Annotated in this window: 39 protein-coding genes (1 of these 39 running past the window's edge); 30 read left to right on the forward strand and 9 right to left on the reverse strand. The window is 69.7% G+C overall.

Going from position 1 to position 57,671, the window contains the following annotated elements; genetic code table 11:
- The 3 genes from ACWGKS_RS23610 to ACWGKS_RS23620 form a co-directional block, all read left to right on the forward strand.
- Positions 1-3,536: amino acid adenylation domain-containing protein (locus ACWGKS_RS23610; RefSeq protein ID WP_452524067.1), on the forward strand; the 3,536-nt coding region annotated here is incomplete at its 5' end.
- A gap of 54 nt (positions 3,537-3,590) precedes the next feature.
- Positions 3,591-11,459 carry an amino acid adenylation domain-containing protein gene (locus tag ACWGKS_RS23615; protein WP_452524069.1) on the forward strand — a complete coding sequence of 2,623 codons (7,869 nt, stop codon included), beginning with the start codon at positions 3,591-3,593 and terminating at the stop codon, positions 11,457-11,459.
- 78 nt (positions 11,460-11,537) lie between these two features.
- Entirely contained in the window at positions 11,538-11,747 is a 210-nt protein-coding gene (locus ACWGKS_RS23620) for an MbtH family protein (protein ID WP_358511723.1), read from the forward strand.
- Positions 11,748-11,841: 94 nt separating this feature from the next.
- Here the strand turns inward: ACWGKS_RS23620 and ACWGKS_RS23625 are convergent, their stop codons facing one another.
- The 5 genes from ACWGKS_RS23625 to ACWGKS_RS23645 all read right to left on the reverse strand — a co-directional run bounded on the left by ACWGKS_RS23625 (position 11,842) and on the right by ACWGKS_RS23645 (position 18,039).
- A complete protein-coding gene (locus tag ACWGKS_RS23625; RefSeq protein WP_358511726.1) occupies positions 11,842-12,747 on the reverse strand; it encodes a helix-turn-helix domain-containing protein in 906 nt (301 codons plus the stop codon).
- Positions 12,748-12,801: 54 nt separating this feature from the next.
- Entirely contained in the window at positions 12,802-13,623 is an 822-nt protein-coding gene (locus ACWGKS_RS23630; protein ID WP_452524072.1) for an ABC transporter permease, read from the reverse strand.
- The gene (locus tag ACWGKS_RS23635) at positions 13,620-14,582 is read right to left on the reverse strand and encodes an ATP-binding cassette domain-containing protein (RefSeq protein ID WP_358511732.1); all 963 of its coding nucleotides are present in this window, start codon (positions 14,580-14,582) and stop codon (positions 13,620-13,622) included. The genes ACWGKS_RS23630 and ACWGKS_RS23635 overlap by 4 nt, the downstream gene beginning before the upstream one ends.
- Positions 14,583-14,701: 119 nt before the next feature.
- Positions 14,702-17,251 carry an ABC transporter permease gene (locus ACWGKS_RS23640; RefSeq protein ID WP_452524074.1) on the reverse strand — a complete coding sequence of 850 codons (2,550 nt, stop codon included), beginning with the start codon at positions 17,249-17,251 and terminating at the stop codon, positions 14,702-14,704.
- The gene (locus ACWGKS_RS23645) at positions 17,251-18,039 is read right to left on the reverse strand and encodes an ABC transporter ATP-binding protein (RefSeq protein ID WP_452456216.1); all 789 of its coding nucleotides are present in this window, start codon (positions 18,037-18,039) and stop codon (positions 17,251-17,253) included. The genes ACWGKS_RS23640 and ACWGKS_RS23645 overlap by 1 nt, the downstream gene beginning before the upstream one ends.
- An 82-nt stretch (positions 18,040-18,121) precedes the next feature.
- Here ACWGKS_RS23645 and ACWGKS_RS23650 point away from each other — a divergent pair, with 82 nt between their 5' ends.
- Together ACWGKS_RS23650 and ACWGKS_RS23655 are read left to right on the forward strand one after the other, a co-directional pair.
- On the forward strand, positions 18,122-19,345 hold the full coding sequence (locus tag ACWGKS_RS23650) for a sensor histidine kinase (protein ID WP_358511741.1): 1,224 nt from the start codon (positions 18,122-18,124) through the stop codon (positions 19,343-19,345).
- Positions 19,333-19,971 carry a response regulator transcription factor gene (locus tag ACWGKS_RS23655; RefSeq protein WP_358511744.1) on the forward strand — a complete coding sequence of 213 codons (639 nt, stop codon included), beginning with the start codon at positions 19,333-19,335 and terminating at the stop codon, positions 19,969-19,971. The genes ACWGKS_RS23650 and ACWGKS_RS23655 overlap by 13 nt, the downstream gene beginning before the upstream one ends.
- Here ACWGKS_RS23655 and ACWGKS_RS23660 read toward each other — a convergent pair.
- Positions 19,956-23,018: a BTAD domain-containing putative transcriptional regulator gene (locus ACWGKS_RS23660; RefSeq protein ID WP_358511747.1), complete on the reverse strand. Its 3,063-nt coding sequence runs from the start codon at positions 23,016-23,018 to the stop codon at positions 19,956-19,958. The two genes, ACWGKS_RS23655 and ACWGKS_RS23660, sit on opposite strands and share 16 nt — an antisense overlap.
- A 264-nt stretch (positions 23,019-23,282) precedes the next feature.
- Positions 23,283-25,337, reverse strand: coding sequence for a non-ribosomal peptide synthetase (locus ACWGKS_RS23665; protein WP_358511750.1), 2,055 nt, complete (start codon positions 25,335-25,337; stop codon positions 23,283-23,285).
- A 187-nt stretch (positions 25,338-25,524) separates the two neighbouring features.
- Here ACWGKS_RS23665 and ACWGKS_RS23670 point away from each other — a divergent pair, with 187 nt between their 5' ends.
- From ACWGKS_RS23670 to ACWGKS_RS23730, 13 genes are all read left to right on the forward strand, one after another.
- Positions 25,525-26,505, forward strand: a complete 981-nt coding sequence (locus ACWGKS_RS23670; RefSeq protein ID WP_358511753.1) for a thioesterase domain-containing protein — start codon at positions 25,525-25,527, stop codon at positions 26,503-26,505.
- Complete coding sequence (locus ACWGKS_RS23675; RefSeq protein WP_358511756.1) at positions 26,502-27,464, forward strand: GNAT family N-acetyltransferase; 963 nt, start codon at positions 26,502-26,504, stop codon at positions 27,462-27,464. The genes ACWGKS_RS23670 and ACWGKS_RS23675 overlap by 4 nt, the downstream gene beginning before the upstream one ends.
- 35 nt (positions 27,465-27,499) lie before the next feature.
- Positions 27,500-29,770 (forward strand): M20/M25/M40 family metallo-hydrolase, encoded by a 2,271-nt coding sequence (locus ACWGKS_RS23680; protein ID WP_452524078.1) that lies wholly within the window; start codon positions 27,500-27,502, stop codon positions 29,768-29,770.
- A gap of 58 nt (positions 29,771-29,828) precedes the next feature.
- Positions 29,829-30,563 (forward strand): sulfotransferase-like domain-containing protein, encoded by a 735-nt coding sequence (locus ACWGKS_RS23685; RefSeq protein ID WP_358511762.1) that lies wholly within the window; start codon positions 29,829-29,831, stop codon positions 30,561-30,563.
- 39 nt (positions 30,564-30,602) lie between these two features.
- Complete coding sequence (locus tag ACWGKS_RS23690) at positions 30,603-31,403, forward strand: phenylalanine 4-monooxygenase (protein ID WP_358511765.1); 801 nt, start codon at positions 30,603-30,605, stop codon at positions 31,401-31,403.
- A gap of 156 nt (positions 31,404-31,559) precedes the next feature.
- Positions 31,560-32,339: a thioesterase II family protein gene (locus ACWGKS_RS23695; RefSeq protein WP_452524080.1), complete on the forward strand. Its 780-nt coding sequence runs from the start codon at positions 31,560-31,562 to the stop codon at positions 32,337-32,339.
- Positions 32,340-32,497: 158 nt separating this feature from the next.
- Positions 32,498-33,247, forward strand: a complete 750-nt coding sequence (locus ACWGKS_RS23700; protein ID WP_358511771.1) for a 2OG-Fe dioxygenase family protein — start codon at positions 32,498-32,500, stop codon at positions 33,245-33,247.
- Positions 33,247-34,347: a M20/M25/M40 family metallo-hydrolase gene (locus tag ACWGKS_RS23705; protein ID WP_452524082.1), complete on the forward strand. Its 1,101-nt coding sequence runs from the start codon at positions 33,247-33,249 to the stop codon at positions 34,345-34,347. Before ACWGKS_RS23700 ends, ACWGKS_RS23705 begins: the two co-directional genes overlap by 1 nt.
- A complete protein-coding gene (gene lysX, locus ACWGKS_RS23710; protein WP_452524084.1) occupies positions 34,344-35,222 on the forward strand; it encodes a lysine biosynthesis protein LysX in 879 nt (292 codons plus the stop codon). The genes ACWGKS_RS23705 and lysX overlap by 4 nt, the downstream gene beginning before the upstream one ends.
- The gene (locus ACWGKS_RS23715; protein ID WP_358511780.1) at positions 35,219-35,551 is read left to right on the forward strand and encodes a hypothetical protein; all 333 of its coding nucleotides are present in this window, start codon (positions 35,219-35,221) and stop codon (positions 35,549-35,551) included. The genes lysX and ACWGKS_RS23715 overlap by 4 nt, the downstream gene beginning before the upstream one ends.
- The gene (locus ACWGKS_RS23720; protein ID WP_452456222.1) at positions 35,544-36,854 is read left to right on the forward strand and encodes a DegT/DnrJ/EryC1/StrS family aminotransferase; all 1,311 of its coding nucleotides are present in this window, start codon (positions 35,544-35,546) and stop codon (positions 36,852-36,854) included. The genes ACWGKS_RS23715 and ACWGKS_RS23720 overlap by 8 nt, the downstream gene beginning before the upstream one ends.
- Complete coding sequence (locus ACWGKS_RS23725; RefSeq protein ID WP_358511785.1) at positions 36,847-37,668, forward strand: transketolase; 822 nt, start codon at positions 36,847-36,849, stop codon at positions 37,666-37,668. Before ACWGKS_RS23720 ends, ACWGKS_RS23725 begins: the two co-directional genes overlap by 8 nt.
- The gene (locus ACWGKS_RS23730; RefSeq protein ID WP_358511788.1) at positions 37,668-38,666 is read left to right on the forward strand and encodes a transketolase family protein; all 999 of its coding nucleotides are present in this window, start codon (positions 37,668-37,670) and stop codon (positions 38,664-38,666) included. Before ACWGKS_RS23725 ends, ACWGKS_RS23730 begins: the two co-directional genes overlap by 1 nt.
- 15 nt (positions 38,667-38,681) lie before the next feature.
- Here the strand turns inward: ACWGKS_RS23730 and ACWGKS_RS23735 are convergent, their stop codons facing one another.
- Positions 38,682-39,560, reverse strand: a complete 879-nt coding sequence (locus ACWGKS_RS23735) for a GNAT family N-acetyltransferase (protein ID WP_452456224.1) — start codon at positions 39,558-39,560, stop codon at positions 38,682-38,684.
- A gap of 39 nt (positions 39,561-39,599) precedes the next feature.
- On the opposite strand from ACWGKS_RS23735, the gene ACWGKS_RS23740 reads away from it, so the two are divergent.
- The 11 genes from ACWGKS_RS23740 (at position 39,600) to ACWGKS_RS23790 (ending at position 55,455) form a co-directional block, all read left to right on the forward strand.
- On the forward strand, positions 39,600-40,172 hold the full coding sequence (locus tag ACWGKS_RS23740) for a hypothetical protein (protein ID WP_452456225.1): 573 nt from the start codon (positions 39,600-39,602) through the stop codon (positions 40,170-40,172).
- On the forward strand, positions 40,157-41,161 hold the full coding sequence (locus ACWGKS_RS23745) for a BtrH N-terminal domain-containing protein (protein WP_358511797.1): 1,005 nt from the start codon (positions 40,157-40,159) through the stop codon (positions 41,159-41,161). Before ACWGKS_RS23740 ends, ACWGKS_RS23745 begins: the two co-directional genes overlap by 16 nt.
- A 201-nt stretch (positions 41,162-41,362) precedes the next feature.
- Entirely contained in the window at positions 41,363-41,533 is a 171-nt protein-coding gene (lysW, locus tag ACWGKS_RS23750; protein ID WP_358511800.1) for a lysine biosynthesis protein LysW, read from the forward strand.
- A 34-nt stretch (positions 41,534-41,567) separates the two neighbouring features.
- The gene (argC, locus tag ACWGKS_RS23755) at positions 41,568-42,590 is read left to right on the forward strand and encodes an N-acetyl-gamma-glutamyl-phosphate reductase (RefSeq protein WP_358511803.1); all 1,023 of its coding nucleotides are present in this window, start codon (positions 41,568-41,570) and stop codon (positions 42,588-42,590) included.
- A 10-nt stretch (positions 42,591-42,600) separates the two neighbouring features.
- Positions 42,601-43,455: a [LysW]-aminoadipate kinase gene (locus ACWGKS_RS23760; RefSeq protein WP_452524088.1), complete on the forward strand. Its 855-nt coding sequence runs from the start codon at positions 42,601-42,603 to the stop codon at positions 43,453-43,455.
- Positions 43,452-46,766 carry a non-ribosomal peptide synthetase gene (locus ACWGKS_RS23765; RefSeq protein WP_452524090.1) on the forward strand — a complete coding sequence of 1,105 codons (3,315 nt, stop codon included), beginning with the start codon at positions 43,452-43,454 and terminating at the stop codon, positions 46,764-46,766. Before ACWGKS_RS23760 ends, ACWGKS_RS23765 begins: the two co-directional genes overlap by 4 nt.
- Positions 46,763-47,941, forward strand: a complete 1,179-nt coding sequence (locus tag ACWGKS_RS23770) for an acyl-CoA dehydrogenase family protein (RefSeq protein ID WP_452524092.1) — start codon at positions 46,763-46,765, stop codon at positions 47,939-47,941. The genes ACWGKS_RS23765 and ACWGKS_RS23770 overlap by 4 nt, the downstream gene beginning before the upstream one ends.
- Position 47,942: 1 nt before the next feature.
- Positions 47,943-49,118, forward strand: coding sequence for an acyl-CoA dehydrogenase family protein (locus tag ACWGKS_RS23775; RefSeq protein WP_452524093.1), 1,176 nt, complete (start codon positions 47,943-47,945; stop codon positions 49,116-49,118).
- Between the two features lie 2 nt (positions 49,119-49,120).
- Entirely contained in the window at positions 49,121-50,464 is a 1,344-nt protein-coding gene (locus tag ACWGKS_RS23780; protein WP_452524095.1) for a M20/M25/M40 family metallo-hydrolase, read from the forward strand.
- Between the two features lie 27 nt (positions 50,465-50,491).
- Complete coding sequence (locus ACWGKS_RS23785; protein WP_452524097.1) at positions 50,492-53,830, forward strand: non-ribosomal peptide synthetase; 3,339 nt, start codon at positions 50,492-50,494, stop codon at positions 53,828-53,830.
- Positions 53,827-55,455 carry a condensation domain-containing protein gene (locus ACWGKS_RS23790; RefSeq protein WP_452524099.1) on the forward strand — a complete coding sequence of 543 codons (1,629 nt, stop codon included), beginning with the start codon at positions 53,827-53,829 and terminating at the stop codon, positions 55,453-55,455. The genes ACWGKS_RS23785 and ACWGKS_RS23790 overlap by 4 nt, the downstream gene beginning before the upstream one ends.
- A gap of 87 nt (positions 55,456-55,542) precedes the next feature.
- Here ACWGKS_RS23790 and ACWGKS_RS23795 read toward each other — a convergent pair whose 3' ends face one another.
- Entirely contained in the window at positions 55,543-56,832 is a 1,290-nt protein-coding gene (locus ACWGKS_RS23795) for an MFS transporter (protein ID WP_358511826.1), read from the reverse strand.
- A 203-nt stretch (positions 56,833-57,035) separates the two neighbouring features.
- Here ACWGKS_RS23795 and ACWGKS_RS23800 point away from each other — a divergent pair, with 203 nt between their 5' ends.
- Positions 57,036-57,671, forward strand: the 5' portion of a protein-coding gene (locus tag ACWGKS_RS23800) for an amino acid adenylation domain-containing protein (protein WP_452524101.1). It continues 4,719 nt past the right edge of the window; the window shows 636 of its 5,355 coding nt (coding positions 1-636); the start codon lies at positions 57,036-57,038; its stop codon lies off the right edge, out of view.

The raw sequence follows: 57,671 nt of genomic DNA on the forward strand, positions 1-57,671 counted from the left end.
ATCTGGGCTCGCCCGCTCAGCGTGAGGTTCTGGCCGGGGTGTCGGAGCCGGAGGTGAGCTTCAACTATCTGGGCCGCTTCGACACCGCCACCGGTTTCCACACCGCCCTCACCCTGGGCGGCGGCGACCTCCCCGAGGAGCGGCGCCCGCATCTGCTGGACGTGGTCGGCCGTGTGGTGGACGAACGGCTGGTCCTGGACCTGGCCTACTCCCACCGCCTCCACCACGAGGCCACCGTCCGGTCACTGGCCTCGGACCTGGTGGACACTCTGACGGATCTGGTGCGGTTCTGCCTGAGTGAGGGCGTGGGCGGGGCGAGTCCTTCGGACTTCCCGCTCGCCGAACTGGATCAGGCCGCGGTGGATCGTCTGGTGGGCGACGGCCGTGAGGTCGAGGACGTGTACCCGCTGACCCCGATGCAGCAGGGCATGCTCTTCCACAGCCTGATGGGGGAGGGCTCCTCCTACCTCGAACAGGTCATCGTGGAGGTCGAAGGCGTGGACGACCCCGAACGCCTTGGCCGCGCCTGGCAGAAGGTCGTGGACGCCACCCCCGTACTGCGTACCCACGCGGCCTGGGAAGGGCTGCCGAACCCGGTCCAGTTGGTCCGCTACTCCGCAGCGCTACCGGTGACGGTGTTGGACTGGCGTGGTCTGGACGAGGAGGGCCGGGATCGGGCCCGGGCCGAGTTCCTGCGTGCGGACGAGGAGCGCGGGTTGGACCCGGCGACCTCGCCGTTGACGAGGGTGGCCCTGGCCAGGGTGAGTGACACCCGTGTGGTGTTGGTGTGGACCTTCCACCACCTGCTTTTGGACGGTTGGAGTCTGCCGCTGGTGTTGGCCGACGTGTTCGCCGCCTATCGTGGTCGGTCGCTCCCGTCCCGTCCGCCCTTCCGTGACCATCTGGAGTGGATCGCCGGGCGTGACGAGCAGGAGGGGTTGGAGTACTGGCGTGGGGTACTGGCCGGGCTGGAGGCCCCCACACCCCTGCCCTACGACCGGGCGCCCCAGAACGTGCGCACCGCCCGCTCCCGAGTGCGGATCGAGACCCACCTCCCGGCGGAGCGTTCCGGGGCCGTCCACGCCTTCGCGCGTGAGCACGGCCTGACGGTGAACGCGCTGGTCCAGGCGGCCTGGGCGCTGCTTCTTTCGGCGCACTCGGGTGAGGAGGACGTGGTGTTCGGCGCGACCACCTCCGGCCGGCCCGCCGACCTGCCCGACGTCGAGTCGGCGGTGGGCATCTTCATCAACACCCTGCCGGTCCGGATCCGGGTGAATCCCGCCGCCACGGTCCTCACCTGGCTGCGGGCACTCCAGAGCGTGCAGGCGGACGCCCGTCTGCACGACCACCTGTCGCTGTCGCGCATCCAGGCGGAGGCCGCCCTTGCGGGTGACACCCCGCTCTTCGACAGCCTGGTGGTGTTCGAGAACTACCCGGTGGACCAGGACTCGGCCGCCGAACACGGCCTGGAGATCGTCGACGTCACCGCCAACGAGGCCACCAACTACCCGCTCGCCCTGAGCGCGTACGGTACCGAGCGGATCCGGCTCCTCATCGGCTACGAGCCCGAGCACTTCGACCCGGACACGGTCGAACGCCTGCTCACCGACCTGGAGCGCATCCTCACCTCGCTCGTTCAGGACCCGGAGCGGCCGCTGGCCGCGCTGGCGGGCCCCGACGCCTCCGACACGGCCTCCTTCACCGACGGCGCCGTCCCGGAACCGGACGACCGTACGGTGGTGGACCTGTTCGAGGAGGGAGCGCACCGCCACCCGGACGCCATCGCCGTGGTGGGTGAGGGCCGGGAGTGGACCTACGCCGAACTGGACGCCGAGGCCGAACACCTGGCGGACCACCTCCGCGCGCACGGTGTCACCCACGAGTCCCGGGTGTTCCTGTCGTTGCCCCGGAGCCCGAGGGTCGTCGTCGCCATGCTGGCCGTGCTCAAGGCGGGCGCCGCCTACGTGCCCCTGCACGACACGGTCCCCGCCGCTCGGGTGGTCGAGCTCGCCGCCGACAGCGGGGTGCGCGCGGCCCTGGTCGATCCCGGGATGCTCGACCTCTACACCGGGATCGTCGACGTCACCGTCCACCGCTACGGTCCCGATGGTTTCGCCGCCGTGACCGTTCCGCCGTCGGTGCCCGGGTCGCCCACCGCCCCCGCGGGGCGGGGAGCGCGGGCCGTCCCCGTGCGGCCGGTCTCCCGCTCGTCCGCCTACGTCATGTTCACCTCCGGCTCCACCGGGGTGCCCAAGGGCGTGGTCGTGGACCACCGCAACATCGTGGCCCTGGCGGCGGACAGTAGATGGCCCGGCGCGCACGAACGGGTGCTCTTCCACTCGCCGCACGCCTTCGACGCCGCCACCTACGAGGTCTGGGTGCCGTTGCTGCACGGGGGCACCGTCGTCGTCGCGCCCGAGGGCGGGGTCACCGCCGAGGCGGTCCGCGCGGCCCGCGCCGACCACGGGGTCCGGTCGGTGTTCCTCACCACGGCCCTGTTCAACCTCTTCGCCCGGCAGGATCCCGGGTGCTTCGCGGGGCTGCGTCAGGTGTGGACCGGGGGCGAGAAGGCCGATCCCGCCTCCTTCTCCAGGGTCCTGGAAGTCTGCCCGGAAACCGAGGTCGTCCACGTGTACGGCCCCACCGAGACCACCACGTTCGCCACCTGCGTGCCGATCGGCGCCGAGTGGGCGGGTTCCGGGCACTGCCCGATCGGCCGTCCGATGGACGGCACCCGGACCCACGTCCTGGACACCGCCCTGCGTCCGGTTCCGGTCGGTGCGGTCGGTGAGCTGTACATCGCGGGAGAGGGCGTGGCACGCGGCTATGACGGACGTCCCGGACTGACCTCCGAACGCTTCGTCGCCGACCCCTTCGGTTCGGGCGGTCGCCTCTACCGCACCGGTGACCTGGTGCGTTGGACCACCGGGGGACAGATCGAGTTCGTGGGGCGCGCCGACGGTCAGATCAAGCTGCGTGGTTTTCGCATCGAGCTCGGCGAGGTCGAGAACGCCCTGACCCGAGTGCCGGGCGTGGCACAGGCGGTGGCCTCCGTGGTCACCGCACCGTCCGGGGCCAAGGTCCTGGTCGGGTACCTGACCGAGACCGGTCCCGGACGGTTGGACACGGAGGTGGTGACCGAAGCGCTCCGCCACGCCCTACCGGCCTACTCGGTCCCCTCCGTCCTCACCGTCCTGTCCGAACTGCCGCTCAACACCAACGGCAAGGTGGACCGCCGAGTCCTGCCCGCTCCCGAACACACCGAACCCTCCGAAGCGCGCTTCACCCCTCCGATGACCCTCACGGAAGAGATCGTCGCCGAGGTCTGGGCCAACGCCCTCAAACTCGATCGGGTCGGACGCGAGGACGACTTCTTCGACATCGGCGGTGACTCGGTGCGCAGCATCCAGGTCGTCGGTGAACTCGGGGACATGCTCGACGTCCAGGTCCCCACGAGAACCCTGTTCGACCACCCCACCCTCCAGAGCTACGCCCAGGCCGTCGAGGACCTTCTCATGAGCCAGATGGTCGACTGACCCTGTGGGCACCACCGAAAGCCACCAGCTCCACGGATCTTCGAGGACCACACGATGAACCACGCCAACGACCGGGGACAGCGCCCCGGCGACACCGCCGGCCGGGGACCGAACCAGGATCCCCTTCGCGAGGAGATGCTGCGCCGCCTTCGCGAGCGCAGGAAACGGACCGGGGACTTCCCGACGGTGGACCGGTCCGTGCCGGCCCCCCTTTCCTTCGCCCAACAGCGGCTGTGGATCCTGGACCGCATCGAACCCGGTCGGGTCGACTACAACTCGGGGTTCGCCCTGGACCTTGACGGCCCGCTGGACGTTCCCGCGTTGGAACGTTCCCTGACCGCCCTGCGTCACCGGCACGAGTCACTGCGCACCACCTTCCAGGAGATCGACGGCGAGGGTCGTCAGATCGTGGGAGAGCCCTCCGAACTCCCCCTGCACGTGGCCGACGCATCGGGGGGAGAGGAGGAGGCGGCCGAACTCATCGCCCTCCACTACGCGGAGCCCTTCGACCTGGAACGGGGGCCACTGATCCGCGCTCACCTGTTCCGCGTCCACGACACACGGCACGTCCTACTCGTCGTCCTCCACCACATCGTCACCGACGGTTGGTCCCTCGGTGTCCTCCAAGGAGAGCTCGACCGTCTCTACACCGAGGCCCTGCGCTCGCCCGGGAGGGGAGCGGCCGAATCGGCGGCGACACTGGATCCGCTCCCGTTCCAGTACGTGGACTACGCCGCCTGGCAGCGCGACCGTCTCAGCGGCGAACGCTACGAGGCCTCGCTGGGCCACTGGCGCGACCGTCTGGCCGGAGTCGAACCCCTCAGAGTGCCCCTGGACCGCCCCCGGCCCCCGGTACGCGGCATGCGCGGCGACAGTCACCGCTTCCGGCTGCCCGCCGAGACGCTCCACCTCCTGGAACGCGTCGCACGCGACCACAACACCAACCTCTACATGGTGCTGACCACCGCCGCGCGGGTGGCCATGGCGCGCTGGACCGGTGAGGACGACGTCGTCCTGGGCACCGTCACCGCGGGTCGGGAGAACAGTCGCCTGCACGGTCTCAACGGGTTCTTCGTCAACACCCTCGCCCTGCGCGGACGAGTGGACGAGGAGGTCTCGTTCGGTGAGAACCTGCTCCGCACGCGTGACGGAGTCCTGGCCGACTTCGACCACGCCGAGGTCCCCTTCGAAGCGGTCGTCGACACCGTGCTCGACGACCGTGATCCCTCCGTGCCTCCGCTGGTGCAGGCCGCCGTCGTGTTCCAGAACGCGGACGGTGGGGGCGCGGCGTCACTGGGCTCCCTGGACGTTCGGCCCTTCCCCGTCCGTCGAGAACACGCCGTATTCGACCTCACCTTGGAGTTCCGGGCCGAGAAGGACGCGCTCGCGGGATCGGCCGAGTTCAACACCGACATCCTCGACGCCGAGTCGGTGGCCCGTTTCGTGGGCGACCTCGTCCGGATCCTGGAGGACGCCGAGGACGATCGCCCCCTGCGAGCAGTGGACCTGGACGGACCCGGAGCGTGCTCCGGTCCGGTGGGGCCCCGGCCGCGCACGATCGTCGAACTCATGGCCGAACGGGTGGCGCTGCAGCCCGACGCCCTCGCGGTGACAGGGGCCGGGAACGCCTGGACCTTCGCCGAACTGGACGATCGCGCCGCCCGGATCGCCGGGTACCTGCGTTCCGAGGGCGTGCGGCGCGGTGATCGGGTCGGGGTCTGCCTCGAACGTGGCACCGACCACGCCCTCCTGCTGCTCGCCGTCGTCTACGCGGGTGCGGTCCACATGCCGCTCGATCCGGACTATCCACCGGCGCGCCTGGCCCACATGATCGAGGACGCGCGCCCCGCCGCCGTGCTGACCACCCCTGGGTTCGCCGAACGTCTCCCGGACGGTGTCCGTGTCCTGCGTCCCTCGCCGACTTGGGCGGGCGAACCACTGCGTGAGGACCTCGGCGTCGAGGACCCCGCCTACCTCATCTACACCTCCGGATCCACCGGCCGGCCCAAGGGGGTCCTCGTTCCGCACCGGGGCATCGCGGCACTGGTCGCCACCCAGGGCGAGCGCATGGACGTGACCTCGGGTGACCGGATGCTGCAGTTCGCCTCGCCGAGCTTCGACGCCGCCGTCGCCGAACTCCTGGTGGCCCTGCTCAACGGCGCCGTCTCCGTGCTGCTGCCCCGTGAACGGCTGCTCGGTGAGGGTCTGCCCGAAGCATTGCGGACCCACGGCATCACGCACGTCACCCTGCCTCCGGCCCTGCTGCCCGCGCTGTCCCCCGAGGACCTCGGCCCGGTCGAGCACCTGCTCGTCGCCGGTGAGGCGTGCCCGCCGGAGCTGGTCGCGCCCTTCTCTCGCGGGCGCCGGATGTACAACGCCTACGGACCCACCGAATCCACCGTCTGCACCACCATGAGCACGCCGCTGTCCGGAACCGGTCCCCTGCCCCTCGGGGAACCCGTGGCCGGCACCCGTGTCCAGATCCTCGACCGTTGGCTGCGTCCGGTGCGCGAGGGCGTCCCGGGGGAGCTGTACATCGGTGGCGACGGTCTCGCGCACGGCTACCTGAACAGGCCCGGCCTGACCGCCACCCGCTTCGTGGCCGATCCCTCCGGGCCTTCGGGCGCTCGCATGTACCGTTCGGGCGACCTGGTCCGTCGTCGCCACGACGGTTCCCTGGAGTTCCTGGGACGGGTGGACGACCAGGTCAAGGTACGCGGACACCGCGTCGAGCCGGCCGAGGTCGAGGCGTCCTTGACCGCGCTGACGGGGGTCGGACAGGCGGTCGTGGTCGCCACCGGCGGGAGCACGGGCACCCGGCTCGTCGCCTACGTCGTCCCCGAGGACGGCACGGACCCCGCGCCCGCCGATCTGTCCGCTCTGGCCGCCGAGGCGCTGCCCGCTCACATGGTGCCCGCCGCCATCGTCGTGCTGGAGCGCGTGCCTTTGACCCCCAACGGCAAGATCGATCGTCGGGCACTCCCCGCCGTGGACTGGGCCGCGCAGGACCTCACCGCCCACACCGAGCCCACCACGGAGGCCGAGCGTCGTCTGGCCGACCTATGGACCGATCTGCTCGGCCTGGAGCGGGTGGGCGTTCACGACGGTTTCTTCCGGGTCGGCGGTGACTCGGTCACCGCCGTACGCATGGTCGCCCGCGCGGCCGACGCCTTCGGCACCCGTCTGCCGGTTCGAGCCGTCTTCGAGCACCCGACCATCGCCGAACTCGCCCCGATGCTGGCGGCCGGGGGTGCGGAGGACACGCCCGCGTTGGTCCCGGTCGCCCGGGACGCCGCGCTGCCGTTGTCGGCGGCCCAACGCCGACTGTGGTTCCTGGACCGTTACGAGCCGGGTGGCTCCGAGTACAACTCGGGGTTCGCGCTACGGTTGCGCGGTTCCCTGGACGACCGGGCGCTCGCGGCGGCCCTGGCCACCCTCGTCCACCGGCACGAGTCCCTGCGCACGACCTTCGAGGAGCACGACGGTCGTCCCGTCCAGGTGGTCCACCCGGCCGACGACCCCGGTTCCGCACGAGTGGACCTGACCACGGTCGACCTCACCGCACGAGACGGACAGAGCTCGCTGGACCCCTTCCTGGAGGAGTTCGTCCAACGACCGTTCGACCTCGCCAGGGGCCCGCTGCTGCGCTGGTCGCTGATCACCCTCGGACCCGAGGACCACGTGCTGGCCCTGGGTGTCCACCACATCGTCGTGGACGCCTGGTCGCTGTCCGTCCTCACCAAGGAACTCGGCGCCCTCTACGACGCGGCGGTCCGGGAATCCCGCGCCGCCGGGGTCGACGACCCCGGCGGTGCCTTCGACGCCACCCTGGTGGACCCGGCCGACCTGGCCGTACGCGCCGGACTCCCGAACGCCCGCCTCCAGTACGCGGACTTCGCAGCCTGGCAGGACGCCCACATGGAGTCCGAGGCGTTCGGGGCCGAACTTGAGTACTGGCGCACCACGCTGGCCGATGTGGAGCCCCTGGACCTGCCCACGGACCACCCCCGCCCCCTCGTCCGCCGTGGCCATGGAGCGACTCACCGGTTCGAGGTGGATCCGGGCACGCTCGCGGCGGTTCGTGAGCTGGAGGTGACCGGCGGCCTGACCTTGTTCATGGTGCTGTCCGGGGCCGTTCAGGTCCTGCTGTCCCGCTACACCGGTCAGGGGGACGTCACCGTCGGCACGGTCGTCTCCGGCCGAGAGCACACCGAACTGGAGGACGTGGTCGGGTTCTTCGTGAACACGATCGCGCTGCGCACCCGGGTGGACGAGTCACTGACCGGATCCGAGTTGCTGGCCGACGTGCGCGAGACCCTGCTCACCGCGTTCGAGCACGGCGGAGTCCCCTTCGACGCCGTCGTGGACGCCGTGGAGCCCGAGCGCGACCCTTCCCGGCCCACTCTGGTCCAGGCGGTCGTGGCGCTCCAGAACGCCCCCGCCCAGGAGTGGAACATCGGTGACTTGGAGGCGACCGATCACCCGCTGCGCCGACAGCACTCCCTGTTCGACCTCAGCGTGGACTTCCATGAGTCCGAGGGCCGTCTGCTCGGCTCGATCGAGTACGACACCGACCTGTTCGACCCGGCCACCATGGAACGGATCGCCACCCACCTGTGCGTCCTGTTGGACGGGATCGCCCGGGCGCCAGGGGCCCCGCTGCGCGAGGTGGGCATGTTGCCGCCCGGGGAACGGGCGGATCTGCTCTCCGTCGGATGTGACGCCTCCTCCCCGGAACGGGTGGAACAGGCCGGGGACTCCCACGCCCTCGACGCCCTGACCCGTCTCGCGCGCAGGCGGCCCGAGGCGGCGGCCCTCACCGCGGGGTCCACCACCCTCACCTTCCATGAACTCGACGAACGCGTCGACGTCCTGGCCCACCATCTGGCCGGGCTGGGCATCGGCCCCGGCGACAGGGTCGCCACGTTGCTGCCCCGTACCGCCGAGGCCGTGGCCGTCCTCTTCGCCGTACTCCGTGCGGGTGCGGCCTACGTTCCGGTGGACCCCAAGGCCCCGGCCACGCGGGCGCGCTCCGTCGTCTCCGGAGCCGGCGTGGTGTACGCGCTCACGGCCCGCGGGGCCGAGGAGGAGGCGCGCGCCCTGGTGGACGGCGCGGTGCCGCTCCTGGTCACCGACGACCTGCCCCGGGGCGACCACCCCGTGCCCTTCACCGACGACCATCGGGTCCGTGCCCTGCACGGATCCCATCCCGCGTACGTGATGTACACGTCCGGCTCCACCGGTACACCCAAGGGTGTGGTCGTGAGCCACGCCAACGTGCTCGCCGCCGTCCACGCCTACCGGACCGCCGTCCTGGACACCGGCGACACCACCAGTGGCACCCTCACCGCGGCCCACCTGGCGGCCTGGACGTTCGATGCCTCATGGGACCCCTTCGTCTGGCTGCTCGACGGACACCACCTGCACGTCGTGGACGAGGAGACGCGGGTCGACGCCGAGGCCCTGTGCGCCTACCTGGACCGGCACGGTGTGGACTACCTCGACACCACCCCTTCCTACCTGAACCAGCTGGTCGCCGTCGGCCTCCTGGACGGGGGACGTCACCCCATGAGCGTTCTGAGCGTGGGCGCCGAGGCCTTGGACACCGTGCTGTACGAGCGACTGGCCTTGGCAGGGGTGCGCGCGGTCCACAACTTCTATGGCCCCACCGAGAACACCGTGAACAGCACCGTCTGGCGCGTGCGGGAGGGTGAGCGCCCACGCATCGGGCGTCCGGTCGCCGGAACGCGTGCCCGCGTCCTGGACCCCTGGCTGCGTCCCGTGCCGCCCGGGGTGTACGGCGAGCTGTACCTGTCGGGTGACTCCCTGGCCTCGGGATACGACGGGGCACCGGGGGCCACCGCCGAGCGGTTCGTCGCCGACCCCTTCGGTTCGGGGGGTCGTGTCTACCGGACCGGCGACATCGTGCGCTGGACCGCCGACCACGAGTTGGAGTTCCTGGGCCGTAACGACGACCAGGTGAAGATCCGAGGGTTTCGGATCGAACTCGGCGAGGTCGAGTCCGTGGTCTCCGCCCTTCCAGGGGTGCGGGCCGCGACCGTCGTCGCACGTGAGGACCGGCCCGGTCTCCGGCGACTGGTCGCCTACGTCGTGCCCGACCCGGAAACGGAGCCGATCGGCGCCGTCGAGGTACGGGAGGGGACGGCCCGCCACCTGCCCGACTACATGGTCCCGACCGCCGTGGTCGTACTGGAGGCCCTGCCGCTCAACGCCAACGGCAAGACCGATCGGAACGCGCTTCCGGAGCCGGACGACGGAGCCTTCGTCACGGTCGGCTACGTGCCACCCCGGACCCCCACCGAAGAGCTGCTGGTCCAGGTCTGGGGCGACCTGTTGGGAGTGGAGAAGGTGGGGGCCAACGACAACTTCTTCGAACTGGGCGGTGACTCCATCCTCAGCATCCAGATGGTGTCGCGGGTGCGCGCGGCCGGACGCGAGGTCACGTCCAAGGACGTCTTCCTCCACCAGACCCTCGGCGCGCTGGGGGAGGCCCTCGACGAGCGCCAGACGAAGGAGCCCTCCCGAGGTCGGGCCGAGACCACTCCGCTGACCGGCGAGGTGCCCCCGACCCCCGTCCAGCGCTGGTTCCTGGACACCCACCCCCGCCACCCCGAGCACTTCGACATGTCCTTGCACTTCGAGCTGGCACCGGGGACCGACACCACCCTGGTGGTCGACGCGGCCAGGCGGGTCCTGGCCCGACACGACATGCTGCGCCTGCGGGCGGAGCGCGTGGACGGCGCCTGGCGTCAGCACCTGGACGCGGACGCCCACGACCTGGCGGTGCGGGCCCTGGACGCCTCGGCCATGACCGAGGAGGAGACCGACCGGGCCGTCCACGCCGAGGCCCTGAGGGAGAGACCCGCCTCCCGGATGTCGGAAGGTCCGCTGTTCGAGGCCGTGGTCGTGGACACCGGGGAGCGAGACCGGCACAGGATCCTGCTGTCCGCGCACCACCTGGTGGTGGACGGGGTTTCCTGGCGGGTGATCCTGGAGGACCTGGCCACCGCGTACGACCAGCTGGCGAAGGCACGTCCGGTGGACCTGGGGGAGCGCACCTCGACCTTCCCCGAATGGGCGCGCCGGTTGGCCGACCACACGCGCGAGGGCGGGTTCGACGCCGATCTCCCCGCATGGCTGGACATGGTGGAGAACGTTCCGGACCCGCCCCTGGACCACACCGAGGGCGCCAACGACGTGGCCTCCCAGGACGTGGTCACCGTGGCCGTTCCGCCAGAGGACGCGGAGGCCCTCCTGTCCTGGGGGCCCGGTGCCTTCCGAAGCAGGATCGACGACGTCCTGTTGGCGGCGCTGGGTCGGGTCCTGTCCGACTGGACCGGATCCCACCGGATCCTCGTCGAGAAGGAGGGGCACGGTCGCGAGGACCTGTTCGAGGACGTCGACCTGTCCCGAACGGTCGGCTGGTTCACCACCATCCATCCCGCCCTGCTGGACATCCCGGAGGAGGGAGGCTGGGCCGAGACCGTCGCCGCGGTCAAACGCGGCAACCGCTCGGCCCCGGCCGGTATCGGGTTCGGCGCGCTGAGCCACCTGGCCGACGGGCCCGAGACCGAGCCTTTGCGCTCGAAGCCCGAGGTCCCCGTCTCCTTCAACTATCTGGGACGGTTCGGCGACGCCGGGGAGGAGGGCCTGGTCCGGCGCGCGCTGCCCCTGCCCGCGTGCGACCACGCCCCGGACGAGGAGCGCACCAACCTGCTCGACGTGACCGGCGCGGTCACGGGGGGTCGGATGGAGTTCTCCTGGACCTACTCCACCAACCGACACCGGCGTTCGACCATCGAGCGCCTGGCGGAGGCGTTCGTCGACGCCCTGGGCGAACTACTGCGGGCCGCGCCCCGGCGCCGCACCCGACCGGCGGCGTCCCGTACCCGCACCGAGTGAGGACCGCGCGCCTTCGGCGTTGAACGCGGACACCACGACCACCACGACCGGTAACACCACGAGAGGAAGAACCCCACCATGAGCAACCCGTTCGAGAACGACGACGCCCAGTACCTCGTCCTGGTCAACGCCGAGGGCCAGCACTCCCTGTGGCCCTCCTTCGCGGAGATTCCCGAGGGATGGGACATCGCCCTGGAGGCGACCTCCCGAGCAAGCGCGCTGGAGTACGTCGAGGAGAACTGGACCGACATGCGCCCGGCCGGCCTCGTGGCCGCCCTGGAGGGCTGATCCGGCCGGCCCGAGGGCCGGGAACGCGCACGAACGGGGGTGACCGCATCGGCGGTCACCCCCGTTCCTCACCGCCGGCGGGGTCGGCGTCCACTCAGGCCGACTCCACCAGCGCGACGGAGCGTTCCCGGGCCTCGGCGTGTTCCAGTAGGGCCAGACCGAAGGCGGTGACCAGGTGACGGGCACGGTTGCCCTCACGGGTGGTCGTGATCAGGCCGGCACGACGCAGCGCTGCCGTGTGCTCGCTGATGGAGGTGGGCGACACGTACAGATCCTTGGCCAGTCGACCGGTCGAGGCGGGCACGACCAACGCGGCCAGGACCGCGGTCCGGGTCCGCCCGATGAGTCGTTCCAGACTCTCCCGTGAGCGGCCCCGCTCCAGGAGCGAGTCCAGGGAGTCGCCCGGACCGAGTGCCGGAAACAGGACGACGGTGCGCGGACCCTCGGTACCGCTCCATCGCGCCACGCGCGGTTCGGGACCCACGAACACCGAGGGCATCAGCAGGAGCCCGTCCTCGCGCGCCACGAACTCGCGTTCGATGCCGTCGTCCACGAACAGCCCGCCGTCCTCCCAACGGCACCGGGAGCCCAGCGAACCCAGCGCGACGGCCACGCCGTGCGAGACGATGCGGTCGCCGAGGAGCCGGGCGGCCCGGTGCCCTCGGGCCTCGATCTGTCTCCGGTAGGGCTCGACCGCGGCTTCGGACACCGTCTCCAGGGTGCGCAGCACCCGTCGCAGACCGGTGGGGGAGGTCTCGGCGCACGCGGTGGCGCTCGGCAGGTCCGACACGACCAGGGCGCGGGCCTCCGCCAACGCACCGTGGGTCAGGCGGGCGTGGGCCAGGTGGGAGCGGGTCAGGCGCACCCACTCCGCCCCGCCCCGAGGAGGCGTGGACCCCAGGAGGGGCACGAGGGCCTGGGCGGCCTCGGCCAACACTGGAAGTTCGGCCCGGACCCGGACGCGGGCGGTGCCGCGTCCGTCCAGCAGGATTCTCGACATACCGTCACACCTTTCATCCACTCGGCCGTTCATCCGGTACACGTCGGAGCCACGTCACCGGACTCTTCGCAGATAGGCGCGGAGCGCCAGGGGCAGGAGCACCGCGTGCCCGACGACCACCGCGAACAGACTCACCAGCAGCGGCCGCGCCACGGGACCACCGACCATCAGCCCACGCACGGTGTCGACGAAGTAGGTCACCGGGTTGACGCCGACCCACAGCTCCAGCCAGTGGGGCATCGTCTCCGGGTCGGCGAAGATGTTGCTGCCGAAGGTCAGTGGCAGGACGACCGCCATCGCGATCCCCGGGACGGCCTGTGGGCTGGCCGCCACCATCCCCACCAGCACCGACAACCAGCACAACGTCAACCCGAACACCACGACCAGCACGAACGCGAAGAGGGCGGACAGGGGGTCGGTCTGCACACGAAAGCCCAGCGCGAAGGCCAGGGCGAGGAGCACGGCGGTGGCCACCACGTAGCGGATGACGTCGCCCAGGACCGCGCCGACCAGCGGAGCCGAGCGCGCGATGGGCAGGCTGCGGAAACGGTCGAAGACCCCCTTGGAGATGTCCGTGCTCAAGGCCATGCCCGTACCGATGCTCGCGTACATGGTGATCTGCACCATCAGGCCCGGCACCAGGGTTTGGAGGTACTCCTGCCAGGTGCCCGAGATGGCTCCGCCGAACAGGAACACGAACACCAGCAGGAACAGCACCGGTTGGATGACCGTGTCGATGAGGGTGGCCGGCGTTCGCACCACGTAGCGCAGGTTGCGTTTGGCGAGAGTGAGGCCGTGGGTGAGACCGAGTAACAGGCCGATCCGCTCCGGTCGGGTTCGGACGACGGTGGTCCGGGGCGCGATGGTGGCGGTCATACGGTGCTCTCCTCGGCGTGGGCGTGGGTGCTGCGACCGGTCAGGGACAGGAAGGCGTCGTCCATGCTGGGCAGTCGTGTTCCCAGCTCGTCGGTGGCGATCGCCTCTTGGTCCAATCGTCGGACCAGGGCCGCCAACAGGACGGTGTCGTCGGCGGGCGCGGTGATCGTCGTGTTGTCCTCGTGGACGGAGGGCGCGAACCCGAGGAGCTCGGTCAGCAGGCCGACCACGCGCTCGGTGTCGGCCTGGTCGACGGTGCGCACGTGCAGGGTCTGGGAACCGGTCCGACGTTTGAGCTCCTGGGGTTCGCCCTCGGCCACCACACGGCCGTGGTCGATCACGGTGACCCGGTCGGCCAGTTCGTCGGCCTCCTCCAGGTACTGGGTGGTGAGCAGGATCGTGGTCCCGTCCTCGGCCAGTTCCCGGACGGTCCGCCACAGCCCGTTGCGGCTGCGGGGGTCCAACCCCGTGGTGGGCTCGTCCAGGTAGAGGACCTGGGGGCGGCCCACCAGACTCGCGGCGAGGTCGATACGGCGCCGCATCCCCCCGGAGTAGGTGCGCACCGGTCGGTCCCCGGCGTCGGTGAGGTCGAACCGCTCCACCAACTCGACGGCACGCGAGCGGTACTCCCGGGTCGACAGACGCAGGAGCTGTCCGATGAGCTCCAGGTTCTCCCGTCCGGTCAGTTCCTCGTCCACCGAGGCGTACTGACCGGTCAGGCCGATGATCCCGCGTACGGCCACCGGGTCGTGCAGGGCGTCGTATCCGGCGATGGTCACGGTTCCCGCGTCCGGTCTGAGCAGCGTCGCCAGGATGCGGACCATGGTGGTCTTGCCCGCGCCGTTGGGGCCCAGGACACCCAGGATCGACCCGGTGGGGACCTCCAGGTCCACTCCGTCCAGGGCGGTGGTGTCACCGAAGCGCTTGACCAGGCCGGTGGCCCGGATACAGGTGGTCATGGCTTGCCTCCTCGTTCTTGGAGACCACCGTTCCAAGCCGAGCGGACATCGCGCGGACATCGCGCGGACACCGGTGTCCGTGGGCGTGGCGGGAGCGGGAGGCACGGCCCCCGCCACGGCTATTCGCGCACGTTGACGGTCTCCACCGGTGGTGTCCGCAGGGCGAGCCGGACCGGCAGCATGACCGAGAGGACACCCAGTGCGCAGGCCCCGCCCACCACACCGACGTAGACGAGCGGCGAACCCGGCGGGACCGGGGTACCGAGGAAGGCCATGCTCAGTACGGTCAGTGGAACGAACGCCGTCACCGTGCCGATCAGGGTGGCCAGAACGGCCGCCACCGCGGCCTCGCCGCGCATGGCGCGGAGGACCTGGCCGCGGGTGGCCCCGACCAGCATCAGGAGCGCGAACTCGCGTGAGCGGGCCGCGGTGGACATCACCAGGCTGTTCACCACCGCGATCGCGATGTAGGCCAGGATCACGCCCAGCCCGACCAGGTTCACCCAGGCGCTCAGGTCCGCCTCCGCCCTGGCCCCGTCCGCGAATCCCCGCCGGTCCGACGTGTCCAGGGTGGGGTGCTCCTCGGCGAAACCGGCCAGCGCCACCGACAACTCATCGTCCGAGGTTCCCTCGGCGGCGTTCACCAAGGCACGGGAGGGAGGACCCGTGTGCCCCTCCAGGACCTCTTGGGGCAGCAGCATCCCCGCCAGCCCCAGGCCGCGTTCGTAAGTGGCGACCAGACGCAGGGTTCGTTCCCGCCCGTCGCCCAGCACCACCTCCACCTCATCGCCCACGGACGCCCCGAGCAGCGCGGCGCCCGACGTCTCCAGCGCCACCGCTTCGGTGGTGAGGTCGTCCAGGCTCCCCTCCGTGACGCCCGGGTCCAGCGTGTCCGCGACCGACCCGGGGGCGACCCCCAACGCGGTGAAGGTGGCCACGTCGGGGTCGCCGAACACCGAATAGGGCACGAACACCCCTGTCTCGTGCAACGGCGCGACGGTACCGGTCTCGGGCAGGGCGTCCAGTTCCGCCAGGACCCCTGCCCCCATTCCTCCCGACCCCTGTTCGACCACCAGGGCGTCGGCCGTCACCCCGGCCTCGGTCTGTTCGGTCACCGCGGCCGAGAGCACCGTCTGCGTGTACACCATGGACACCGTGACCCCGATCGCCAGGACCAGGGGGGTCAGGACCGTGGAGAGCCGTCCCGTCTCCGCGGCGCTGTTCTCTGCCGCCAGGAAACCACTGGCCCCCATCGCGCGCAGTGGCCGAGTGATCAGGGACACCAGGGGCACGAGGAGGAACGGTCCGCTGAACGCCACACCGATCACCAGCAGCAGGGTCGCGCTCCCCGTCCCGGCCGCGCCGGCGTCGTTGCGCAGTGCGACGGGGGCCATCGCCGCGCCGGCTCCCAACACCAGGCACACCAGCCCGGCGGTGATCCTCCAGCGACCGGGCGCGCGCCGAGCGGCGGACGATTCGCGCAGGGCCTCCACGGGGTCGGCCGTGGCCGGCCGCGCGGCGGCGACCATACCGCCCACCAGAGCGGTCAGGACGGTCGCGAGGACGGCGCCGACGGCGGGGAGCGGTCCCAGGACCAGGGGCAGGTCGGCCGGGAGCACACCGAGGGACACGAACGCTTCGCGCATCGTCTCCGCGATCAGGAACCCGGGCAGGCAGCCCAGGACACCGGCGACCAGGGACAGCAGCAGGACCTCCGCGCCCACCATGCGCAGCACCTGCGTCGGAGTGGCGCCTATGGCCCGTAGGGCGGCGAACTCGCGTTTGCGGGTGTCGATCGACAGAGCGAGCGTGCCGGAGACCACGAACAGCGCGATGAGCACCGCCAACCCACCGAAGGACGTGGCGATGAGCAGTAGTAGCCCCCGTGCCTGGTCGAGGTCGGTGAACTCCGCCTGCTGGGTGAGGGCACCGGTGTAGGCGACCGTTTCGACGTCATCGGCGGCCGTCTCCAGGGCGGCGGCGACCGTTTCGGGGTCGGCTCCCCGCTCCATGAGCACGCCCACCGTGTCGTAGGCCTCGGGATCGGTGGCCAGGTGCCGGGTCTCCTCGGAGGAAAGGAACAGGGTGCCCTGTCGTCCTCCATCACCGGAGGCATGGGTGACCAGGCCGCTCACACGGTAGGAGCGGGGTTCGGCCTCGTGCACGACCTCCACCGGGTCACCGACGTCCACCCCGAGCTCGGCGGCCAGCGTGGTCTCCAGGGCGACCTCGTCGGTCCGCACGGGCTCCGTGCCCTCCGTGACCTCGAAGGGGCCCAATGGTGCGGTGGCCCAGTCGTGTCCGGTCACAGGGATCGGGTCCACGCCGTCCTGCGGGGAGCGCACGGCCGGCGTCAGGTGGTGGTCGCCGATCGCCGCCGCCACCCCGTCCACGTCGCCGAGGGTCTCGACCAGGTCCGAGGGCAGACGCACGGGCTCGGTGAGTCGGGGCAGGAAGGCGAGGTCCGTGTCGGGAAGGGCCACCCTCTCCTGACCCCCGACCACCGCGTCCGCCGCGGCGTAGCGGTGAGGGGACACCGAGGCGCGCAGACCCGACTCGACCAGCACACCGGAGGCCACGAGCAGGGCGGATCCACAGAAAAGGGCGATGAAGGCTCCCACGAAGGAGCCCTTGCGGGCACGCAGGGTCTTCCACGCGATGTCCAGCATCACCGGCTCCCCAGGCCGCTCATGCGCTCGGCCACGCTCTCGGGGGTGGGGGAGTGGAGGGAGTCGGCGATGAGACCGTCCGCGAGGAAGAGCACGGTCCGGGCATAGGACGCGGCGACGGGGTCATGGGTCACCATGAGGACGGTCTGGCCCAGGGAGTCGACGGTGGAGCGCAGCAGTTCCAGCACCTGCGTGCCGGTGTGGGAGTCCAGGGCGCCGGTCGGCTCGTCCGCCAGGATCAGGTCGGGGCGGCCGATGAGCGCCCTGGCGAGGGCCACACGTTGCTGTTGCCCGCCGGAGAGCTCGTTGGGGCGGTGGTGGAGCCGATCGTGGATGCCCACCCGGCGTACCACCTGGTCGGCCCACTCCTGGTCCACGGGTGTCCCGGAAAGTCGCAGCGGCATCGTGATGTTGTCCTGCACGCTCAGCGCGGAGAGCAGGTTGTAGGCCTGGAACACGAACCCCACGCGCTCGCGTCGCAGACGGCTGAGGGCGTTCTGCGACATCCCCACCAGGCTGGTTCCTCCCAACAGCACCTCGCCCTCGGTGGGCCGGTCGAGGCCCGCGGCGCAGTGCAGGAAGGTGCTTTTCCCGGAGCCGGAGGGGCCCATTACCGCAGTGAAGCTTCCTTTCGCAAGTTCTACGGAAATACCACGAAGAGCGCTCACCTTTCCGGCCCCCGTGTCGTATGTTCTGTGCACGTCAAGCATGCGAAGAGCCGGGGTTGCACCGGGATCAGTTCTGTTCCCCGGGTCGGTACCATGTCCTTTTCTCTTTGTTCGAAACATCTCGTCCTCTCTGAATATCAACGCCGGAATGTTATCATGGGCCTGAAATTGATTTCCCGATTATCGGTCCGGGAGTTTCCTTTTGTCATACGCGGTCGAACTGCGGGAGGGCGCGCGCAAGGGTGCGTGGGATAGCACCCTCTACTGCCTGCGCGCGGGAGCGGGCGCATTACGCTCGTGGCTCCTGATCAGCGCCCTGATCGGGGCCCATGCGCTGGTGGTCGTGTATGTCGGTGTCCGTCTGCGCCGGTGGGTCGCGGCCCCCCTGGTGCGCGGGGCCGCTCGGGACCTCGCCCTGGCCAGGGAGTTTCTGCAAGGCCCGGATCAGCGGGACGAGGTAACCGAAAACCTCCACTGCCCGGACCTGTGGAACGCGATTCGCTGGATGTGCGTCAACGCGCTCCTCGGGTTGTCGTGCGCCGTCATCGCCATCATTCTCGGAATCGGTGTCCTGGTCTCCTTCACCTGTCTGTTCTGGTGGTGGGCACTGCCGACGGAAATGGCGGTGAGCCCCGGCGGTTATCCCGTCGACTCATGGGGGGCGGCGCTCACCACCCCGTTGGTCGGGCTGGCATATCTCGCCCTCAACCGGTATTTCGTGCCTCGGGCGGCCTCGGCTCACGCGCACCTGGCGGGGTGTGTCCTCCTGCGGGCGGGCGCCGGCCGGCTTCGTGACCGGTTGGCCGAAGCCAACCTTCTCCGCCAGGAGGCCTTGGAGGCGCACGGCATGGAGCTGCGCCGGATCGAGCGGGACCTGCACGACGGCACCCAGAACCGGCTCGTCGCCGTCCGCATGCACCTGGGGTTGATCGAGCGTGTGATGGCCAAGGACCCCGAGCGGGCGCGGGAGCTGATGACCCGCGCGAAGGACGCCTCGGAGGAGGCCCTTCGGGACCTGCGCGCCGTGGTCCGCAGCATCTACCCGCCGATCCTCGCCGACCAGGGTCTGGCCGCCGCGGTCTCCTCCTTGGCCTCCCGGTCGGGGGTGCCCTGCGAAATGGAGGTCGGGGAACTGCCCCGGCTCCCGGCGGCCGTCGAGGCCGCGGCCTACTTCGTCGTCACCGAGTCCCTCACCAACGTCGCCAAACACTCCGGTGCCTCCCGGGCCCGGGTCCGCCTCGCGGAGGACGCGTCGACCCTCACCGTGACGGTCGACGACGACGGTGAGGGCGGGGCCGACGAGCACCTGGGCAGCGGACTGTCCGGGATACGCCATCGGGTGGCGGCCTTCGACGGCCGAACCCGCGTCACGAGCCCGCCCGGCGGGCCGACTGTCATCGAGGTGAGGCTGCCGTGCGCGTTCTGATCGCCGAGGACGACGTGTTGCTCCGTCAGGGGCTCGTCCTGCTCCTGGAGGTGGAGGGGTTCGAAGTGGTCGGCGCGGCCGGAGACGCCGCCGAGTTCCACTCGATGTTCGAGGAGCTACGGCCGGACGTCGCCGTCTTGGACGTGCGTCTGCCGCCCGACCACCGCAGGGAGGGCCTCGACATAGCCGCGCGGATCCGCGCCGAGATCCCGGGTTTCCCCATCCTCGTCCTCTCCGCGCACGTGGAGGACGGATACGCGAGCGAACTGCTCGCGGACAGCCACGGTATCGGCTACCTGCTCAAGGACCGCATCGGTGAGGTCGCCGAGTTCTCCGACGCGCTCAGACGCGTGGCCGGGGGCGGGGTGGCCCTCGACCCCGAAGTGATCGCCCACCTGCTCAGGACGCGGTCCGGGAACGACCCTCTGGAGAGTCTGAGCCCCCGTGAGAAACAGGTGCTCGCCCTCATGGCCGAGGGGCACGACAACGCCAGGATCCGTGACCTCCTCGACCTGTCCACCCCCACCGTGGGCAAGCACATCGGCTCGATATTCACCAAGCTCGGTCTCACCGAGGAGGGGAGCAACCGCCGGGTGCGGGCGGTTCTGGCCTACATCAGGGGGTGAGGTCCCGTTCCCGGAGACCGGTCGACACCGTCGGCGCCCAGCCGCTCGCGCAGCTCCTCGGTGAGGCGACGCACGTAGGGGTTGCCCAGATCGGGGCGCCCCCGCGCACGCGACGCCCGATCCAGGGCGTCGGCCGCTCCGGCCGGATCGCCTTCGGCCAGCAGGACCCGGGCCTCCAGTTCGGTCACGCGCGCCCTGGCCTCGGTGCCGGCGAGGGAGTCCGCGAACGCCCCCGCGCGCGCCCATGCCGCGCGGGCCCGGGGCGGGTCGTCCTCGGCAAGGGCGAGGGAGACCTCCCGACACAGCAGCTCGGCCCGCAGGTAGTCGACGTCCACCAGGGCGCCGTCGAGCAACTCCCGCGCCCGGTCGAGCAACTCACGCGCGTGCGCGTGGTGTCCTCGGGCGAGGGCGGGCTCCACCAGGCCGAGCACGCACAGGATCCGATGTTCGATGGCGACGGGTTCGGGGTCGTCCCACACTCCGCGCAGCACACGCTCGGCCTCGTCGAACCGCTCCGCACGCACCAGTTCCCCGCCGAGTTGGAGCAGGAGTGATACGGGCGGGGCCAAGGAGCCCAAGGAACGCTCCAGGACGAGGGCCCGACGCAGGTCGCTGACGGCCCCGTCGTTCTCTCCGCGCGCGGACCGGTAACCGGCGAGCGCTGCGGTGAGCTGCACGGTCGTCCACAGGTCGCCCAGGTCGCCGAAGGACTCCGCCGCCGAAGCGGTGAGCCGCTCGGCGAGGGCGGCGTCCCCATCGCCCTCGGCGGCGAGGGCGGCGGTGGCCAGACCCGCCGCACGCACCCAGGGGTGCGCGTGGTCGCGGGACGCCTCGGCGTCCGCGCGTACGCCCGCGTGGTCCCCGGTCATGAGCCGGTGCTTCGGGGCGATCATCGCGAGCGGGGGATACTCCGCCAGGGCCTCGGGGGTCAGCGCGAGGCCGGACTCACGGGGCGGGGGCACGCCCGGTCCGGGGACGGGCAGGATGGCGCGCACCGCGGGGAACACCGCTCGGGCGGTGGAGGGGAGCTCGTCCGCGGAGTCGGACAGTTCGTCCAGTCGGCGGGCGGCCTCCTCGTAGCGGCCGCGCACCACCCAGTACCAGCACAGCGCCAGCGCGATCCTGGCCGCGGGCCCCGTTTCCCCATGACGTACCAGGTGGCGCATGCTCTCCACGAGATTGCCGTGCTCCTCGTCGAGTAGCTCCAACGCCTGTCCCTGGTCCGGGCCGATCAGCCGCCGGGAGGCGTCCTCCGCCAGGTCGGTGAAGTATCGCGCGGCCGCGTCGCGTGTCCGCCGCTCCTCGCCGCTCTCGCGCAAGCGCTCCTCCAGGTACACACGGGGTGTCTCCATGAGACGGTGCCGCACCCCGGACCCGGGTGACTCCGTGACCTGGACGAGGGACCGGTCGACCAGGGAGGCCAGGAGGTAGGGGACCTCGGCGCGGGCGAGACCCTCGCACACGGCCTCGGCGGCGGAGACCGTGGAGCCGCCGGGCAGGATCGACAGTCGGCGCGACACCAGGCGTTCTTCCTCGGTGAGCAGGTCCCAGGTCCAGTCGAGCACCGCGCGCAGGGTGCGGTGTCGGGCGTTGTTGGCCCGGCGGGCACCCGCGAGCAGTTGGAAGCGTTCGTCCAGGTGCCGGGAGATCTGGTGGACCGTCATCGAGCGGATCCGGGCCGCGGCCAGTTCGATGGCCAGCGGTAGCCCGTCCAGACGATGACAGATCTCGGACACCGCCTCGGCGTTGTCCTCGTTCACCGTGAAGCCGGGCCGGGCCAGGGCGGCCAGCTCGGCGAACATCTCCATGGCCTCCGAACCCTCGGTGTCCAGGGCCTCCACCCGAACGAGGGCTTCTCCGCCGACGGCGAGGGGCTCGCGGCTGGTCGTCAGCATGAGCAGGTCCGGGCAGTGGGAGAGCAGCCTTTCGGCCAGGTTCGCCACGCCTTCCACCAGGTGTTCGCAGTTGTCCAGGACCAGCAGCGTGGGCGCCGTCGACAACGCGGAGACGACCCGGGTGAACCGGTCCGGTCCGGGGGGAACGGCCGCCGAGCCGCCCAGGACGCCGGCGAGCGTCTCGATCAGGCCGTCGTCCTCGCGCAGGGGGGCCAGTTCCACGAAGCGCACACGCGTTTCCGAGCCCTGGGAGGAGCAGTACTCGGCGGCGAGCCGCGTCTTACCGACCCCGCCCGGGCCGATCAGGGTCACCAGCCGGGTTCTGTCGAAGGCGGATCCTATGGTGAAGAGCTCGTCGCTCCGACCGAAGAACCGGGTGAGGTAGGGGTTCACCCATTCCCTGGGGCGTACGGAGGCGCGGTCCCGCAGCAGCTCCTGGTGCAGTTCGCGCAGCCAGGCGGAGGGGTCGGTGCCCAGTTCACGGGACAGGGCCGAGCGCAGCTCCTCGTAGACGACGAGCGCCTCCCCGCCCCGGCCGGTGGCGTGCAGAGCCTTCACCAGCAGGCCGTGGCAGCGTTCACGGAGGGGGTGGTCGGCGCACAGGGAGCGCAGCTCCGGCAGGACGGTGGGAGCCTCACCCAACCGGAGGGCGGCGTCGGCACGGTCCTCGACCGCGCTCAGCCGCAGTTCCTCCAGCCGCAGGGCGTTCTGGCGGGCGAAGTCCGCGTCCACACCGCCCAGGGCGGTACCGCGCCACAGGCCCAGGGCCTGGTCCAGGACGGACGCCGCCCGCTCAGGCGAGTGTTCGAGCAGGCGGGTGCCCTCCGCGCACAGCCCGGTGAACGCGTGGAGGTCGACCTCCTCGGAGGTCAGGTCCAGACGGTAGCCGCCCGAATGCGCGTCGGGGCCGATCTCCAGGCCATGTTCGTGCAGGCTGCGGCGGGTTCGCGAGACCAGACGCCGCAGGGTGTGCACGCCTCCGTCGGGCGGAGTCCCGTCCCATAGGTCGTCGAGGAGAGTGTCCACCGGGACGGTTCGTCCGGGGGACAACGCCAGTCGGGCGAGTAGTGAGGTGGCACGTCCGCCCACCACGGACAGGCGTCGGCCCCGGTCGTCTCGCACCTCGAAGGGACCCAGCATCGCGACTCGCACGCTGGACAATCTCTCAGAGCCCGCCGCCGCCGCACAAGGCGACCGCACTCCCGGCGCCGGCACCGGCAGGGGTGCCGCGTCGTTTCGACGAACGTCGGGCCCGCGTACCCCCCCCTACCGGCGAGCGTTGGGAGGTGATGGATGTTCGGCCGTGACCAGGGGGTCGGGAGGACGGGTCCCGCGAACGCACGTCCCGCATCCGGCGGTCCTCCGCGCCGCCCGACCGAGGCCGCCCCTCGGAGCCCGTGGCCCGGGAGGGCGGACCTAGGATCCGTCGGTGCGGAGCAGGTGTCGACGGTCGATCTTCCCGTTCCGGTTCAGTGGCATTTCCTCCACCGTCACCAGCCGGGACGGGATGAGGGCCGACGGCAAGACGTCGGCCAGGTGGCGGCGCACGTCGCCCAGGTCGATGGCCGCCCGTCCCTCGGCGTACTGGATGTAGGCGACCAGGGACTGACCGCCCGTGGCGGTGTCCACGTCCACCACGACGGCCCTCACCGCCTCGTGGGAGGACAGCGCCGTCTCCACCTCACCCGGCTCGATGCGCAGCCCGTTGACCTTGATCTGGTCATCCATGCGCCCCAGGAACTCCAGTTCCCCCTCGGGGGACCAGCGCGCACAGTCACCGGTCCGGTAGAGACGACCACCGTCCGGTGACCACGGATCGGGGACGAACCGCTCGGCGGTGAGACCGGGGTGGCCCAGGTAACCCCGGGTGACGCCGGCCCCGCCGATCATCAACTCCCCGGGCACGCCCACCGGCATCGGGTTGTGATGGGCGTCCATCACGTACGCCCGGTGATTGGCCACCGGGGACCCGATCGGCGTCCGCCTCTCCTGCGAACCGTTGACGCACAGGTAGGCGACCGTGAACACGGTGGTCTCCGTGGGCCCGTACTTGTTGTAGACGGTTCGGTATCCGTTCTGCAAGGCGGACACCACGTCCCCGGTGAGGGCCTCACCTCCGACGTTGATCATGCGAAGGTGGGGCAGGTCATCGACGTCCAGCAGCCGGGCCACCGCCGTGGTGATCTCCAGGAAGGTCACCTTCTCCAGACGCATCAACTCCACGAGTGCCTGAGGATCCAACAGGACACTCCTCGGCGCCAGGACCAGCGTCGCGCCATTGCACAGACCGGCGAAGAAGTCGACCACGCTCACGTCGAAGCACGGGTTGGAGTACTGCAGGACCCTGTCGCCCGGACCGACGCCATAGGACCGGCGGTTGCATTCCACCATGTTCACCACCGAGTCATGCTGGACCAGAACCCCCTTGGGCAGACCAGAGGACCCCGAGGTGTACAGCACGTAGGCCAGGTTCTTCGGCGTGACCTCGACCTTCGGGTCGTCAGCGGGCGCCGCACGGAGGGTTCGCTCGACGGCGGGGGAGTCCACGCACAGCGGTAGCACCTCGTCCGGAAGCGACTCCGCCAATGCCATGGTGGTCACCACCACCGAACACGCGCTGTCGCGGATGATCCCGGCGATTCTCTCGGCGGGATGGTTCGGGTCCAAGGGAAGGTACGCCCCGCCCGACTTGAGGATTCCCATGATCGTTCTGGGTAGTTCGAGGCCGCGCGGAAGCAGCATTCCGACGACGTGTTCACGGCCCACCCCCAGACGACGCAGGTGGAAGGCCAACCGGTTGGCGCGCGTGTTCAGCTCCGCGTAGCTCAGTTCGTCGTCGCCGAACCTGGCGGCGGGGGTGTTCGGTGCCTTCGCGACCCAATACTCGAACAACTCGTGCAGGCATTTACCGGTGACGTCCGAGTAGTCGACGGCGGTGTCGTTCCATCCGGACACGGACCGCTTGTACTCGCCGGCGGAAAGGATCGGCAGCTCACTCCAGCGTGTGCCCGGCGCTGCCAGACCCGCCGCCACGAAGCGGGTGAGCCGGCCGGAACGCCGATCGCCCCACACGTCGCCGAGTTTCCCCGGCCGACACCGGACCAGGAATTCGTACCCGTCGTCCGGTCCGGGCAGTGGCTCGATCCGGGCCAGTGCGTCCCCATCCTGTTCGTCGTCCGGCGCGAGGTCCGTCTCGAACCGAATCGGGTACGCGTTCTCCGTGATCGCCGCCTTCTTCCAGAACCCGTCCGTATGGAACGCGGCCCGTTCGAGGAGTTCACCGAAGGTCGGATCGTCATCGGTGCGCACTCGCACGATCAATGGCTCGTCCGCGACCTCGTCCTTGGCGGGGAGCAGGTCGACACGTACCTCGGAGACACCGGTGACCCGGGCCAGAACCCCCACGAGACCGGCGATCAACACCCTGGGAGGAACGGCCCAGGATTCGGGTTCCGCTGATGCGTCGCTCATAGTGTCGCTCCATACCGAGGGTGAGTGCGCCTGATGTGGTCCATCGTCCGGAAGAGCATTCTCGCGCAGGGGAGGGTAGGTGCGGCATCGGGGTTTTCCCCTACTCCCGTGGCGGCGCGCACGTCGAAAGACTGTGCGGAACGTCGGCCGATGGTGGACGTACGCGCATCGGGAAGAAGAGACGATCATGGTCGAAGACGGAGAGATCGAGCGGCGTCTGGAAAGACTCGATCCCCGACAACGCGAGGAGTTCCTACGACTACTGAGGGAGCGCCGCCGTTCCGGGACGGTGCCCTCGGTCCGTCGCCCCGAACCCGGGAGGTCGGCGACGCGAACCGTCGTCCCCATGAGGAAGGGCTCCGACGGGACACCGATCATCTTCGTCCACGCGGTCAACGGCACGGTGCTGCCCTACCTCCGGCTCGTCGACGTGCTCGCGGCCGGGCCCGCGGTCCACGGTCTTCAGGCACCCGGGATAGAACGGGGCGACGCCGTGGCGAACTCCCTGCGGGAGATCGTCGACGTCCACGTCGCCGCGGTGCGTGATCTCGTCGGTGCCGGCCCATGTCATCTGGTCGGCTGGTCCGCCGGAGGGGTCCTCGCGCACGCCCTGGCCTGCGCCCTGCGCACCGAGGGGATCCGGGTGGACGGGTTGGTCCTGCTCGACAGCCTGCCTCCTGAGGATTCGACCATCGACGGGTCCGCGCTCTTGGCCTACCTCACCGACAGCTTCGCGCTGACCCTGGAGAAGCATCCTCCGGGTCTGGACCCTGATGAGCTGCGTGGACATGACGAGGACACGCGCCTGAGCCTGGCCCTGAACGCCCTGGTCGCCTCCGGATGCGTTCAGGAGGGCGAGCGCGAGGGAGCGCTACGGCGACTGCGGATCGGCCTCGCCCTGATGACCGCGGGCGCGGGCGGCTCGCCCCCCACCTACGACGGCGACCTCCACCTCATCACCGCGGCCGACGGGGTGCCCGGTGCCGAGGCCAGGGCACTCTGGGGCGCCCACGTTCGAGGGCGCGTGTCGCACCGCACCGTACCGGGTGACCACTACGGCATGATGCGGCCCCCCGAGAGCGACCGGCTGGCCGAAGTGCTGGACCGGCTCTTGTCCGGGACGGGGCCGCGGTTTCAAGCAGAACAGGATCGAGGAGTCCACCAGTGAGTACACGATTCCGTCCCGTCACCGATGACGAGATGACCCACGCCTTCGCCTATGAGGTCACCGAACCCATCAGCAAGGTCACCCGCGACCAGTACGAGTTGGAGGCGGAGGGCGCCCATTACCGTCCCGAGTGGACCTGGATCGCCGAACGCGATGGTCGAGTGCTGGCCCGCGCCCTGTGGTGGGGGTTCTCGGACGGGAAGTACCCGCTCGCCCTCAACTGCCTCTCCACGGCCGACGACGTGGAGGACCCGGTCGCGCTCGCGGCCGAACTCCTGGATGCCGGTCATCGGGCCTTCCGCGACTCGGGAGCCCAGGATCTCCCCGACTACCACCTCAAGCTTCCGGTCGGCTGGCGTGAGCGTCCCGACGTGGTGAGCGCCCTCGAATGGCGTCACGCGGCCGCGACCCGGGCCGGGTTGAACATGGAGAACGAGCGCCTGCGCTTCGAATGGACCCCGGACATCGAGGTGGCCGATCCGGAGGGGAGGCTCGTCTATACCCCCGAACCCGACGACGAGGTCTTCGCCGAGGTCTTCCGGAGGGTGGCGGTGGACAGTCTCGACTTCGACACCCGGCAGGAACTCCTCGTCATGAGTCCAGAGCGGCAGGCCCGTGAGGACTTGGAGCTCTACCGTGGCTTTCCGGGAAAGCGCGAGTGGTGGCGTCTCGCGCACACCCCCGAGGGAGAGCTGGTCGGGCTGATCGTCCCCACCCGCAACCCCTACGGTCCGACCATCGGCTACATCGGGGTCGTGCCCGAACAACGGGGCAACGGCCACGTCCGGGACATGCTCGCGGAGACGACCCGCATCCTCGTCACGGAGGCCGAAGCGGTGCACATCTCGGCCGCCACGGACCTGGCCAACAGGCCGATGGCCGCCGCCTTCGAGGCCGCGGGCTACCGGAACACGGAGATCCGGCTCGTGCTGTCACCCTCGCCCGGAGAACAGGGGTGAGCGCCCGGGACCCCCTCCCATGGAGACCGGCACTGGTGCTGTCATCGGTGTTCGCGGTCGGTCTCCTCAGCCTGATCCCCCTACTACCACCCGATCCGCTCCCGGCCACCGCGAGTTCCGAGGAGTTCTCGGCGGATCGGGCGAGCGAACACATCGAGCGGATCGCTGAGCGCCCGCGTCCCTCCGGAACGCCGGCGGCCGCCGATACCAGGGCCTACCTGACCGGTGAGTTGGAGGATCTGGGCCTGGAACCCGAGGTCCTGACGGCGACGGTGGAGCGGGACCTGACGTTCACACCACACGTCGTGGGCAACGTCGCCAACGTGCACGCCGTCCTCCCCGGCACGGGAGACGGGGGGCGGGTCCTCCTGGTCGCCCACTATGATTCCGTGCCCATCGGCCCGGGAGCCACCGACAATGGCATGGGCGTGGCCATTCTCTTGGAAGTCGCCCGAGCACTCACCGAGGGGCCCGCGCCGTACAACGACGTGGAGTTCCTCTTCACCGACGCCGAGGAATCGGGCCAGTTGGGCGCCCGGGCCTTCACCCTCGACCCCGAGGTCGCGGGTGATCCGGACCGGACGGTGGTCCTCAACATGGAGGCGCGCGGCACGAAGGGGCCGGCGCTCATGTTCGAGGCCGGGGACCGGGCCGGGGCGTTCGTTCCCGCGCTGGCCGAATCCACGCCCTTCGCCGGTTCCTTCTCCGACGGCGTCTACCGTGTACTGCCCAACAACACCGACTTCACGGTCTTCTCGGAAGCCGGGTACACGGGGATGAACTTCGTCATCCTCGGAGGATCCGCGCGCTACGACACCCCTCTCGACGACCTGGGGTCATTGGACGCGCGCAGTCTTCAGGACATGGGGGACACGGCGCTGGCCACCACGGCCGCGCTGACGGAACGGGATCCGGCCCTGGAGGATGGTGGGGACATCACGTACCTGACCGTGTTCGGTGTCCTCGTGCACTACCCGCTCGCCCTGGCGTACGTACTCGGCGCCTTCGCGGTCGTCGGCACGGTCGCCGCCCTGTGGTTCACGCGCCGGGCAGGACTGCTGAGCCTGGCGGAGGTCCTGCGAACCGCCGCCGGGTACACGGTTCCGTTGGCGGTGGCGGCAGGACTGGGGGTGATGGCGTGGTGGTCGGGCGTTGCCGTGCGACCGCACTTCGAGAACTTCCCGTTCGGGGACACCTATCGGCCGGCCCCGGTCCTGGTGGGGCTGGTCCTGCTCACCCTCGTGACATGTGGGGTGTGGGCGGGCCGGGTTCGACGGCGGCGTGGGGACCCGGCCCTGTTGGCGGGGGCCCTGGTCTGGTTCTGTGCGCTCACCGTGATCCTCACGGTGGCGGCGCCCGAGGCCGCATACCTGTTCACCTGGCCGGCGATGGCCGGGGCGGCGGGGCTCGCCCTGGCGGCGCGGACCGAGGAGGGCTCGCCCCCGCGGTCCTTCGCCCTGGCCGCGGGAGCCCTGGTCTCGATGGTCCTCTTCCCGCCCGTCGTGGCCCTGTTGTTCCCCACCGTCGGACTCGCCCTGGCCCCGGTGGTGTTGGTGGTGTTGGTCCTGGCGTTGCTTCCGCTGATGCCCCAACTCGGTCGGTGTCGCGGGAGACGACCGTCGAAGGTCGTGACGGGGGCGGTGGCCACGGCCGCGGTGGTCGTGATCGCGGTGGGCTTCGTCGTGGACGGTGTGGACGAAGAGCATCCCGCCCAGTACAACCTGCACTACGTCTACGACGACGACACGGGACGGGCGGTCTGGTTGAGCCCCAACGCCGCGGGCTCGCCCTGGCTCGACCAATACGTCGTGGGGGAACCGCAGGACGTCGAGGACACCTTTCCGGCCTTGTACCTGCCAGAGGGATATAGAAGCGGTCCGGCGCCCGTGGTCGGTCTGCCGATCCCCCGGGCCGAGGTCATCGACTCCCACGAACTCGACGACGACCTGCGCGAGGTGCGCGTGCGCCTGACCGCGGGGGGAGAGCGCACCACCGTACTGTCCCTGTACTCCACGACCGGCCCCGACCGACTGGAGCGGGTCGCCGTCGACGGAGTCGCCCTCTCCACCGCCGTGAACCGGCCGGACACCCACACGGGATGGGACTGGGGGTTCCACTTCGTCGCCCCAGGTGACGGCGTGGACCTGACGTTGGTCGTGCGTGGCGAGGAAGATCTACCGCTGCGGCTGCTCGCATACACCGCCGACGTGCCACGGGACGCCCTGGGTGACCCGAAACCGGCCACGGTGACCTGGTCCGCGGGTGGTTTCGGACGCGGTATCGCGGCCGTCACCAGCGAAGTCTGACCCGGTCAGGGAATCCCCCGACTACAGGCGCCCACAACGGAACGCGAAGGTCGTGGGTATGGAGAACAAACAGAACCCGTCCCCCCGGACGCTGGCGCTCTGGAGCGCTCCACGGGCGCGGTCGACCGTCTTCTTTCGGGCCATGGTCGAGCGTGGGGACCACATCGGACTGCACGAGCCGTTCTGCAACATCATGGACTTCGGTGCCACCACCGTCGAGGGCCGGGAGGTCCACACCCACCGCGCTCTCGTAGGGGCGATCCGGGATCTCTCCAAGCGTCGACCGGTGTTCCTCAAGGACACCACGGACCATCGTTACCAGGAGGTCCTGGAGGACGCCGACTTCCTACGGGAGGTCGTGCACACCTTCCTCGTTCGTAGTCCCGAACAGATCGCGGCCTCCTACTTCGCCCTCCGACCGGAGATGGGGGAGGGCGACATCGGGCTGATCCAGCTCCACGAACTGTACGAGGCCGTGATCGACGCGGGTGGTCGGGCGATCGTCATCGACTCCGAAGATCTCGTCCGTGCTCCCGCCCGCACCCTGTCCGCCTACTGCCGGGAAGTGGGGATCGCCTACGACCCCGCCGCACTGGAGTGGGAGCCCGGCGGCCGTCCCGAATGGGAGCGGTCCAAGCGCTGGCACGTCGGTGCCAGCGAGAGTTCCGGCATCCACGGGACCGTCACCGAGTACGCGGACACGGTGGACAACAATCCCATGCTGGCCGCGTTCAGCGACCACCACCGTCCGGCCTACAGGGCCCTGCGGGACCGCAAGCTCGTCATCGCCTGACCCTCCTCATCCCTCACCACGCCGAACAAGGAGTCCCCCATGTCCATCCAGCTGGACACGATCTCGGCCGATGCCTTGGCACAGGAACGCTTCCAGGTTCGAAAGAAGGAGATCCAGGACCTGATCTCCGGTCACGTCGTCGGTGACCCGCTGCCCCGAATCGACTACACCGAAGAGGAGAACCTCCTCTGGGAGGAGGTCGTGGGCAAGCTCAAGAGCGTGCACCGCTCCACCGCGTGTGCCCGATACCTCGCCGCGGCCCAACGCGTCGACCTGGGCCTGGGCCGCGTTCCCTCCCTCCCCGAACTGTCCGAGGAGATCAGCTCGGCCACCGGATTCGGCCTGCTGCCCGCGGGTGACCTGGTGCCGGCCCGGCAGTTCTATGAGGCGTTCGCCGACCAGCGCTTCCACAGCACCCAGTACCTACGCGCGAGCCACACTCCCTACTACACACCCGAACCCGACCTCATCCACGAGTTGGTCGGCCATGCGGTCATGCTCGCCGACACCGGCTTCGCCGACCTCTACCGGTGCTTCGGTGAGACCGCGCGGCGGGTGCGCTCCGAGTCCGGTCTCGATGCCCTCAGCAAGGTCTTCTGGTTCACGATGGAGGTCGGCGTGATCCGCGAGGCCGGAGGTACGCGTGCCTATGGTGCCGCCCTGCTCTCCTCGGTGGGAGAGCTGGAGGGGTTGGCCACCACACCGCTCCAGGGCTTCTCCATCCAGGGCATGCTCGACCAGCCCTACGACATCACCGAGCATCAGCCGGTGCTGTTCGCCGCGGATTCGTTCGAACAGTTGGACGGCGAGATCCGCGGCTTCCTGGAGAAGCTCGCCTGACCTCGGCCCACGTGGTGTGGTGCCGCTCCCGACGAAATCCGGTATCGGCGCCACATCCGTTCACGTCCCGTTCCCAGCCCCCTCTCGGCCGGGCTCCTCCGAGTGGGGGCCGACACGACGATGGGGCCCGGCCACCCACGATCCCGAGGAACTCCGATGACCATGCCTTCGTCGGCACCCACCGCGGTGTTCGTCCCGCGCCCGGTACCCGATCCGGAGCTACGCCTGTTCCTGATGCACCACGCCGGTGGCTCGCACCTGCTCTACCGGGAGTGGCTGCCACATCTCCCCGATGACTGGGAGGTGTGCCTGTTGGAGGCGCCCGGCCGGGGCAGGCTCGCGGGTCGCTCCGCGTTGACGGAGGTGCGGGAGCTCGTCGACCACGTCCGGTCGGCGATCGTTCCGCTGATGGATCGGCCGACGGCCTTCTTCGGCCACAGCATGGGCGCCCTCGTCATCTACGAACTGGTGCGCACGCTGGCCCTTCGAGGGGACCCCCTTCCCTTCTGGGCGGGGCTGTCCGCCTGGTGCGCGGACGTGGCCGAGGAACGGATTCCCGCCCACACGCTGCCCACCTCCGAACTACGGAGCCGTGTCGCGGAGCTCGGTGGGACACCCCGTGAGCTCCTTGAGGACATCCGACTCTGGGAGCTGTACGAGCCGGTGATCCGTGCCGACTTCCAGTTGGTCGACACGTGGGCCCCGGACGGGGGCACACCCTGGCCCGCGGGTGTCCCGGTGTCCGTGTTCGGTGGGTCCGAGGACGCCGTCGCCGAACCGGGCGTGCTGCGTGAATGGAGTCACCGCGAGTTCCCGGGCGGACCGGAACCGCGCGTGTTCCAGGGAGGGCACTTCTACTTCCAGGGGAGGGTCGGCGAGGTGGTCGACCACCTCGTGGGAGACGTCCGCGCGGTACTGACCACGAAGGCGCCCTGACCGGCGCGGCGGTGTGATCGTCGGGGTAATGACCGACAGGAATGTCGGAGCCCCCCGTGCCACCGTGAACCTGTCGGAGATTCCGGCGGCGTGACGGGAGACCGCGTCTTCCGCGTCACGTGTGAGATGTGGATCCACACGACCACGAGGAGATGTCCATGAGTGTCACCACAGCGACCCCCCACCGTTCGCTCGCTCCGATCACGGAACGGTGCGTAGAGCGGGTTCGTACGGACGGATACGTCCACGTGCGGCGGTCCGACGTCCTGGAACACCAGGTCGACGCCGCCGACGACGGCTTCCGCTCGGCTTGGAGCGACCTGCCCTTGGACCGGGAGCTGGCCGACGGCGGCACCTACCGGCAGCGTCGGTACGGACGGCTCCGGGTGCGGGTGGAGGACGGCGAGCTCTCGTTCCGGCCCCTTGAGCACACCGACTTCCGACAAGACGTCATCCCGTTGTGGGAGGGCAAGAACCGCAGCTTCGCCCCGATCGGGAACGAGGTACTGCTGCACGCCGGAATGCGCGCCCTGGTCGGATGGGACGCGCGGATGGCCACCAGCCTGTCCGGGGTGACCGACTGGGAGGTCGGCCTGCACGTGGTGCGGATCGTGGCCCGGCCCGGAGCCGAGGGCAACCCCACCCCGGAGGGCCGCCACCGTGACGGCCACATGTACGTGGGCATGCACATGCTGCGTCGGGAGGCCTGTTCGGGCGGTATCTCCACGGTCTACCCGGAAAGCGGTGAGCCGGTCGTCCTCACCATGACCGACCCCCTGGACGCCGTGTTCGTCGATGACGGCCGGGTGACCCACGAGGTATCCCCGATCAACGCGGTCGGCGACATCGCCGGTGTTCGGGACATGTTGCTGGTCGACTTCAACCCCGCGGGCCCGGAGGTCTCCTGATGACCGTCGCCGGCCCCGAGGTGGACCTCCTGCGCGCCCTGGTCGAGATCCCCTCCACCTCGGGGAACGAACACGAGGCCGTCTCCTTCACCGCCCGGTACATGAGGGACCTGGGTTTCCGGGTCCACGTCGACGAGGTGGGCAACGTCCACGGATCGGTCGGGGATCCCACCGCGTTCGAGGTCCTCATGCTCGGCCACATCGACACCGTGCCGGGAGAGGTGCCGATCCGCCGGGAGGGGAACGTCCTCTACGGGCGCGGCACCGTCGACGCGAAGGGACCACTGGCCGCCATGATCTGCGCGGCGGACCGGATCTCGCGTGCGGAGACGCCCATATGCGTGACCGTCATCGGTGCGGTGGGCGAGGAGGCGGACTCACCGGGAGCCCGTCACCTGCTGGGACGGCCCATCCCCGGAGCCCTGATCATCGGCGAACCCAGTGGTACCAACGCCGTGGGCATCGGCTACAAGGGTGTGTTCCGGTTCCGTGTCCGGTTCGTCCGGCCCGCCGCGCACACCAGCTCCGGCCAGGAGACCGCGGTGGAGGCGGCGAGCGCGTTCTGGTCGCTGGTGCGCGAACGAGTGGACAAACGACGCAACTCGCCACTGTTCGACTGTCTCCAGCCCTCACTCGTCCGCCTGACGGGAGACCTGGAGACCGCCGAGGCCGAAATCTCCTGTCGTGTCCCGACGACCTTCGCCCCGGCTGCCTTCATCACCATGCTCGACGAGATCGCCGGTGAGGACGAAGTCGACGTCCTGGAGTTCGTTCCGGCGGTGCGCACCTCACGGGGTAACCCCGTGGCCAAGGCTCTGAGCGCGCAGATCCGGTCTCGGGGTGAGAAACCGGTGGTCAAACTCAAGCTGGGCACCTCGGACTGGAACGTGGTCGGTGCGCAATGGCCGGTCCCCACCGCGGCCTACGGGCCCGGGGACTCAAAGCTGTGTCACACCGATGACGAGCACGTGGACCTCACCGACTACCTCGCCTCCATCGACGTCCTCACCGGTGCCCTGCTCCGGATGTCGGAGGCGATGGAGCGTCCCCTCGTCACGGTGAGTGATGATCATGACAAAAAAGGAGGTCACATCACATGACCACGGATCGACGACCCTTGGCGGTACTCACGTCGAGGGTCCGACTCGAAGAACGCCTGCTCCTCAAGGAGCTGCGCCGACGTGACATCGAGTTCGAGCAGGTGGACACGCGTTCGCTGACCTTCGACCTCGAAACCGATCGCCCACTGACCGTTCCCTATCGAGCCGCGCTGAGCCGGGAGATCTCCCACGTTCGCAACTCCTACGCGAGTCGCATGCTCGAACACGCCGGAATCCCCGTCATGAACAGTGCAAGCGTGATCGACCTGTGCGGGGACAAGCTCCTGACCACCCTGGCCCTGCGTAAGGGCGGGCTCCCCACCATCCCCGCGCTGGTCGGCCTCGTACCGGACGCGGCGTTGTCGGAACTCGACCGGTTCGGTTACCCGGCCGTGGTCAAGCCGTTGACCGGATCCTGGGGGCGCCTCGCGGCGCGCATCCGTGACCACGAACAGGCCGAGTCGGTGTTGGAACACCGCGCGGCGTTCAACGGACCTCAACACCAGATCACCTTCGTCCAGCAATATGTGGACAAACCGGGCCGCGACATCAAGGCGTACGTGTTCGGTGGTGAGGTGATCGGGGCCATCTACAAGGTGCACGACCACTGGCGGACCAACACCGCGCGGGGAGGCCGGGCCGAGCCGTGCCCGCTCACCGACGACCTGGTGAAGCTACTGAAGAGGACGGCGGACGCGATCGGTGAAGGCGTTCTGGGCGTGGACGTCATCGAGGACCGGAGCGGCAGGATGTACGTCAACGAGGTCAACCACACGCCGGAGTTCCACGGGGCCATCGAGATCCTCGGGAGCGACCTGGTCGGCGCCTACGTCGACTACACCCTGCGGAGCCTGGACCTATGGGAGGAGTCGTGAGCGTCCGCCAGGGTGCGGCCGGGGTGCCGGCCGTGCCGATCCCTTGTGATGGACGCGGTGTCGACCTGCCCGCGGCCTCCTACGACTGGATCCGGGTGACGTTGGACGTCGACACCATCGGGGTGGAGACCGTCTGGCTGTACTACGAGGACGGGGTCGAACCCGAATACCTGCACATGACGGCGGTCGGGATCGTACGGGCCCGCATCGCCGTACCCAGGCGGGAGACCCTCGTGGGCCTGCGCCTGCCCCGAAACCCGGGTGTCAAGGTGCTGTCGCTGGAGCCGATCCCCGCCACACGACGCATGGAAGGGATGGAACATGAGTGAGCGACCCGCGATCCTCGGCGGTCGTAGGACGGTCCGTCGAGCGGCGACCACACGAGCCCGCATCGGCTGGCCCGTGGTCACCGACGAGGAGCAGAACGCCGTCGCGGACGTCCTCGCCCGTGGACCGTACACCTCCAATGACGCCGGCCGGGGCGCGGTGTCGGCGCTGGAGTCCGAGTGGGCCGACTATGTCGGCACCCGACACTGCGCCGCGGTCGCCAACGGTACGGCCGCGCTCGAACTCTCCCTCGCCGCCTTGGACATCGAGGCCGGGGGAGAGGTCCTGGTCCCGGCCCTGACCTTCGTCGGGACGGCCGTGCCGGTCGCCCAACGTGGGCTGGTACCGGTGTTCGTCGACGTCGATCCCGTCGACTACACGATCGACCCGGTCGCGGCCGAGGCCGCGATCACCTCGCGTACCCGGGCGATCATCGCAGTGCACCTGCACGGTCTGCCATGCGACATGACCGCTCTGCGCGCCCTCGCCGACAAGTACGGCCTCTACCTCCTGGAGGACGCCGCCCAGGCACAGGGGGCCCTCTACGGGGACAGGCGCGCCGGTTCGATCGGTGACGTCAACGCGACCAGCCTCAACGTCGTGAAGAACCTGCCCACCTGTGGGGAGGGCGGTCTGGTCACCACCGACGACGAGCGATTGTACGAGCGCGTGGTGCTGCACCGTCAGTTCGGTGAGGATCTGCGAGCCGGGGAGGAGCGCGATTACCTCTCCCGGGTCATGGCGGGGAACGAGAAGCTCAGCGCGGTCCAAGCGGCGTTCACCTCCTGCCAACTACGGCGTCTCGACACCGACACCGAGCGTAGGGACAAGGTCGTACGTGGATTTCTCGACCGGCTCGCCGAACTGCCGGGAGTGGTCGTACCGCGTGTGCCCGAAGGACGCACCCACGCCTGGCACATCCTGCGCCTACGCTTCGATCCGATCGCCGCGGGCCGTCCGGACCTCGCCCCCGGGGTCTTCCGCGAGATCCTGCGTCGGGCACTGGGAGCCGAGGGGGTGCCGCTACAGCCGTACCAGGTGGTCCCGCTGCCGGGACAGCCGCTCTTCGCCTCCTACGGTCGCCGGATCGAGGACTTTCCGGTGAGTCTGGGGGTCATCGAGGAGACGCTCACCCTCCAGCGTTGGCACCTCAACCCGGAATCCGAGCCGGTGCTGAGTCTGTGCGCGGACGCCTTCGAGAAGGTCTGGGGCCACCTGGACCGCGTGGTCGCTCATTACGGGGACCTGGACTACCGGCCACCCTGGCACAAGGTCACGGAAACGGCGGAGGTGTCCCATGGGTGAGACGACCTCTCGTGAGGACGTGGCGTACCGGGTACGCCGACGCGTCCTGGACATGGGCGCCACCCCCAACGGTGCCCACATCGGTGGAAGTCTGTCCTGCGCGGACATCCTCACTGTTCTCTACCGGGACGTGCTCAGAGTGCGGCCCGACGAACCCGAGTGGCCGGACCGCGACAGGTTCGTACTCAGCAAGGGCCACGCGAGCGCCGCCCTGTACGCGGTCCTCGTGGAGTTCGGCTTCCTCCCCGAAGAGGAACTCGGCACCTACGGCGCTTATGGCAGCCGCCTCGCCGGCCACCCGCTCCGGCGTCTTCCCGGGGTCGAGTTCCCCACCGGATCGTTGGGACACGGACTCTCCCTGGCGGCCGGCGCGGCGTTGGCGGCACGCCGTACCGGTGGCCGAAGTCGGGCCTTCGCCCTCCTCGGCGACGGAGAGCTCCAAGAGGGCTCGATCTGGGAGGCGGTGATGTTCGCGGCCCACCAGGGCCTGGACAACCTGGTCGCCATCGTGGACCGCAACGGTCTCCAGATCACCGGTTCGACCGAGGATTGCGTGGGGCTCGAACCCTTGGCCGAACGGTGGAGCAGCTTCGGCTGGGACGTCGTCCAAGTGGACGGTCACGACATGGAGGCGCTCCACGAGCACCTGACCGGACCACGCACGTCGACCGGCCGCCCGATGGTCTTGCTGGCCGAGACGATCAAGGGCCGAGGAGTCCCCATGTTCGAGAACAAGAAGAAGAGTCACTCCGTGCAGCTGACGGAACGGCTGCACAAGCGTGCGCTGTTCGGTCTCGGAAAGTCGAGGACGTGATGACCGAACGGACCGCGGACACCCTGGCCCCTCCGACCCGGCGAGAGGACGTCGACTGGGCGGATCACTACGCCGTCCCGGCCCGCGAGGTGTACCGACGCACACTCGTCGAACTGGCGGAACGGGACCCCCGGGTGTTCTGTCTGGACACGGACATGGGGGGACTGGAAAGCGGGTTCGCCGAACGGTTGCCGGAACAGTACGTCAACGTCGGCATCGCCGAGATGAACCTCATGGGTGTGTCCGCGGGGTTGGCGGCGGGCGGCCTGCTGCCCTACGCCAACACCCTGTCCGGTTTCGCCACCGCCCGTGCCTGTGAGGCCTTCAAGGTCGACGTGGCGGGCAACGACCTTCCGGTGCGCGTGGTGGTCACCCACGGTGGTGCCTCCTCAGGACACTACGGGCCCACTCACCACGCACTGGACGACATCGCGATCGCGCGGACCCTGCCGAACATGACGGTCGTCGTCCCCTGTGACGCGGCCGAGACGGAACGGGCCGTACGCGCCACGACGGACCTGGAGGGGCCCTTGTTCCTGCGGCTGGGGCGAGCGGCGACCCCGGTCATCGGAGATGCCTCCGCCGAGTTCACCCTGGGCCGAGCCCGTGTGTTGCGGGACGGCGGCGACGTGACCATCGTGGCCGCCGGACCCCACCCGGTCCACATGGCCGTCGAAGCGGCGCACGCCTTGGAGGCCCGTGGCGTCTCCACCCGGGTGCTGAACATGCACACCATCAAGCCCATCGATCGGGAGGCCCTGATCGAGGCGGCCCGGGAGACACGCGGGATCGTCACGGTGGAGGACCACCTGGAGATCGGTGGGCTGGGTGCCGCGGTCTGCGAGGTGGTCTCCACCGAGCACCCGTGTCCCGTACGGCGGGTGGGGTTCCCCGACGCCTACCTGGACTTCGTGGCCGACGAACGCGACCTTCTGACGTACGCCGGGATCAGTCCCGAACGCATCGAGAGGGAGGCGTTGGCCATGGTCCGGCGTTGAGCGGGGCCACGGGTGTCAGGTGTGCCGTGCGAGCCGTACCGAGGGGCTGCGCCACCAGGCCAGTACATCGGGGTGCGACAGCCGGGGCCGACGGTAGGCGCTGAGTTCGTGGACGGGTGCGTCGAAGGTCAAGGCGTCACCGTCCTGGTACGCGGCATCGACGGACAGCGCGTCGAGTATCGGTCGTCGGCCGCTCGCCTCGGGTTCCGGGGACAGGTCCACCCCCACGAACGTCGCGTCCTCTCGCCCGAAGGGGGCGGTGGGCGCGGCCTCGGGGCCGGGGACCTCCTGGACCGGGACCACCGAGCAGAGGGAGCCTCGTGGCACCGACCACCACAGCACCGCCGTTCCCGGTGTGTGCGGAACGGAACAGCGACCGCGCTCCGGGGATCCGGGCCCTCGCTCCATGCGCACCTCGGAGAGGGGCTTGTCCTCGGCTCCGAAATGGCGAACGGCGGTGTAGCCCACCCGGGCGTAGAAGGCCGGGTTGCCGCGTTCCACGACGGCGTCGAGCACGACCCGGTCGGCTCCGGCGGTGAAGGCGGACTCCTCCAGGCGGCGTAGCAGCAGCCTGGCGGTGCCACCCCGGCGGTGCCAGGGGGCCACGGCCAAGCGGCGAACCTCCCAGGCGCCGTCATCGGTCCGTACCGCCCGCACCGCTCCGACCGGACTCCCGTCCACGGCGGCGACCCACAGGTGTGCTCCTCCGGCGAGGTCCTCGTGCAACTCCTCCGGACCGGCGACCGCCCCGTCCGCCACGGGCAGACCGGGGACCAGGTCACCGGCCCGATAGGCGGCACGGGTCAGTTCGGTCACCCGCCGCGCGAGTGTTCCGGTCAGGTCACGTATTTCCGAGACCACCGGTGCGCTGATTGTCTCCATCGTTTTGTCCATGCCTCGAATATAGAGGGGATAGGGAAAATGAAAACCTCAGTGATCGACATTTCGCAGCATTGTAATAATCGGGGAATCCAGCCCCCTGGAACCGTGGGGGAATACGGCTTCAACATCTGGGGCAACACCTTTCCGGCCGAGGAGCTCCCCGCTCCGGGCACGGAGTCCGAGGTCGCCGGTGTGCCCTTCGCGTTCCCCGCCAGGGCGGTGGTGGGCGGAGACAACGTGCGCTGTCGGGGACAGGTCGTCGAGGTGCCTCCCGGCGACTACGACTGGATCTACCTCTTGGGCGCCGCGGAGCGCAGGACCGAGGACCACATCGGTCTCCTCTACGCCGACGGCGCCGAGAGGGCCGAGCACCTGCGCATGTCCGACTTCTGGCCGGAGACGGACGCCCGCTTCGGCGAACCCCTCGCCTTCCGTACCCTCGCCCTGCGCTATCCCAGGCACACCCACGCTCCGCACGCCCCGTCCATCTGGCAACAGCGCTCTCCGGTGTCCGTGCCCGGTCGGCTCCGCGCGCTGCGTCTTCCCGACAACCCGGCGATGCACGTCTTCGCCCTCACCCTCGTCCAAGAGCCCGAGAAGGAGACGTCGTGCGCGTCGAACTGACCCCCGTCCGGTACTGGCGACACGACCTCACCCACTGCCTGCACAACACCGCCGGGGTCCTGTTGGACCACCACGGCCTGGACCCGATCGAGGCGCTCGGGGCGGCCTGGGGTTTCCACTACCCGGGCGACGTGCGCCGTGAGGAGTACTACCTGCCCGGAGCGTCCGACGACCTGTTCGCATGCCTGGCCCCGTTCCACGGGGTCACCTCCCGTTGGCACCATCCGACCGACTCCGAACAGGGATGGCTCCAGGTTCGTCGACGCCTGGTCGCGGGTGAGATCGTCGCCGTGGCCGCCGACAACTTCCACCTGCCGTTCCGGCCCGCCTACCAGGACGTGCACACCAACCACCTTCTCGCGGTCCACGGCTTCGACGACGAACGTGGTGAGGTGCTGGTGGCAGACCCCACGCCGCCCGCCTACCAGGGGCCGATCCCCTTGGCGGCGTTCACGGCCGCGCGTGATTCAGGGAACCCCGTGGTACACGAACGGGACAAGTTCTTCACCTCCAATCCGATCGGCAATCGGTGGCTGGAGCTGACCGTCGAGGCGGAACAACCCGAGTTCACCCCGGAGTTCGTCGGACGGGTGATCGATGCCAACGTTCGAGGGTTGCTCGAACCGAGTACCTCCGCCACCAGCGGGCTGAGCGGACTGCGTGCGTTCCTGGACCGCTTCCGTGGTGGTTCCGAACCGGCCGGCGGCGGCTCGGACGAGGCGTTCATCGTCATCGGCCCACTGCTCGCGGTCACCGGTCTGCACGCCGAGTTCCTCGCTCGTGCGGGCAAGACGTTCGGTGTCCCCCGACTGAGGGAGCTGGCCCGCACCGTGGACGGAGTCGCCCACGAGTGGTCGGCCTTGCGCATCGCCGTGGCCAACGCCCGAACAGACGTGGACGGTGAAGGTGTGCGCGCCCGCGCCGAGCGCGTGATGGAGGCGTATTCGGGGGCCGTGGCCCTCATGGAACGCGTGCCCGTCCCGTCGTGAAACCCGGGCCCGCCCCCGTGTGGGGGAGATCCCTTACTGACCCCGACGTGCGTTTTGCGGAAACCTTGGGATCACAGAAAGGCGCTATGTCGGTCCGGTGTCTGCGGATTGTTCAAGCTTCTGTTGGACGATCGCGTTTTCTTCGGTAGACGATCATCCGCCGTTATGTGTTGAACCGCGATTCGGAAGAAAGAGCGAAGAATGGCTGTTAAGTCCTGTCCGGAATGCGTCGCCGATGTCACCGTCGTCGACACGATCGAACGCAACGAGATCATCGAGTGCGGTGAATGCGCCGGTGAACTGGAGGTCGTCTCCCTCGACCCGCTGACCATCGCCGTCGCGCCCGAGCCCGAAGAGGACTGGGGCGAGTGAGAACCACCTCGAAGGTACGGCGAAGGGGGAGCCGATGATCAGCGTCGGAATCGTGGGTGGGGCCGGTTACATCGGCGGGGAACTGCTGCGGCTCCTCCTCGGTCATCCGGAGGTCGAGATCGTCGCGGTGACGTCGACGCGTCTCGCGGACCGCAGGGTCGACCTCACCCATCCCAACCTGCGGGGCCTGACCGATCTGGTCTACAGCTCCCCCGACCGCCTGCCCGACTGTGACGCCTTGTTCTTCACGGGTTCGGGGGCCTCCGATCCCGTGGCACGGGCCGCGGAGTCGACCAAGGGCAAGATCGTCTTCGACCTCAGCGCCGACCTGCGTTTGGCCGACCAGGAGACGTATCGCCGTCACTACGGTGAGCACTTCGCCCCGGAACTGCTCGGGACAGCCGTGCGCGGACTTCCCGAGTTGGACAGGGACCGGCTGACCCGAGCGGACCTGGTCGGTGTGCCCGGCTGCATGGCCACCGCCTCGATCCTCGCGCTGGAACCCCTCACCACGGCCGGACTGGTGGCTCCTGAGGTTTACGTGGACGGCCGGGTGGGATCCAGCGGTTCGGGGGCCTCCGCCGGTGAGATGAACCTGCACGCCGAACGCAGTGGGGTCCTGCGGCTCTTCGCTCCGGCGGGTCACCGCCACGAGGCGGAGATCGCCCAGGCCACCGGGGCCGTGCCGAGGATGTCCGCGACCGGGATCGACGCGGTACGCGGCGTTCAGGTCGTGATCCGGGCCACCACGAACCCGGACGTGACCGAACGAGAGATCCGAGCCGCCTACCGGGCCCGCTACAAGGACGAACCGTTCGTCCGCGTGGTCGCCCAGAAGCGTGGCAACTACCGACTCCCGGAACCCAAGATCCTCTTGGGATCGAACTACTGCGACGTCGGGTTCGCCCTGGAGCCGGGCACCGGGAACCTCACGCTCGTGGGCGCCCTGGACAACCTGGTCAAGGGCGGCGCGGGCAACGCGGTGCAGAGCTTGAACATCCGGATGGGCTGGGACGAACGGACCGGGCTCGGATTTCCCGGGCTCCATCCGATCTGAGGAGGATTCGATGTCCGATCACGTACTCGTGGTCAAGGTCGGCGGAGACCACTCCCTCGACCGGGAGGGGCTCTGCCGAGACCTGGGGCGCCTGGTCGCCGAGGGGCGGCGTGTGGTCCTGGTGCACGGAGGCGCCGCCGACCTCGACGACCTCGCACGACGGCTGGGGGTGCGCCAACGCAGGCTCACCACCCCCGGTGGTACGTCCAGCCGTTACACCGACCCGGCGACCCTGGAGGTGCTCCAGTACGCCCTCCTGGGCGAGTTCAAACCGGAGTTGGTGTCAAGTCTGTCCCGCGTGGGCGTGCCCGCGGTGGGGCTGAGCGGCATGGACTGTGGTCTGATCCGGGCCCGGCGGCCGAAGTCCCACCGGGTGGTCGTGGACGGCCGCACCCGAGTCGTCCGTGACGACCACAGCGGCCGGATCACCCTCGTGGACCCGGCGCTCGTCCTGTCGCTACTGGGGGAGGGGCGGGTTCCAGTGATCTCTCCGCCCGCGCTCGGGGAGGACCACCGCCCGGTCAACGTCGACGCCGACCGTACCGCCGCCGCCATCGCCGGCGCGCTCGCCGCGGCGGGTCTGCCCACCCGTCTGGTCCTGCTCACGGCCGCCCCGGGACTGCTTGCGGACCACACCGACGAATCGTCACTGCGATCCGAGGTCACCCTCAAGCCCCAGGGGGGTGTCGACGAGGCCGCGGTCGGGGGGATGTCCGTCAAACTGCGCGCGGCCCGGAGCGCCCTGCTCGACGGGGTCGACTCCGCCGTCATCGCGGACGGGCGGGTCGACTCGCCCGTGTCCGCCGCGCTGGTCGGACAGGGAACTCGTGTTCGGGTGGCCCGACCTGTTGGGAGTCATCGATGACCACACCACCGTCAACCGGGCACGCCACGGCCGACAAAGCGGGTGGAGGCAGTCTGGCCGACACCCGCCGACGGCTCATGGCGCTCCGCGAAAGCCAGCGATCCTCGGGCCTGGGTACCGGGGAGGCCATCACGGCGGTTCCCCGGGAACGTGCCCTGCCCACCTCCTTCACCCAGCAACGTCTGTGGTTCCTGGACCAGTGGGCCCCCGGGAGGTCGGTGTACAACTCCCCGGTCTCCCTGCGTCTGCGCGGCGAGCTCGACGGCTCGGCCCTGCAGAGGGCCCTGACCGCCCTTGTCGCCCGTCACGAGGTCCTCCGCACCCGATACCCCGTCAGGGACGGAGTCCCCTTTCAGGAGATCGCTCCGGCGGCCGAAGTCCCGCTCCAGGTCATCGACGCCCCTGGCGGCGACGAACAGATCCGGGAACACGTCTCGGAACTGGCCGCCGCCCCCTTCGACCTGAGGAACGGTCCGGTCCTGAGGGCGTACCTGTTGCGTCAGGCCGAAGACGTCCACGTCCTCCTCCTCTCCCTGCACCACATCGCGACCGACGGTTGGTCGACCGCGATCATCATTCGGGAACTGGTGGAGCTGTACCGCTCGGAGCGTGGTGGCGGAGCGGCCGGACTGCCCGAGCTCGCTGTGCAGTACGCCGACTACGCCGTCTGGCAGCGCGGCAGGATGACCGGGGAGCGTGCCGACGAGCAGCTGGCGTACTGGCGTGATCGGTTGACCGACCTGCCGATCCTCGACCTGCCCACGGATCGACCCCGGCCCGGGGTCCCCACACACGCGGGGACGACCCTGGACCGAGTCCTTCCCGCACGCCTACGGGACGACCTGAACCGGCTGGCCCGGGCCGAGCGGGTCACCCTGATGACGGTGGTCCTGGCCGCCTTCAACGTGCTGATGTCCAAGTACACCCAACAGGACGACATCGTGGTCGGGTCCGTGTGGTCGGGACGTGGTCGCCCGGAGGTCGAGTCCCTGGTGGGCTTCTTCTCCAACACCCTGGTGCTGCGCACCTCCACCGCCGGTGACCCGACCTTCCGTGAGCTCCTGTCCCGCACGAGGGACACCGTGATGGGCGCCCACTTCCACGAAGACCTGCCCTTCGGGAAGGTGGTCGAGGAGCTGAGCCCGGAACGCGACCCCGACCGCAATCCGCTTTTCCAGACCTCCTTCACCCTGCAACACGCGGCGATCGAGTCCGCGGAGATCGAGGACCTGCGGGTCGAGGCCTTCCCGATCGATTCGGGGACGGCCCGGTTCGACCTGGCCGTCCAACTGACGGAACTGCCCGAGGGACTACGGCTGTGGGCGGAGTTCTCCACGGAGCTGTTCGACTCCGAACGCGTCGCTCGCCTGTTCGATCACTACGAACAGGTACTGAACACCGTGGTGGTCGACCCCGGGCTGCGGCTCAGCGAGACCGGTGTGCTCACCGCGACCGAACTGGCCGAGGTGACGGGGCGGTGGAGTGACGGGGGGACGCCGGGCGAACGGCGGCTCCTCCACCGGCTGTTCGAGGCCAGGGCGGCAGAGCGGCCCGACGACGTCGCCCTGCGTTTCGAGGGTTCCGACACCACCTACGGAGAACTGGAGGGCCGGGCCAACCATCTCGCCTGGAGGCTTCGGGAACAAGGAATCGGGCCCGAGGACGTCGTCGGCGTCCTGCTGGAACGGGGCCCGGACATCCCCACCGCCTACCTGGGCGTGGGAAAGGCCGGGGCCGCCTTCATGCCGATGGATCCCGACCACCCGGCCCAACGCAGGGAGGCCATCATCGCCGACGCGGGATGCGAAGTGGTGGTCACCTCGGCGGACCTGGCCGACCTCCTGCCCGAGCACGTGCGGGCCGTCACCGTCTCCGACGAGGACCGGCCCACGGCGCCCGTCGGCCCCCCGCCGGTCACCGTGACGGGACGCAACCTCGCCTACGTGATCTTCACCTCCGGATCCACCGGCCGCCCCAAGGGGGTTCAGGTGGAGCAGTCCGCCATCACGAACTTCACCGAGGCCATCATCGAGCGGTTCGACCTCGGCCGGGGAGACCGGGTGCTCCAGTTCGCCAATCCGGCCTTCGACGTCAGCCTGTTCGACTTCTTCGCCGCCCTGGGCAGCGGAGCCACCCTCGTCCACGCGCCACGCGAGGTCCTGCTCGACCCGACCTCGCTCACCGCACTGATGCGCTCCGAACGCGTGACGGTGACGGATCTGCCGCCGGCCGTCCTCGGGATGCTCGACCCGGACGACCTCCCCGACCTGCGCGCGCTGTTCGTGGGGTTGGAGGCCTTCCCCGCCGAACTGGTCAATCGATGGCGCACCCCGGACCGGGAGTTCCACAACGGTTACGGCCCCACCGAGGCGACGGTCGCCTGCACGGACTACGCGTGCCCCGACGAGGAACACACCGCCATGCCGCCCATCGGCGGTCCCTTGCGCGGCTACCGCGTCTACGTCCTGGACCGCTTCGGAGCGCCCGTACCCGAAGGCGTCCCAGGGGAGCTCTACGTCGCCGGAGCCGGTGTGGCACGCGGATACGTGAACCGTCCCGACGCCACCGCGGAACGTTTCGTCCCCGACCCCTACGGCCCTCCCGGAGCTCGCGCCTACCGTACCGGTGACCTGGTCCACTGGGACTCCAACGGTGACCTGCGCTTCCTCGGCCGCGTGGACGACCAGATCAAGATCCGCGGCCTCCGAGTCGAACCCGGTGAGGTCGAGCGATCCCTCACCGCCCACCCCGAGGTGGACGAGGCCGTGGTGGTACGCCATGGTTCGGGCGCCGACGCCCGACTGGTCGCCTACCTCACCCCCCTCGACGCGGAAGCGGGGGGACCCGATCTCGACGGGGTACGACGGACGGCCGCCGAACACCTTCCCTCCTCCCTGGTCCCAGCGGTCATGATCGTGCTGCCCGAGATTCCGCGTGGCGCCAGCGGCAAGATCGATCGTGGCCTTTTGCCGGCCCCCGAGGAAAGTGTGGTGCGGCGGACGCCGACGCCTCCCTCGACCGACACCCAGTGGGGGCTCGCGCGGATCTGGGAGGACCTCCTGGACCGGGGCGACCAGGACGAGGTCGACGTCCACGACGGGTTCTTCGAGGTCGGTGGGAACTCGCTCAAGGTCACCGAACTGGCCTCGCGGATCGAATCGGCCTTCGGAGTGCGGCTGGAGCTGAGGGATCTCTTCGTGAACTCCAGCATCTTCGCCCTCGCCGAGCTCATCGAGTCCGACGAGCTGGCGGGGACTTCCGACGACGACCTGCTCGCCTTGTTGAACGAGGCGGAAGGGAGCACCCCATGACGGTGCGGACACCGATGGAGCCCACCCCCGGGCTCAGCACCCGGCAGCGGGCCTTCCGTGAGGAGGTGCGTTCCCTGCTCACGGGACCGGAGGTGGCCGCGGAGCTCGCGGAGCTGGCCGCCCGTCCCCCGGGAGAGGAACCGGTTCTGCTGGAGATCTACCGGACGTTGGGGCGCAGGGGCCTGCTGGCCCCCAGCTGGCCGGTCGAGTACGGCGGTCTCGGCCTCGGTCCGGTGGAGTCCGCCATCGTCACGGAGGAGATGACGCTCGCCGGTGTCCCCGACGACGTGCACGTCCTCGGTGTGGACCTCGTCGGCATGTTCCTGCTGGCGGAGGGAAGCCCGGAGCAGAAGCGGGAGCACCTCCCGGCCCTGGCCGCGGGCGAACGGGTCGCGACCGTTCTGTTCACCGAGCCAGGCTGTGGCTCGGACCTGTCCGGGCTGTCCACTCGTGCCGAGCCGGACGGGGACGGGTGGCGGTTGCACGGCTCCAAGGTCTACAACATGAAGTCCCAGTACGGCGAGATCGCCTTGTGCGCCGCGCGGACCAGCGAAGGTCCGGTGGCCATGCACGGGATCACCCTGTTCCTGCTGCCGTTGCGCTCACCGGGCGTCCACGTCGAGCCGGTGCCGAGCATGGCCGACGAGTGCTTCGGCCTCGTCGTCATCGACGGCGTGCGGCTGGGTCCGGAGGACGTCGTCGGACGGTTGGACGACGGATGGCGGCTGATGAACGAGCTGCTCCAGCTGGAACGCACCGGGATCGACTTCCACGGCAAGGCCCGACGCCTGCTGGACCTGGTGATGGAGCGAGCGGTGCGCGCGGGCCGACTCGATGATCCCGTGTTCGCGGTCCGGTTCGCGGAATTGGACGCGCGACTGCGTGCCTCCCACGCCCTGGCGTGGGAGATGGTCCACAACCTCGATCTCGGTGCCCCGGACCCCGTGGCGTCCGCGATGAGCAAGTGGTACGCGAGCGAGCAGTTCCGGCCGATCCTCGATACGGGGTCGGAGGTCGACGGCGTCGACTCGCAACTGACCCGCTGGGACGAACGGGCGGGGAGCACCTCGCGGTTCGAGGCCGACTACCGCATGGCACCCGCGCAACGGCTGGCCTCCGGTACCTCCGAGGTCATGCTCTACCTGATCGCGACCAACGGTCTGGGGATGCTCTGAGATGACGATCGAAACCGCCACGTCCGAGTCGACCTCCGCGGGGACCACCCCGGCCGAGGTGCGCGCGGCGTGCGCCGAGCTCTTCCACGAAGACCTGAACCCGGTCCTGCGCAGGGTCGGTGATCGACCCAGGGGCAGTGGCGGGTCCGCGGTCCTGAACGGGGACGACGCGGAGGCCCGAGCCGGTGTGTGGGCGACCCTCACCGACATGGGTGTGCTGCGAGCGGCCCTGCCGGTACGCCTGGGCGGGGCCGAAAAGGCCCTGGAGACCACCGTCGAGGTGGCCGAACTCACCGGACCCGGCCTGTACCAGAGCGCCCTTCCCGACACCCTGGCGGTCGCCGACCTCCTGGCCCTCGATGGACGCCACGACGAACTCCTCGACTCCGTCGCCGAGGGACGGAGCACCATGTCCCTGGCCGTTCGGGAGCGAGGCGTGGACGAGCCCGGGACCGTCGGCCCCCTGACGGTCGACGCACACGACGGGACGGTGACCGGCACGCGCCGGTTCGTCGCCTTCGCGGCGGACACGGACCTGCTGCTGGCCGTGGGCACGGTCGGGGGAGATCCGTACTCCTGCCTGGTCCCCACCGCACAGCCGGGTGTCCGGATCCGCCGTCAGGACGACCTCGGCCGCGGCGACCTGTACGAGGTCACCTTCGAACGGGCCGTCCTCGCCCCGAACGGCCTGATCGAGGTCGGTACCGACTACGCGAAGGTCCTGGCCCGGGCCAGGATCAGGCACGCGGCCTACCTGTCGGGCCTGTGCCGCGGAGCCCTAGATCTCACCGTCGCCCATTTGAAGGAGCGCCGGGCCTTCGGCGCTCCCCTCGCCAGGATGCAGGCGCCCGCCTACCGGCTCGCGGGGCTCAGTGCCGAGAACGCCGCCTTGGCGGCCCTGGTCCGTCGTACCGCGCGAGCCGCCGACTCCGGAGCGGACGACATTCGCCTTCACGCGGCCCAAGCCGCCTTCCTCGCCGGTGACCTCGCCCGCGTCGTGTCCGCGGAGGCCGTACACCTGCACGGTGCCCTCGGTATGACGGAGCGGTGTGACGCGTCGTTCTTCTACCGCCGGGCGGCGGTGGACGCGCAGCGTTTCGGCACCGCCACCGGGCTCCGTCGGGAGGCCGCCCGGCTGCTTCACTCCAGCTTCGTCGACGACCTTGGAAAGGGATGACGATGTCGACAACGGGAACCACCGATCCGGTATCCCTGCTCCAGGACCTGATCAGGATCGACACCACCAATCCGCCCGGCGACGAGGGAGCGTGCGCCGCCTACGTCACCGATCTGTTGGACGGCGACGAGGAGATCGATGTCAAGGTCATCGGGGTCACCCCTGAACGGGCCAACGTGGTCGCTCGCTTCAAGGGCAGGGGGGAAGCGCCCCCTCTACTCCTGCACGCCCACTCCGACGTCGTCCCCGTCACCGGCCAGGACTGGCTGTACCCGCCCTTCGAAGGACGTCTCGTCGACGGTGAGGTGTGGGGGCGAGGGGCCATCGACATGAAGGGCGGCCTCGCGATGATGCTGTCCTCCCTCCTGCGCATGCGCGAGCGTGGGGAACGACCCGCCGGGGACGTCCTGCTCGCCGTCGTCGCCGACGAGGAGAACGGAAGTGGGGTCGGCGCCCGCCACCTGGTCCGAAACCACGCGGAACTGTTCGAGGGCGTGCGCTACGCCATCGGGGAGGAGGCGGGTGCCGACATCGAGTTGGACGGTGTGCGCTTCCACCCCATCGTCGTGGCGGAGAAACGCGCCTGTTGGCTACGCGCCACCCTGCGCGGCCCCGGGGGGCACGGTTCACGGATGATGCCCGCGAAGACCCCGATGAGGCGTCTGGCCGGCCTGCTCACCGCACTCACCGGAGCGCGCCTCCCGCGTCACAAGGGGGTCGCGGCGGACCGGATGCTCGCCGAACTGTCCCGGCGGTTGCCCGGACCGACGGGTGAGGCCGTACGCGGGCTGAGGGAGGACGATGCCCTCGACCGGCTGCCCACCGGCCTCCCCGACGAACAGGCCCGCTACCTGGACTCGGTGCTCCGTCACACGGTCAACCCGACCGTGGTGCACACCCCGGACAAGATCAACATGATGCCTGAAAGCGTCAGCGTCGACATGGACGGCCGCATCCTGCCAGGAGACTTCACCGTGGCGGACTTCGAGGCCGAGGTGCGTGCCCTGGCCGGTCCGGACATCGAGTTCGAACTCCTCCTGGAGGGGGCCCGGGTCGATCCCGGTCGGATCCGCGAGCCCGAGTTCGGCGGCTTCTACGACTCCATGGTCGAGATCCTGGAGAAGGCCGATCCGGGGGCGGTGCCCCTGCCCATGATCACGCCGGCGTCCACCGACAACAGGCTCTTCGCCCAGCTGGGCATCCGCTGCTACGGATGGTTGCCCATGCGCCTGCCCGCGGGTGCTCCGCACCGGGGGATGCTGCACCAGGCCAACGAGCGGATCCCCGTCGACGCCCTGCGCTTCGGCACGGACTGCCTGTCCACCCTGCTGCGCGACCACCGATGAGGACCGGAGTACGAGGAAGAGGCGAACATGGGCACCGAATGGCTGACCGACGAGCGTGGGGCACTGCTACGGGAACTGCGCCGCAGACGCGGTATCGGACGAGATGACCGAATTCCGCCTCGTTCCGGGGCGGAGGGTCCCGCACGGCTCTCACCCGGCCAGCGCAGGCTGTGGTTCTTGGACCGGTTGCGGCCGGGAACCGCGCTGTACAACGTCAGCGCGGGAGCGCGGCTGCGCGGCGAACTCGACGTCACCGCGTTGCGTACGGCCCTGACCGGGATCGTCACGCGTCACGAGGTCCTTCGTTCGGTCTTCGAACAGGCCGCCGATGGTGAACCCGTCCAACGGGTCCTTCCCCCCTCGGAGGTCGACCTCTCGATCTCCGACGTGGACGGCGACCCGTTCGACCGGGCTCGGGTGATCGCGGCCGAGCCCTTCGACCTGGAGCGTGGTCCCGTCGCCCGCTTCCACCTGCTGAGGGTCACGCCCCGAGAACACCTACTCGTGGTCTCGCTCCACCACATGGTCTCCGACGGCTGGTCGCTGGAGATCCTCGTGTCGGAACTGGTGGCCGCCTACGGGGCAGGAGGCGCCGTCACCGAACCGCCCCTGGACATCCAGTACGCCGACTACGCCGTGTGGCAGAACGAGCGCGAGGACGCGCCGGCGGTCACGCGCCAGCTCGACCATTGGCGGGACCGGCTGGCGGGAGCACCCCTGACGGAGGTCCCGACGGACCGGGCACGGCCGGGGACACCGGACTTCTCCGGGGGGTCGATCGTCCTGACCCTCCCCGCCCACACCGCGATCGATCGGCTCGTCGAGGAACACCGCACGACACCGTTCGCGGTGGGGTTCGCCGCGTTCGCCACGGTCCTTTCCCGCTGGTCGCGTCAGGACGACCTGGTCGTCGCGGTGCCGGTGGCGGGACGCCAGCGCCCCGAGGTGAACCGGCTGATCGGCTTCTTCGTCAACACCCTTCCGGTACGCGTCGACCTGTCCGACGACCCGACGTTCGGTGCCCTGGTGGCACGGATCCACGACGGCATGCTCGACGCCCACTCCAACGCGGACGTCCCCTTCGATCGGATCGTCGACGCCGTGCGGGCCGAGCGGGACCCCGGAGGCCGTACGGCCCTGGTCCGCCACCTGTTCCAGGTGGACGAGGAGCCTCGTCCGGAACCGGTGGTGCGCGGCCTCGGCTTCGACCTGGTCGCCCTGGACACCGGCACCGCCAAGTTCGACCTGGAGGTCAATCTCGAACCCCTGTCGGAGGGGGGATGGGAGGTCCGTTTGGAGTACAGCGCCGAGCTGTACGACGAGGCGACCGCCCGGAGCCTGGCGGACTCCCTGCGCCTGGTGCTCACCGACGCGGACCCGGATGTGCCGGTGTCCCGGCTCGGATTGGTGGCGGACGACGTCCACACGGAACTCCTGGACGTGTTCGGCGGCACGGAGGAGCCGGTGCCCGGCACCGGATCCACCACCCTGCACGAACTGTTCGAGGATCGGGTCGCCGCCCACCCTGACGCGATCGCCCTCCAGTACGAGGGCGTCACCCTGACCTACCGAGAGCTGGATCGGCGCTCCAACCGGCTCGCGCGAATGCTGCGCGCCGAAGGGGTGGGTCCGGACACGGTCGTCGGCGTCGGACTGCCGCGCGGCCCGGATCTGCTCGTCGGCCTGCTCGCCGCTCTCAAGGCGGGCGGCGCCTATCTCCCCCTGGACACGAAGTACCCGCCCGAACGACTCCGGATGATGCTGGAGGACACACGGGCCAAGGTGGTCATCGCCGACGCGACCGAGGTTCCTCCCGACGTCGCCGCGGTGGTCGATTCGTCCGCTCGCCTGATCTGTCCCGACCGGGACGCGGCAGAGATCGCCGAGTGGTCCGCGGCACCACTTCGGCTCCGTGTCAGTGACCGGTCCCTGGCCTACGTCATCCACACCTCCGGCTCCACCGGGCGCCCGAAGGGGGCGATGAACGAACACCGTGCCGTGGTCAACCGGTTGCTGTGGATGCAGAGGACCTACGGGTTGGAGATCGGCGAGGGAGTCCTTCAGAAGACCCCGATCGGGTTCGACGTCTCGGTGTGGGAACTGTTCTGGCCGCTGATCACCGGAGCGCGGTGCGTACTCGCTCGACCCGGCGGCCACGCGGATCCCGGATACCTGTCCGAACTGGTGGACCGGGCGGACGTATCCACGATCCACTTCGTGCCCTCCATGCTCGACCTGTTCCTCACGGCCCCCTCGTTGGAGGGCTGTCGACGGTTGCGCCGGATCGTGTGCAGCGGGGAGGAACTGCCCTCCCGGCTGGTCCGGGAGGTCGAGCGACGCCTGCCGGAAGTACCCGTCTTCAACCTCTATGGGCCCACCGAGGCCGCCATCGACGTCACCTGGTTCGACTGTCGCGACGGCTACGGGCACCGTGTCCCCATCGGTCGTCCGATCGACGGTTGCACCATCCGTGTCGTGGACGAGGACATGGCGCCCGTCCCGATCGGTGCGCCCGGGGAGCTGATGATCGGCGGCGTCCAGGTCTGCCGTGGCTATTGGGAACGCCCCGGGCTCACCGCCGAGCGGTTCGTACCGGACCCGTTCGGCGGTCCCGGTGCCCGTCTCTATCGCACCGGAGACCTGGCCCGGTGGCGATCGGACGGGACGGTGGAGTACCTGGGCCGAATGGACGGCCAGGTCAAGTTGCGGGGCATGCGCGTGGAGTTGGGGGAGATCGAGGTCGCCCTGACCGAGTTGGAGGGCGTCGAGTCGGCGGTCGCCGACGTGCGCACCGATGGCTCGACCGGCCCCGTACTGGTCGCCTACGTGCTCCTGGCCGACGAATCGGTCGAGAACACGGAGGAACGCGTGCCGAACCTGCAAAAGGCCCTGCGCGGACGTCTTCCGTCGCACATGGTCCCCGTCTCGTTCACCCGGGTCGACGAATGGCCGCTCAGCCCCAACGGAAAGCTCGACCGTCGACGACTCCCCACACCCGACCGACCCTGTGGGGACCGGGGGGCGACGGCCCCCGCCACACCCGGCGAGCGCGCCCTGGCCCGGTTGTGGGCGGAGATCCTGGACACGGACGGAATCGGAGTCGGGGACGACTTCTTCGATCTCGGGGGCAACTCCCTCCTGGCGGTCAAACTCGCGCACCGGATCCGAGTGGAACTGGGCACCGAACTGCCGATGGAGAGCCTGTTCACCATGCCGACGGTCGGCGCGATGGCCGCGGAGATCCAACGCGTCGGACGCCGCACCGTGACGAAGGGACCGTCGCTGCGCAGGGTCGACCGCACCGGATACCGGGTCGGGGCCGGTACGGACACCAAGACAACTCTCGACGATGGAGACGCGACATGACCACGAAGACGGGGGAGGACCTCTACGTCCTCCCGGCATCGTACGGACAGGAACGGCTGTGGCTGCTGGAACAGGTCACCCCGGACATGCCGCTGTACAACGTGCCCATGGCCCTGCGTCTGAAGGGACGACTCGACGCACCGGCGTTGGCCGGAGCGCTCTCCGGTCTGGTGGAACGGCACGAGGTGCTGCGCACCGTTCTACGACTGCGGGATGGAGGGGTCATGCAGGTCGTGCGGGAAGCACGGCCGGTCACCCTCGTGACCGAACCCCTGGCCGACTCCGAGGAGGCGCTCCTGGCGCGGATCGAGGAGCTGACCGCGGAACCCTTCGACCTGGCCGAGGGCCCCCTGCTCCGCGGACACCTGTTGCGGGTGTCCGAGGAGCATCACGTCCTCGTCGTCATCGCCCACCACACCGTCACCGATGGATGGTCCCTGGGGGTGATGCTCGCCGAGATCGCGACCCTGTACGCGTCCGCGGTCGAGGGCGGGGGGAGGGAACTCGCGGAGGTTCCCGTGCAGTACGCGGACTACGCGTTGTGGCAGCGCGAGCAGGTCGAGGGCGGTTCGCTCGACGACCAGATCCGCTACTGGCGTGATCGTCTGAAGGGCGTCCGCCCGCTCGCCCTGCCCACCGGCACGGAGGGCACCGGCCGGCCCCCGCACGCTTCGGTCACCGCCCCACTGCGCGTCGCGCCGGTCACGGTTCGACATCTGCGCGGACTCGCTCCGGCCGGCGTCACCCCCACCATGGTGGTGATGGCCGCCTACACCGCCGTCCTCGCCCGTTGGAGTGGTCAGGACGACGTCGTGCTCGCCCTGCCGGTGGCCGGGCGCGGCGAGCCGGAACTGGAGAGCCTGGTCGGCTTCTTCGTCAACACCCTCCCGGTGCGCGTCGACCTGTCGGGGGACCCCACACTGCTCACCTTGTTGGAACGTGTGCGTGACAGCAGCTTCGGTGCCTATGGCCACGCCGATGTCCCCTTCGAGGTCCTGGTCAACGAACTCAAACCGGAACGCCGGACCGGACGGCCCCCGTTGGCGCAGGTCATGCTCGCGGTCGACAACACACCTCTCGCGGCGCGGGTCGATCTTCCCGGGGTGACCGCCGAGCCGGTCCACCTGTCCCAGGGCAGCGCGATCTTCGACGCCACGGTCGACCTGGTGGAGAACGACGACACGCTGAGCGGAACGATCGGTCTGCGCGCCGATTGGTTCCGTCAGGAGACCGCCGAGCTGTTCAGCAAATCGATCCAGGCGGTCCTGCGTGCCTGGGGCACCGACCCCGACGCTCGGCTGTCCGAGCTTCCCTGCCCCTTGGCGGACAGGGATTCCGAGGTCGCCGTGGCGACCCCGGTGGAGGAGGGCGAACCCGCGGCCGGGGCGCTGGACGGCGCGGGGTCCCTGCCGTCGAATCCGACCGAGCACCTGATCCTGAGCCTGTGGAGCGAGGAGTTCGGCACGAAGATCGTCAGTGTCGACGAGGAGTTCTACGCTCTGGGCGGCGACTCCATGCGTGCGGTACGGATCGTCATGCGGGCTCGGGAGAAGGGCGTCGAACTACCGGTGGAAATGGTGCTCGGAGAGCACACCGTCCGGCAGCTCACCTCGGCGATGACGTGAGACGGTGGCGGGACCGTACGGATGACACCGTACGGTCCCGCCACGTGTCGCTCGGTCCACTCAGGCCATTCAGGCCACTCGGACCACTCAGACCGTCGGTGCTCCTTGTTCCGCTCGGTCCGGGACGTCGCGCAGTCGTCGCACCGGCCCCAGCAGCACGGGCAGGCAGGAGACCAGCAGGATGACGGGTGCGAGCCACAACGTCTCGCGGGCGCCGATCAGGTCGGCCAGGGACCCGGCGCCCAGGGCACCGATCGGAATCGCGCCGAAACTCACCAGACGGTAAGTGGCGTTCATCCGCGTACGAAGGTCCGGGAGGGTGAGCCTCTGCCGGATGGTCGTCGCCACCACGCTGCCGGCCGCGGCACCACCGGAGCCGATGAAGAACGCCGCGCCCGCCGCGGAGAAGCCCAGCGCGTCCACCCCTCCGAAGGCGGGAAGAAGGAAATAGGGGAAGGTGGAGAACAGCAGCACGGTCAGCATGCTCGGGCCGTATCCGATTCGCCTGATGAGCAGGGGGACGCTCAGGGCGCCGGTGACCGCGCCGAGACCTCCCACCAGCATCAGGGTGCCGTACAGACCACTGCTCATCCCCATCCCGTCGACCAGGTACATCAGGCCGCCCACGGTGACCAGCGGAATTCCGGCGTTGTAGATCGCCGCGTGGATCGACACGGCCCTGACCGGGGGATTGGAGAACACGGCGCGTACGCCGTCGGCCAGTTCGGCACGTGGATCGCGGTCTCCCGCACGAGTGGGGACCCGTTCCCGGTGACGGACGAAGAAGAGGGTCAGGGCCGAACCCAGGTACGCCAGCCCGCTCGCCCCCATCGCCGAGGCGGGACCCAGCAGTGACGCGGTCCAGCCACCCACACCCGGTCCGGCGGTGCCGCCCACGGCGATGTTCGCCGACATCCGACTGTGCGCGGTGTCGAGGAACCCGGAGGAGACCAGGCGTGGCACGTAGGACACCAACGCGATGTCGTAGACCACCGTCAGGCAACCTCCGATCAGTGCCGCGACCAGGAGGTGGGGGAGCGTCATCTGACCGCTCAGCGCCAAGGCGGCGATCGTCAGCACGACCGAGGCCCTGAGCAGGTCCACCACGATCAGCACGGGTCGGAGGGCCCGGTGCTCCAGCAGCAGGCCCGCCAACAGGGGAAGCACCACGAACGGTGCCATGTACAGGGCCTGGAGCAGACCCACCTGGAATCCGGAGGCGTCCAAGAGGGAGATCGCCAGCAGGGGCAGCAGGAACAGGGTCGTCTGTGAACCCAACTGGGAGAAGAAGTCGCCTCCCCAGAGAAGACGGAAGTCCCGTGCCGGCGCCGCCCCCTTCCCGGATTCGGTGGTCGATATGGGATCAAGGGCCGTCATCGAGGACCTCCTACGAAGGGATTCGGCTCGGTACGCCGGGCATGGAGCGGCACCCTCGGACGTTCGCACCGCTTCCGCGCCGCCGTGGAGTCCGGGAAACCCCTGATTTCGGTGCGGCGCCACGAGGAGGACTGTGGGGAAAGGTCGCGACCGGTTGGTTCCGGGGCGCATACGACCGGGATCCGACGAACGAAGGGTGAGGCATGACCGACTTCGCAACGGGGGCGCCCAGGACATGGCGTGACGTGCTGTCCGGTGCCGCGGGGGACAGGCCGGACCGGACCGCGTTCAATTTCCGTCCGGAGCAGGCGGGTGCCACGCCCGACCGGATCGACTACGCGGAGCTCGACCTGAGGGCCAGGGCGATCGGAACGCACCTGCTCGGCCTTGGCCTGGGCGGACGTTCCGCGCTCTTGTTCTACCCGCCTGGTCTGGAGTTCGTCACCGCCTTCTTCGGCTGCCTGTACGCGGGGGTCGTCGCGGTCCCCGCCTACCCGCCCACCCGCAATCCGCGTTCGCTCGCACGCGTGGTGGGCATGGTCCAGGACAGCGGTGCGGAGTTCGCGCTGACCACGGCGGCCGGACGCGATCGGATGGACGGCCGCATCGGTCTCGTCCCCGGGCTGGAGAAGCTTCGCCTGGTCGCGACGGATGACGTGCCGGACGCGGCAGCCACGGGCTGGGACGCCCCCGCACTCGATACGGGATCTCTGGCGTTCCTCCAGTACACCTCGGGCTCGACCGCCACCCCCAGAGGCGTGGCGCTCACCCACGGCAACCTGCTGGCGAACACCGCGCTGATCCAGGAGGCGTTCGGTCTGCGGGACGACATGCGCGGT

It is taken from the genome of Nocardiopsis sp. NPDC055879, from assembly GCF_053615935.1.

What these genes read in the sequence shown, in the direction of transcription:
- ACWGKS_RS23630 (WP_452524072.1), bottom strand. Translation starts at nt 13,623, where the DNA reads ATGACCGCCACCATCGCGCCCCGGACCACCGTCGTCCGAACCCGACCG.
- ACWGKS_RS23665 (WP_358511750.1), bottom strand. Translation starts at nt 25,337, where the DNA reads ATGAGCGACGCATCAGCGGAACCCGAATCCTGGGCCGTTCCTCCCAGG.
- ACWGKS_RS23690 (WP_358511765.1), top strand. Translation starts at nt 30,603, where the DNA reads ATGTCCATCCAGCTGGACACGATCTCGGCCGATGCCTTGGCACAGGAA.
- ACWGKS_RS23770 (WP_452524092.1), top strand. Translation starts at nt 46,763, where the DNA reads ATGACGGTGCGGACACCGATGGAGCCCACCCCCGGGCTCAGCACCCGG.
- ACWGKS_RS23700 (WP_358511771.1), top strand. Translation starts at nt 32,498, where the DNA reads ATGAGTGTCACCACAGCGACCCCCCACCGTTCGCTCGCTCCGATCACG.
- ACWGKS_RS23640 (WP_452524074.1), bottom strand. Translation starts at nt 17,251, where the DNA reads ATGCTGGACATCGCGTGGAAGACCCTGCGTGCCCGCAAGGGCTCCTTC.
- ACWGKS_RS23620 (WP_358511723.1), top strand. Translation starts at nt 11,538, where the DNA reads ATGAGCAACCCGTTCGAGAACGACGACGCCCAGTACCTCGTCCTGGTC.
- ACWGKS_RS23625 (WP_358511726.1), bottom strand. Translation starts at nt 12,747, where the DNA reads ATGTCGAGAATCCTGCTGGACGGACGCGGCACCGCCCGCGTCCGGGTC.
- ACWGKS_RS23695 (WP_452524080.1), top strand. Translation starts at nt 31,560, where the DNA reads ATGACCATGCCTTCGTCGGCACCCACCGCGGTGTTCGTCCCGCGCCCG.
- ACWGKS_RS23645 (WP_452456216.1), bottom strand. Translation starts at nt 18,039, where the DNA reads ATGTTTCGAACAAAGAGAAAAGGACATGGTACCGACCCGGGGAACAGA.
- ACWGKS_RS23760 (WP_452524088.1), top strand. Translation starts at nt 42,601, where the DNA reads ATGTCCGATCACGTACTCGTGGTCAAGGTCGGCGGAGACCACTCCCTC.
- ACWGKS_RS23765 (WP_452524090.1), top strand. Translation starts at nt 43,452, where the DNA reads ATGACCACACCACCGTCAACCGGGCACGCCACGGCCGACAAAGCGGGT.
- ACWGKS_RS23730 (WP_358511788.1), top strand. Translation starts at nt 37,668, where the DNA reads ATGACCGAACGGACCGCGGACACCCTGGCCCCTCCGACCCGGCGAGAG.
- ACWGKS_RS23635 (WP_358511732.1), bottom strand. Translation starts at nt 14,582, where the DNA reads ATGACCACCTGTATCCGGGCCACCGGCCTGGTCAAGCGCTTCGGTGAC.
- ACWGKS_RS23795 (WP_358511826.1), bottom strand. Translation starts at nt 56,832, where the DNA reads ATGACGGCCCTTGATCCCATATCGACCACCGAATCCGGGAAGGGGGCG.
- ACWGKS_RS23725 (WP_358511785.1), top strand. Translation starts at nt 36,847, where the DNA reads ATGGGTGAGACGACCTCTCGTGAGGACGTGGCGTACCGGGTACGCCGA.
- ACWGKS_RS23720 (WP_452456222.1), top strand. Translation starts at nt 35,544, where the DNA reads ATGAGTGAGCGACCCGCGATCCTCGGCGGTCGTAGGACGGTCCGTCGA.
- ACWGKS_RS23685 (WP_358511762.1), top strand. Translation starts at nt 29,829, where the DNA reads ATGGAGAACAAACAGAACCCGTCCCCCCGGACGCTGGCGCTCTGGAGC.
- ACWGKS_RS23705 (WP_452524082.1), top strand. Translation starts at nt 33,247, where the DNA reads ATGACCGTCGCCGGCCCCGAGGTGGACCTCCTGCGCGCCCTGGTCGAG.
- ACWGKS_RS23615 (WP_452524069.1), top strand. Translation starts at nt 3,591, where the DNA reads ATGAACCACGCCAACGACCGGGGACAGCGCCCCGGCGACACCGCCGGC.
- argC (WP_358511803.1), top strand. Translation starts at nt 41,568, where the DNA reads ATGATCAGCGTCGGAATCGTGGGTGGGGCCGGTTACATCGGCGGGGAA.
- ACWGKS_RS23735 (WP_452456224.1), bottom strand. Translation starts at nt 39,560, where the DNA reads ATGGACAAAACGATGGAGACAATCAGCGCACCGGTGGTCTCGGAAATA.
- ACWGKS_RS23780 (WP_452524095.1), top strand. Translation starts at nt 49,121, where the DNA reads ATGTCGACAACGGGAACCACCGATCCGGTATCCCTGCTCCAGGACCTG.
- lysX (WP_452524084.1), top strand. Translation starts at nt 34,344, where the DNA reads ATGACCACGGATCGACGACCCTTGGCGGTACTCACGTCGAGGGTCCGA.
- ACWGKS_RS23670 (WP_358511753.1), top strand. Translation starts at nt 25,525, where the DNA reads ATGGTCGAAGACGGAGAGATCGAGCGGCGTCTGGAAAGACTCGATCCC.
- lysW (WP_358511800.1), top strand. Translation starts at nt 41,363, where the DNA reads ATGGCTGTTAAGTCCTGTCCGGAATGCGTCGCCGATGTCACCGTCGTC.
- ACWGKS_RS23785 (WP_452524097.1), top strand. Translation starts at nt 50,492, where the DNA reads ATGGGCACCGAATGGCTGACCGACGAGCGTGGGGCACTGCTACGGGAA.
- ACWGKS_RS23790 (WP_452524099.1), top strand. Translation starts at nt 53,827, where the DNA reads ATGACCACGAAGACGGGGGAGGACCTCTACGTCCTCCCGGCATCGTAC.
- ACWGKS_RS23775 (WP_452524093.1), top strand. Translation starts at nt 47,943, where the DNA reads ATGACGATCGAAACCGCCACGTCCGAGTCGACCTCCGCGGGGACCACC.